At 68.5% G+C, this 56,633-nt stretch carries 51 protein-coding genes (1 of these 51 running past the window's edge); 18 read left to right on the top strand and 33 right to left on the bottom strand.

Translation table 11 applies throughout. The annotated features are described in order from the left end of the window. The 13 genes from recN to AB7U46_RS06205 all read right to left on the bottom strand — a co-directional run. Positions 1-1,263: the 5' portion of a DNA repair protein RecN gene (recN, locus tag AB7U46_RS06265; protein ID WP_428336089.1), read on the bottom strand. Its footprint begins 387 nt before the window's first position; only the first 1,263 of its 1,650 coding nucleotides appear in the window; the start codon lies at positions 1,261-1,263; its stop codon lies beyond the left edge, outside the window. A gap of 36 nt (positions 1,264-1,299) precedes the next feature. Next, positions 1,300-2,145 carry an outer membrane protein assembly factor BamD gene (locus AB7U46_RS06260; RefSeq protein WP_428336088.1) on the bottom strand — a complete coding sequence of 282 codons (846 nt, stop codon included), beginning with the start codon at positions 2,143-2,145 and terminating at the stop codon, positions 1,300-1,302. A gap of 246 nt (positions 2,146-2,391) precedes the next feature. Then, positions 2,392-3,312: a UDP-3-O-acyl-N-acetylglucosamine deacetylase gene (gene lpxC, locus AB7U46_RS06255; protein WP_428336087.1), complete on the bottom strand. Its 921-nt coding sequence runs from the start codon at positions 3,310-3,312 to the stop codon at positions 2,392-2,394. 223 nt (positions 3,313-3,535) lie between these two features. Beyond that, the gene (gene ftsZ / locus AB7U46_RS06250) at positions 3,536-5,176 is read right to left on the bottom strand and encodes a cell division protein FtsZ (protein ID WP_428336086.1); all 1,641 of its coding nucleotides are present in this window, start codon (positions 5,174-5,176) and stop codon (positions 3,536-3,538) included. A 223-nt stretch (positions 5,177-5,399) separates the two neighbouring features. Further along, complete coding sequence (ftsA, locus tag AB7U46_RS06245; RefSeq protein ID WP_428336085.1) at positions 5,400-6,728, bottom strand: cell division protein FtsA; 1,329 nt, start codon at positions 6,726-6,728, stop codon at positions 5,400-5,402. Further along, positions 6,725-7,726 carry a cell division protein FtsQ/DivIB gene (locus tag AB7U46_RS06240; RefSeq protein WP_428336084.1) on the bottom strand — a complete coding sequence of 334 codons (1,002 nt, stop codon included), beginning with the start codon at positions 7,724-7,726 and terminating at the stop codon, positions 6,725-6,727. Before AB7U46_RS06240 ends, ftsA begins: the two co-directional genes overlap by 4 nt. After that, complete coding sequence (locus tag AB7U46_RS06235) at positions 7,714-8,637, bottom strand: D-alanine--D-alanine ligase (protein ID WP_428336083.1); 924 nt, start codon at positions 8,635-8,637, stop codon at positions 7,714-7,716. Before AB7U46_RS06235 ends, AB7U46_RS06240 begins: the two co-directional genes overlap by 13 nt. Before the next feature lie 70 nt (positions 8,638-8,707). Further along, positions 8,708-9,628, bottom strand: a complete 921-nt coding sequence (murB, locus tag AB7U46_RS06230; RefSeq protein ID WP_428336082.1) for a UDP-N-acetylmuramate dehydrogenase — start codon at positions 9,626-9,628, stop codon at positions 8,708-8,710. A gap of 43 nt (positions 9,629-9,671) precedes the next feature. After that, the gene (locus AB7U46_RS06225) at positions 9,672-10,517 is read right to left on the bottom strand and encodes a transglutaminase family protein (RefSeq protein WP_428336081.1); all 846 of its coding nucleotides are present in this window, start codon (positions 10,515-10,517) and stop codon (positions 9,672-9,674) included. A gap of 102 nt (positions 10,518-10,619) precedes the next feature. After that, on the bottom strand, positions 10,620-10,871 hold the full coding sequence (locus AB7U46_RS06220; protein ID WP_428336080.1) for a DUF2484 family protein: 252 nt from the start codon (positions 10,869-10,871) through the stop codon (positions 10,620-10,622). Between the two features lie 11 nt (positions 10,872-10,882). Continuing rightward, on the bottom strand, positions 10,883-12,307 hold the full coding sequence (gene murC, locus AB7U46_RS06215; protein ID WP_428336079.1) for a UDP-N-acetylmuramate--L-alanine ligase: 1,425 nt from the start codon (positions 12,305-12,307) through the stop codon (positions 10,883-10,885). Continuing rightward, the gene (locus AB7U46_RS06210; protein ID WP_428336078.1) at positions 12,304-13,407 is read right to left on the bottom strand and encodes a UDP-N-acetylglucosamine--N-acetylmuramyl-(pentapeptide) pyrophosphoryl-undecaprenol N-acetylglucosamine transferase; all 1,104 of its coding nucleotides are present in this window, start codon (positions 13,405-13,407) and stop codon (positions 12,304-12,306) included. The genes murC and AB7U46_RS06210 overlap by 4 nt, the downstream gene beginning before the upstream one ends. Before the next feature lie 9 nt (positions 13,408-13,416). Then, the gene (locus tag AB7U46_RS06205; RefSeq protein ID WP_428336077.1) at positions 13,417-14,583 is read right to left on the bottom strand and encodes a peptidoglycan glycosyltransferase FtsW; all 1,167 of its coding nucleotides are present in this window, start codon (positions 14,581-14,583) and stop codon (positions 13,417-13,419) included. A gap of 185 nt (positions 14,584-14,768) precedes the next feature. On the opposite strand from AB7U46_RS06205, the gene AB7U46_RS06200 reads away from it, so the two are divergent. Beyond that, positions 14,769-15,698, top strand: a complete 930-nt coding sequence (locus AB7U46_RS06200) for an L-lactate dehydrogenase (protein ID WP_428336076.1) — start codon at positions 14,769-14,771, stop codon at positions 15,696-15,698. A 6-nt stretch (positions 15,699-15,704) separates the two neighbouring features. Here AB7U46_RS06200 and murD read toward each other — a convergent pair whose 3' ends face one another. The 11 genes from murD to AB7U46_RS06145 all read right to left on the bottom strand — a co-directional run bounded on the left by murD (position 15,705) and on the right by AB7U46_RS06145 (position 29,712). After that, a complete protein-coding gene (gene murD / locus AB7U46_RS06195; RefSeq protein ID WP_428336075.1) occupies positions 15,705-17,105 on the bottom strand; it encodes a UDP-N-acetylmuramoyl-L-alanine--D-glutamate ligase in 1,401 nt (466 codons plus the stop codon). 94 nt (positions 17,106-17,199) lie between these two features. Next, entirely contained in the window at positions 17,200-18,120 is a 921-nt protein-coding gene (locus tag AB7U46_RS06190; protein ID WP_428336074.1) for a DMT family transporter, read from the bottom strand. Between the two features lie 221 nt (positions 18,121-18,341). After that, positions 18,342-19,733, bottom strand: coding sequence for a uracil-xanthine permease family protein (locus AB7U46_RS06185; RefSeq protein WP_428336073.1), 1,392 nt, complete (start codon positions 19,731-19,733; stop codon positions 18,342-18,344). Positions 19,734-19,938: 205 nt separating this feature from the next. After that, a complete protein-coding gene (gene mraY, locus AB7U46_RS06180) occupies positions 19,939-21,021 on the bottom strand; it encodes a phospho-N-acetylmuramoyl-pentapeptide-transferase (RefSeq protein WP_428336072.1) in 1,083 nt (360 codons plus the stop codon). Further along, the gene (locus AB7U46_RS06175; RefSeq protein WP_428336071.1) at positions 21,021-22,472 is read right to left on the bottom strand and encodes a UDP-N-acetylmuramoyl-tripeptide--D-alanyl-D-alanine ligase; all 1,452 of its coding nucleotides are present in this window, start codon (positions 22,470-22,472) and stop codon (positions 21,021-21,023) included. Before AB7U46_RS06175 ends, mraY begins: the two co-directional genes overlap by 1 nt. A gap of 9 nt (positions 22,473-22,481) precedes the next feature. Beyond that, positions 22,482-23,966 (bottom strand): UDP-N-acetylmuramoyl-L-alanyl-D-glutamate--2,6-diaminopimelate ligase, encoded by a 1,485-nt coding sequence (locus AB7U46_RS06170; RefSeq protein ID WP_428336070.1) that lies wholly within the window; start codon positions 23,964-23,966, stop codon positions 22,482-22,484. Positions 23,967-24,192: 226 nt separating this feature from the next. Further along, a complete protein-coding gene (locus AB7U46_RS06165) occupies positions 24,193-25,989 on the bottom strand; it encodes a peptidoglycan D,D-transpeptidase FtsI family protein (RefSeq protein ID WP_428336069.1) in 1,797 nt (598 codons plus the stop codon). Further along, a complete protein-coding gene (gene ftsL, locus AB7U46_RS06160; protein WP_428336068.1) occupies positions 25,989-26,363 on the bottom strand; it encodes a cell division protein FtsL in 375 nt (124 codons plus the stop codon). The genes AB7U46_RS06165 and ftsL overlap by 1 nt, the downstream gene beginning before the upstream one ends. After that, complete coding sequence (gene rsmH / locus AB7U46_RS06155) at positions 26,360-27,367, bottom strand: 16S rRNA (cytosine(1402)-N(4))-methyltransferase RsmH (protein ID WP_428336067.1); 1,008 nt, start codon at positions 27,365-27,367, stop codon at positions 26,360-26,362. Before rsmH ends, ftsL begins: the two co-directional genes overlap by 4 nt. Before the next feature lies 1 nt (position 27,368). Next, entirely contained in the window at positions 27,369-27,854 is a 486-nt protein-coding gene (gene mraZ, locus AB7U46_RS06150) for a division/cell wall cluster transcriptional repressor MraZ (protein WP_428336112.1), read from the bottom strand. Between the two features lie 787 nt (positions 27,855-28,641). Continuing rightward, positions 28,642-29,712 carry a P-loop NTPase gene (locus AB7U46_RS06145; RefSeq protein ID WP_428336066.1) on the bottom strand — a complete coding sequence of 357 codons (1,071 nt, stop codon included), beginning with the start codon at positions 29,710-29,712 and terminating at the stop codon, positions 28,642-28,644. A 286-nt stretch (positions 29,713-29,998) separates the two neighbouring features. Between AB7U46_RS06145 and AB7U46_RS06140 the strand changes: the two genes are divergently transcribed. The 3 genes from AB7U46_RS06140 (at position 29,999) to AB7U46_RS06130 (ending at position 32,789) form a co-directional block, all read left to right on the top strand. Beyond that, positions 29,999-30,202 (top strand): DUF1127 domain-containing protein, encoded by a 204-nt coding sequence (locus AB7U46_RS06140; protein WP_428336065.1) that lies wholly within the window; start codon positions 29,999-30,001, stop codon positions 30,200-30,202. A 589-nt stretch (positions 30,203-30,791) separates the two neighbouring features. Then, positions 30,792-31,598: a 23S rRNA (adenine(2030)-N(6))-methyltransferase RlmJ gene (locus AB7U46_RS06135; protein WP_428336064.1), complete on the top strand. Its 807-nt coding sequence runs from the start codon at positions 30,792-30,794 to the stop codon at positions 31,596-31,598. A gap of 54 nt (positions 31,599-31,652) precedes the next feature. After that, entirely contained in the window at positions 31,653-32,789 is a 1,137-nt protein-coding gene (locus AB7U46_RS06130) for a Hint domain-containing protein (RefSeq protein ID WP_428336063.1), read from the top strand. Here the strand turns inward: AB7U46_RS06130 and AB7U46_RS06125 are convergent. Continuing rightward, complete coding sequence (locus AB7U46_RS06125) at positions 32,786-35,260, bottom strand: ATP-dependent helicase (RefSeq protein WP_428336062.1); 2,475 nt, start codon at positions 35,258-35,260, stop codon at positions 32,786-32,788. The genes AB7U46_RS06130 and AB7U46_RS06125 overlap by 4 nt on opposite strands. 141 nt (positions 35,261-35,401) lie before the next feature. Here AB7U46_RS06125 and AB7U46_RS06120 point away from each other — a divergent pair, with 141 nt between their 5' ends. Then, positions 35,402-35,959, top strand: coding sequence for a DJ-1/PfpI family protein (locus AB7U46_RS06120; protein ID WP_428336061.1), 558 nt, complete (start codon positions 35,402-35,404; stop codon positions 35,957-35,959). Between the two features lie 24 nt (positions 35,960-35,983). Further along, on the top strand, positions 35,984-36,358 hold the full coding sequence (locus tag AB7U46_RS06115; protein WP_428336060.1) for a ribbon-helix-helix domain-containing protein: 375 nt from the start codon (positions 35,984-35,986) through the stop codon (positions 36,356-36,358). Between the two features lie 148 nt (positions 36,359-36,506). Here AB7U46_RS06115 and folE2 read toward each other — a convergent pair whose 3' ends face one another. Further along, a complete protein-coding gene (gene folE2 / locus AB7U46_RS06110; RefSeq protein WP_428336059.1) occupies positions 36,507-37,616 on the bottom strand; it encodes a GTP cyclohydrolase FolE2 in 1,110 nt (369 codons plus the stop codon). Between the two features lie 109 nt (positions 37,617-37,725). After that, positions 37,726-38,901, bottom strand: a complete 1,176-nt coding sequence (locus AB7U46_RS06105; protein WP_428336058.1) for an aminotransferase class V-fold PLP-dependent enzyme — start codon at positions 38,899-38,901, stop codon at positions 37,726-37,728. Between the two features lie 154 nt (positions 38,902-39,055). On the opposite strand from AB7U46_RS06105, the gene AB7U46_RS06100 reads away from it, so the two are divergent. Then, positions 39,056-39,748, top strand: a complete 693-nt coding sequence (locus AB7U46_RS06100) for a glutathione S-transferase N-terminal domain-containing protein (RefSeq protein WP_428336057.1) — start codon at positions 39,056-39,058, stop codon at positions 39,746-39,748. A 30-nt stretch (positions 39,749-39,778) separates the two neighbouring features. Here AB7U46_RS06100 and AB7U46_RS06095 read toward each other — a convergent pair whose 3' ends face one another. Continuing rightward, complete coding sequence (locus tag AB7U46_RS06095) at positions 39,779-40,399, bottom strand: inner membrane-spanning protein YciB (RefSeq protein ID WP_428336056.1); 621 nt, start codon at positions 40,397-40,399, stop codon at positions 39,779-39,781. Further along, positions 40,399-41,304, bottom strand: a complete 906-nt coding sequence (locus AB7U46_RS06090; RefSeq protein WP_428336055.1) for an EamA family transporter — start codon at positions 41,302-41,304, stop codon at positions 40,399-40,401. The genes AB7U46_RS06095 and AB7U46_RS06090 overlap by 1 nt, the downstream gene beginning before the upstream one ends. Positions 41,305-41,327: 23 nt before the next feature. Between AB7U46_RS06090 and AB7U46_RS06085 the strand changes: the two genes are divergently transcribed. Continuing rightward, positions 41,328-41,912 (top strand): MgtC/SapB family protein, encoded by a 585-nt coding sequence (locus AB7U46_RS06085; RefSeq protein ID WP_428336054.1) that lies wholly within the window; start codon positions 41,328-41,330, stop codon positions 41,910-41,912. A gap of 3 nt (positions 41,913-41,915) precedes the next feature. Here the strand turns inward: AB7U46_RS06085 and ftsY are convergent, their stop codons facing one another. Both ftsY and AB7U46_RS06075 read right to left on the bottom strand, forming a co-directional pair. Beyond that, the gene (ftsY, locus tag AB7U46_RS06080; RefSeq protein ID WP_428336053.1) at positions 41,916-43,034 is read right to left on the bottom strand and encodes a signal recognition particle-docking protein FtsY; all 1,119 of its coding nucleotides are present in this window, start codon (positions 43,032-43,034) and stop codon (positions 41,916-41,918) included. 30 nt (positions 43,035-43,064) lie between these two features. Further along, a complete protein-coding gene (locus tag AB7U46_RS06075; RefSeq protein WP_428336052.1) occupies positions 43,065-43,724 on the bottom strand; it encodes a lysoplasmalogenase family protein in 660 nt (219 codons plus the stop codon). A gap of 100 nt (positions 43,725-43,824) precedes the next feature. Here AB7U46_RS06075 and AB7U46_RS06070 point away from each other — a divergent pair, with 100 nt between their 5' ends. Both AB7U46_RS06070 and AB7U46_RS06065 read left to right on the top strand, forming a co-directional pair. Further along, a complete protein-coding gene (locus AB7U46_RS06070; RefSeq protein ID WP_428336051.1) occupies positions 43,825-45,000 on the top strand; it encodes an alkane 1-monooxygenase in 1,176 nt (391 codons plus the stop codon). Positions 45,001-45,068: 68 nt separating this feature from the next. Then, complete coding sequence (locus tag AB7U46_RS06065) at positions 45,069-45,476, top strand: hypothetical protein (protein ID WP_428336050.1); 408 nt, start codon at positions 45,069-45,071, stop codon at positions 45,474-45,476. A 113-nt stretch (positions 45,477-45,589) separates the two neighbouring features. Here the strand turns inward: AB7U46_RS06065 and xseA are convergent, their stop codons facing one another. Beyond that, entirely contained in the window at positions 45,590-47,131 is a 1,542-nt protein-coding gene (gene xseA, locus AB7U46_RS06060) for an exodeoxyribonuclease VII large subunit (protein WP_428336049.1), read from the bottom strand. A 79-nt stretch (positions 47,132-47,210) separates the two neighbouring features. On the opposite strand from xseA, the gene purD reads away from it, so the two are divergent. Then, positions 47,211-48,473: a phosphoribosylamine--glycine ligase gene (gene purD, locus AB7U46_RS06055; protein ID WP_428336048.1), complete on the top strand. Its 1,263-nt coding sequence runs from the start codon at positions 47,211-47,213 to the stop codon at positions 48,471-48,473. A gap of 149 nt (positions 48,474-48,622) precedes the next feature. On the opposite strand, the gene AB7U46_RS06050 is transcribed toward purD, so the two are convergent. Then, entirely contained in the window at positions 48,623-50,002 is a 1,380-nt protein-coding gene (locus tag AB7U46_RS06050) for an L-serine ammonia-lyase (protein ID WP_428336047.1), read from the bottom strand. 166 nt (positions 50,003-50,168) lie between these two features. Between AB7U46_RS06050 and rpiA the strand changes: the two genes are divergently transcribed. From rpiA to AB7U46_RS06015, 7 genes are all read left to right on the top strand, one after another. Continuing rightward, positions 50,169-50,954 (top strand): ribose-5-phosphate isomerase RpiA, encoded by a 786-nt coding sequence (gene rpiA / locus AB7U46_RS06045; RefSeq protein WP_428336046.1) that lies wholly within the window; start codon positions 50,169-50,171, stop codon positions 50,952-50,954. A gap of 292 nt (positions 50,955-51,246) precedes the next feature. After that, the gene (locus AB7U46_RS06040) at positions 51,247-52,038 is read left to right on the top strand and encodes a prephenate dehydrogenase/arogenate dehydrogenase family protein (RefSeq protein ID WP_428336045.1); all 792 of its coding nucleotides are present in this window, start codon (positions 51,247-51,249) and stop codon (positions 52,036-52,038) included. A 121-nt stretch (positions 52,039-52,159) separates the two neighbouring features. Next, on the top strand, positions 52,160-53,512 hold the full coding sequence (gene gorA, locus AB7U46_RS06035; protein WP_428336044.1) for a glutathione-disulfide reductase: 1,353 nt from the start codon (positions 52,160-52,162) through the stop codon (positions 53,510-53,512). Positions 53,513-53,584: 72 nt separating this feature from the next. Then, positions 53,585-54,715 carry an FtsH protease activity modulator HflK gene (gene hflK / locus AB7U46_RS06030; protein WP_428336043.1) on the top strand — a complete coding sequence of 377 codons (1,131 nt, stop codon included), beginning with the start codon at positions 53,585-53,587 and terminating at the stop codon, positions 54,713-54,715. Continuing rightward, positions 54,712-55,602 (top strand): protease modulator HflC, encoded by an 891-nt coding sequence (hflC, locus tag AB7U46_RS06025; protein WP_428336111.1) that lies wholly within the window; start codon positions 54,712-54,714, stop codon positions 55,600-55,602. The genes hflK and hflC overlap by 4 nt, the downstream gene beginning before the upstream one ends. Then, on the top strand, positions 55,602-55,796 hold the full coding sequence (locus tag AB7U46_RS06020) for a DUF2065 family protein (protein ID WP_428336042.1): 195 nt from the start codon (positions 55,602-55,604) through the stop codon (positions 55,794-55,796). Before hflC ends, AB7U46_RS06020 begins: the two co-directional genes overlap by 1 nt. 152 nt (positions 55,797-55,948) lie before the next feature. Next, on the top strand, positions 55,949-56,633 hold a 685-nt coding region (locus AB7U46_RS06015; protein WP_428336041.1), incomplete at its 3' end, for a trypsin-like peptidase domain-containing protein.

Below are 56,633 nucleotides of genomic sequence, written 5' to 3'. Positions count from 1 at the left end.
GCCGGCCGGTGCGCCCGGGTTGGTCGCCACGGTGAAGGCCACCGCATCGGTGCCCTCCGGGCCGGGCTCGCCCGGGGCGATCTGCGTCTCGAAGACCGCGCGCTCGAGCTTCAGCGGCGCCAATTCCGCCGCCATCGCCGCATCGAGCCGGACCGAGGCCTCGGCCCGCGCCGCGCCGAGCGCCCGCGCCGCGCGGTCATATTCCGCCTGCGCCGCCGCCATCTCGCGGTCGAGCGCGGCGATCCCCTCCTCGCCCGCGTCGAGCGCGCCAAGCCGGGCGCGCAGCACCTCGGCATGAGCGGCCAGATCGTCGGGCAGCACCGCATGTTTGCGGGCCAGCGCGCGAATCGCGAAAAGCCGCTCCTCGCAGGCCTCGAGCGCGCGCGGATCGAAGCTCAGCGCCTCGAGCGCCGCCTCGACGCCGGAGGCCGCCTCGCCCAGTTCGATCAGCGCCCGGTCAAGCGATCCGAGCGCCGCATCGAGCCGCCCCTCTGCCTTCTCCGCCGCGCCCTGCAGCCAGCGGTCGGCATCGCGCATCGCGCCCTCCGCCCCCTCGGGGCCGAGGATCTGCAGCGCGCGGGCGACATCGGTGCGGATCCGCTCCGCGCCCTGCATCAGCCGGCGCTCGGCATCGAGCGTCGCCTCCTCGCCCGGCTGCGGATCGAGCGCGTCGAGCTCGGCCACCGCATGGCGCAGGAATTCCTCCTCGCCCTTCACCGCGGCGAGCGCCGCGAGCGCCGCCTCGCGCCGGCGCGCGGCGCCCGAACGCGCAGCCCAGGCCGCGCGCACCGCGCCGGTCAGGTCGTCATGGCCGGCAAAGGCGTCGAGCAACGCGCGATGGCCGCGCGGGTTGAGCAGGCCGCCGTCGTCCTGCTGGCCGTGCAGCTCGACGAGCGAGGCGGACAGCGCGCGCAGCACCTCGCCCGAGGCGCGGCGGTCGTTGATCCAGGCGGTCTTGCGGCCGTCGCGCGCATTCACCCGGCGCAGGATCAGCTCCTCTCCCGCGGGGATCCCGGCCTCGGCGAGAATCGCCTGCCCGGGGTGATCGGCCGGCAGATCGAAGACCGCGGTGACCTCGCCCTGATCGGCGCCCTTGCGCACCAGCTCGGCGCGGCCGCGCCAGCCCAGCACGAAGCCGAGACAGTCGAGCAGGATCGACTTGCCCGCGCCGGTCTCGCCGGTGAGCACGTTCAGACCCGGCCGGAACGCAAGCTCCAGCCGGTCGATCAGCAGCATGTCGCGGATGTCGAGCGTGCGCAGCATCTCAGCCCCCGAACGCGCCCTGTCCCGGCCCTCGGGTCAGAGCCATTCGCCCTTGATCACCTGACGATAGATCGAGGCGAGCCAGCCGTTGCCCTTCGCCTCGGGCTCGAGGCCCTCTTTCTTCAGCCGGCGATAGGCATCGTCGTAGAAAGGCGAGGAGCGGAAGTTGTGGCCGAGAATCGCGCCCGCGGTCTGCGCCTGATCGGTGATGCCGAGCGCGAGATAGGCCTCGACCAGCCGCTCGAGCGCCTCGGGCGTCTGCGTCGTGGTCTGATACTGCTCGACCACCACGCGGAAGCGGTTGATCGCGGCGGTGTAATGGCCCTGCTTGAGGTAGTAGCGGCCGATCTCCATTTCCTTCGAGGCCAGATGGTCGAAGGCGAGGTCGAATTTCAGCGCCGCCGAGCGGGCATAGTCGCTGTCGGGATATTCCTCGATCACGTCGCGCAGCGCCTGCAGCGCCTGGAAGGTCAGGCCCTGGTCGCGGCCGACCTCGTCGATCTGGTCGTAATAGCTCAGCGCGAGCAGATATTTCGCATAGGCCGCGTCCTCGTCGCCCGGATAGGTGTCGAGGAAGCGCTGCGCCGAAGACCGCGCGTCTTCGTATTTCTTGGCCTTGTGCTGGGCATAGGCCTCCATGATCAGCGCGCGCTTGGCCCATTCCGAATAGGGGTAAAGCCGCTCGACCTCGGAGAAATAGCGCAGCGCGTCGGTCGGACGACGCGGATTGCCCACCTCGAGCTCGTACTCGCCGCGCTTGTAGATCTCTTCCGCGGTGAAATTCTCGAGCGGCGGTTCCTTGTTCGACCCACCACAGGCCGCGAGCGTCGCGATCAGCATCAAACTGCCGACTCGAAGCGCCGCCGTTCTGCCCACTGCCATGCTCTGCCTCTTCCCGTCATCCCCCGGGGTTTATCGCCCGGGTCGCGCCGCCGATGCCACCCCCAAGGGCGGCTGCTTCGCTCGTCCTAGCACAGAAAAATCCGGGGCGCAAAACGCCTTTGCTCGGGAAGCGACAGCCGCGATGATCACGAATTCGTCCCCCCGTGCAAGCGCAAAACCCCCGGCGCGGGCCGGGGGCGGGATGATCTGCAAAGCCGGGGCGCTCCGCGCTCGGCGGGAAACCGCTCAGCAGGCGGCCAGCGGCACCGGGCGCATCACGCCGGCGCCGGGCAGGCTGTGGACCTGCGCGGGGGAGCAATCCTCCCAGGTCCAGGCCTGGGCATCGGCGAAAAGCGCGCGCAGCAGCCGGTTGGTCATCGCATGACCCGAGCGGTTGCCGACATAGCGCGCCATCAGCGGCGCCCCGGCGAGCGCGAGATCGCCCATCGCGTCGAGCATCTTGTGGCGCACCGCCTCGTCGGCGTGGCGCAGCCCGCCGGGCGAGAGCACCTTGTCGCCGTCATAGACCACGGCGTTCTCATAGGTGCCGCCAAGGGCGAGCCCGTGGGCCTGCATGTAATCGACATCGGCCTGCCGGCAGAAGGTGCGGCTGTCCATCAGCTCGCGCACGAAGGCGCCGTTCGACATCTTGAGCACCTTGGCCTGCCGCCCGATCGCGGCATCGGTGAAGTCGATCGCGAAGTCGATCTCCAGCGTGGCGGCCGGTTCGAGCCGGGCCCAGGCCTCGCCGTCGCGCACCTCGACCGGCTTCAGCACGCGGATCGCGCGCAGCGCGGAGGGCAGACGGCGCAGCCCGGCGCGGCGGATCGCGGTGACGAAGGGGGCGGAGGAACCATCGAGGATCGGCACTTCCGGCCCGTCGATCTCGATCAGCGCATTGGTGATTCCGAGGCCGGCGAGCGCGGCCATCACATGTTCGATCGTCGAGACCGAAACGTGATCGTCGTTCTCGATCAGGGTACAGAGTTTCGAGGGGGTGACGCGATCCCAGAGCGCGGCGATGCGCGGGTTCACGCCGCTCACATCGGTGCGGCGGAAGACGATGCCGTGATCGGAGGGCGCGGGGTGGATCACCATGCGCACCGGGGCGCCGGAATGAAGCCCGACGCCGTCGAAAGTCACCGATTGTGCGAGTGTCGTCTGCACTGCGATCTCCTGTTTTCCGCCTCCCGTCCCGGTCGAACAGGTCTCCGGGAGGACGCAGCATCAGTTAAGGAGAGCCGCGTCACATCACAATTCACTCTTTGCAACAAACTGAAACATTCGTGCTGCGGGGCGGCGAAACCCCGCTCAGAGGGGTGCAAAGCATTGAAACAAAAAGAAAAGAGCCGGCATTTCGCCGGCTCTTCGAATTTTGATTGTGAACGGATCAGTTCGCCTGGCGACGCAGGAAGGCCGGGATCTCGATGCGGTCCTGGTCAGCGTCGCCCTCGTCGTCATAGGCCTGATGCTGCGGCGCGGCAGCGGCCTGACGGCTCGGCGCGGGCTGATGCGCGGGCGCCTCGGCGGCATGGCCGGTCATCCGGTTGATCAGCGAGTTGATGCCGAAGCGCGGCTTTTCCGCGGCGGGCTGCGGCGCGACCGGCGCGGCGGCCGGGCGCTGCGCGGCCATCGGCTGCGGCGCGGCGGGGCGCTGGTAACCGGCCGGAGCCTTCTTCACCGCGGCCTCGAGCCGGGCGAGCGCCTCGGGCGAGGGGGTTCCGGGCGCACGCGGACGCGGCGCGACGAAAGCGGCGGCCTCGTCCTCGACATGCAGGCTCGGCTGCGGCGCGGCGGGGCGCTGCTGATAGGCGGGCGGCGGCAGCTCGTCGGCGGCCTGGGCCGCGGCCTGGGCGGCCGGCGCGTCGAAGAGGTTGCGGTCATAGGCCGGCTGCGGCGCGGGCTGCGGCGCCATCGCGGCGGGCGCGGGCTGCGGCGCGGGCGCGGCCACCGGCTGCGCCGAGGTCACGGTCAGCACCGGTTTCGCGGGCTCGACCGGCGCGGTCATCGGCTTCAGCGGTTCGGCCATCGAGCGGCGCGGCACCGGCACTTCGGCGGTGGCGGGGGCGGCGTCGATCCCGGTCGCCACGACCGAAACGCGCATCATCCCTTCCATGTCCGGATCAAGGGTCGAGCCGACGATGATGTTCGCGTCCGGGTCGACTTCCTCGCGGATGCGGTTCGCCGCTTCGTCGAGTTCGAACAGCGTCAGATCGTAGCCGCCGGTGATGTTGATCAGCACGCCCTTCGCGCCCTTGAGCGAGATCTCGTCGAGCAGCGGGTTGGCGATCGCCTTCTCGGCGGCCTGCAGCGCGCGGTCGTCGCCCGAGGCGTCGCCGGTGCCCATCATCGCCTTGCCCATCTCGTCCATCACCGAGCGGACGTCGGCGAAGTCGAGGTTGATCAGGCCCGGGCGGACCATCAGATCGGAGATCCCCTTGACGCCCTGATAGAGCACGTCGTCGGCCATCGCGAAGGCTTCGGTGAAGGTGGTGCGCTCATTCGCCAGACGGAACAGGTTCTGGTTCGGGATGATGATGAGCGTGTCGACGACCTTCTGCAGCGCCTCGATGCCGAGCTCGGCCTGACGCATGCGCTTCGGGCCCTCGAACTGGAAGGGTTTCGTCACCACGCCGACGGTGAGCACGCCCAGCTCGCGCGCGGCCTGGGCGATGATCGGGGCCGCACCGGTGCCGGTGCCGCCGCCCATCCCGGCGGTGATGAAGCACATATGCGCGCCGGCGAGGTGATCGACGATCTCCTCGATGGTTTCCTCGGCGGCGGCGGCGCCGACCGAGGGACGCGCCCCGGCGCCGAGCCCTTCGGTGACCTTGATGCCCATCTGCACCCGCGCCGAGGAGCGGGACTGCTGCAGCGCCTGCGCATCGGTATTGGCGACGACGAATTCCACGCCGTCGAGCTGCTTCTCGATCATGTTGTTGACGGCATTGCCGCCCGCGCCGCCGACCCCGAACACGGTGATCCGCGGCTTGAGGTCTTCATGCTCCGACATCATCAGATTCAAGGTCATTGGTTCCGCCTGTGTTTTTTACCGGTCAGTCCGACGCGAAATTCGCCGCGACAGCCCGAGAGTCCCCGAAATTAGACCGATTTTAGCCGTGATTCCGGAAAACGTCACCCAAAAAACACAGGGGATCCACAAAATCTGGCGGGCGAAATCCCGCAACAAGCGGCATTTCGCGCATGCGCCTTCATCTGGTGGAAACGAATCGGGCAGCCCCCTGCCCTAGCGCTTACCAGTTGTCGCGGAACCAGCGGATCGCCCGTTTGAGCGAGCGCCCGCCCAGCCGCTCGGCCGGGATCTCGAAATCCCACCACTCGTCCTGCGGGCAGGCGGCGAAGAGCGCGAGCCCGACGGTGGAGGAGAAGCCCGCCCCGGTCGCGGCCTGCGGCAGGCCCTGCACGCGCAGCGGACGGCCCAGACGCACGTTCTGGCCAAGGATGCGCGCAGCAAGCCCGTCGAGGCCGGGGATCTGGCTCGCGCCGCCGGTCAGCACGATCTGCTGGCTCGGCAGATGTTCGAAGCCCGCAGCGTCGAGCAGCGCGCGCACCTCCTCGAGGATCTCCTCGACGCGGGGGCGCATGATGCCGATCAGCTCGGCGCGGCTCACCCGGCGGCGGTCCTTTTCCCAGTCGCCGGAATTGCCCGAGAGCTCGATCATCTCGCGGTCGTCCATCCCGGTGGCGACGACGCCGCCGTGGAAGGTCTTGATCCGCTCGGCGGTGGCCATCGGCACCTGCAGCCCCGCCGCGATGTCGCGGGTGACGAGATCGCCGCCCATCCGCACCGCATCGGCAAAGATCATGTGCTTCTTCATGAAGATCGAGACGCCGGTCGCGCCGCCGCCCATGTCGATGCAGGCCGAGCCGAGTTCCTGTTCGTCCTCGACGAGCGAGCTGAGGCCGGAGACATAGGCCGAGGAGGCAAGCCCGGCGAGTTCGAGATCGCAGCGCCGGATGCAGTAGATCAGGTTCTGCACCGCGGTGGCCTCGACGGTGAGCAGGTGCATGTCGGTGCCGAGCCGCTGCCCCGCCTGGCCGCGCGGATCGCCGAGACCCGAGCGGTGATCGAGGGTGAAATTCACCGGATGGGCGTGCAGCACCTCGCGCCCCTGCCCGATCGGCGGCATGTCGCAGGCGGCCAGCACGCGGGCGACATCCTGTTCGCCGACCTGATGCCCCTCGACCTCGACCTCGCCGGCAAGCCCGTAGCTGCGCGGCTCGGCGCCGGCGAAACAGGCGATGACGTGGTCGACGCGGGTATTGGCCATCTTCTGCGCCGCCTGCACCGCGGTGCGGATCGCGCGCTCGGTCTCCGCCATCGCGTCGACCTCGCCGAAGCGCACGCCGCGCGAGCGCGTCGTCGCCGCGCCGATCACCCGGAAGGCCGACTGGCCGGCGAGCGAACCGCCCGCCTCGGCGAGCTGCTCGGGATTGTCGAAGCGCAGCACGAGGCAGGCGATCTTCGAGGTGCCGATGTCGAGCAGGGCGATCACGCCGCGCTGCATCGCCGCCTTGCGCATGTTCCGCATCGCCCGCTGGGACTGGTAGAAATCGCTCATGGTGCAGCCTTCGTCTGAATCGTCGTCGTACCCGCGGCGGCCTGCCGGTAGGCCTCGAGCGCATGGGCGCTGAGCCGGATCGTCGGGCGGGTTTCATTGCGCAGGTCAAGCCGCGTGAAATCGCGGCTCAAAAGGTCTTCGGCGGCATCGAGCGCAAGCATGCGCTCGACCGCGCGAACGGGGTTTTCGGCCGGAAGCATGATCCGCTGGTCGCGGTCGAGCACCAGATCCCAGCGCCGCTCGCCGACGCGGACAAGCCCGCGGGCGCGGCTCAGGATCGGCTGCGCCGCGGCGAGGATCTCGAGCGCCTCGGGCACCGCCTGATCCGCCCCCTCGCCCGCCAGAAGCGGCAGATCGGGGCGCGCGTCGCGGCGGGTGAGCGAGGCGGTGCGGTGGCCGGTCTCGTCGAGCATCTCGATCCCCATCGGCGTGCGCCACAGGATCACCGGCTCGCGCTCGGTCACATGGGCGGAAAGCGTGCCGCCCGGGCGCACCACGAGCGCCACCGATTTCACCGCGTCGAGCCGACCGATCGCGGCGCGATAGGCGTCGAGGTCGATCGCGAAACGCGAGGCAGGCAGGCCCACGGGCAGCATCGCGCGCACCGCCGCCTCGACCTCGGCGCTCGCGCCGTCGACCTCGAGGGTGGAGACGCGGAACTCGGGCCGGTTCTCGATGGTGAGCTTGACGTCCTCGTATTTCGCCAGCAGATCCGCGCGCCGCCCCTGATCGCCAAGCCAGAGGCCAAGGCCGAGCACGACGACGAAGGTCGGCACGCCGATCCGGGTGACTGCGCGCACGACCGGGGTGAGCCAGAGCCGCTGCAGCCGGAAGGCGAGGCGCGAGGGCGCCGGATCGCGGCGCGGACCGGCACTGCGCGGCGCCGCGCCGAAATGTTGCGAAGTGAAGGAGGGGCCGCCGAAATGCTGCGCGCCGCCCGGCGTGGCCGCCCGGCCGGTGTGCGGCATGAAGCGCGGCTCTGCCTTCAGCGGTCGCATGAGGCGTCCTCCACCATCCAGCGGCAGAGCGCGGGGAAGTCATGGCCGAAGACCGCGGCCTGCTCGGGGGCGAGCGAGGTCGGCGTCATCCCGGGCTGGGTGTTGGTCTCGAGCAGCACCAGCCCCTCGAGCCCGCGCGCCTCGTCCCAGCGGAAATCGGTGCGGCTCACGCCGCGGCAGCCAAGCGCGCGATGGGCGCGCAGCGCGTAGTCGCGGCAGGCCTCGGTGATCTCCGCGGGCAGATCCGCCGGACAGACGTGGCGCGACCCGCCGACGGTGTATTTCGCGGCATAGTCATACCAGCCCGAGGTGACGATCTCGGTCACGCAAAGCGCCCCCTCCCCCATCACCGAACAGGTCAGCTCGCGCCCCGGGGCGTAGGTTTCCACCATCACCGTCTCGGGCATCGCCTCGGACAGCTGCGGCGGCGCATTGGCGCCATCGGTGACGATATAGACGCCGACCGAGGAGCCCTCGTTGTTCGGTTTCACCACATAGGGGGCGGGAAGAACGTGGCGCGCCATGACATCGGCCTTGGCGGCAAGCAGGCTTTCGACCACCGGCAGGCCCGCGGCCTTGTAGGCAGTCTTCGCGCGGGTCTTGTCCATCGCAAGCGCCGAGGCGAGCACGCCGGAATGGGTATAGGGGATGCGCAGCCATTCGAGCAGGCCCTGCACGCAGCCATCCTCGCCCCAGCGGCCATGCAGCGCGTTGAAGACGACATCGGGCTTCAGCGCGGCCAGCCGCTCTGCGAGGTCCGCCCCCGCGTCGATCTCCGCCACTTCGTAACCCGCCAGCCGCAGCGCCTTGGCACATTCATGCCCCGAGGAGAGCGAGACTTCGCGCTCCGACGAAGGCCCGCCCATCAATACCGCCACAAGCTGGGATGTCCTGCTCGACATGCCCGCCACTTTCGCCTCTCCCGGGGTTCACCCCCCGTGGATTGTTCTCGTTGTCATTCGCTTCGCGGCGTCGGACGGATCAATATTCGCCGACGCGCATGATTTCCCACTCTAACGAAATTCCCTGCGTCTGCAAAACCTTTTTGCGGACTTCCTCGCCCAGAGCCTCAAGATCTTGTGCCGTGGCGCCGCCGGTATTGATCATGAAGTTGGAGTGCATCTCGCTCATCTGCGCACCGCCGACGCGCGCGCCGCGCATGCCGGCCTTGTCGATCACCGCCCAGGCCTTGAGGTCATGCACGTCGTCGGCGCGCCCGGTCGAGGAGAACCCCGCCGGATTGCGGAAGGTCGAGCCGGCCGAGCGCTCCTTCGTCGGCTGGCTCGCGTCGCGTTTCGCGATCTGATCGGCCATCCGCGCCTCGAGCGCAGCGGGATCGCCCGGCGCGGCGCGGAAACGCGCGGAAATCACCACCGCCCCCTCGGGCAGGGTCGAGCTGCGATAGGCGAGATGCAGATCCGCCGCCGGAATGGTGACGATGGCGCCGTCGCGCAGCACCGCGCGCACGGAAATCAGGTGGTCTGCGACATAGCTGCCATAGCAGCCCGCGTTCATCCGCACCGCCCCGCCGATCGAGCCGGGGATCGTGCGCAGGAAGGTCAGATCGCGCCCCGCCTCCGCCGCGCGCCGCGCGACATGGGCGTCGAGCGCGGCAGCACCCGCGGTGACCGTCTCCCCCTCGACCACAATCGCGTTGAAGCCGCGGCCAAGCCGGATCACCACCGCGCGCAGGCCGCCGTCGCGCACGATCAGGTTCGAGCCGACCCCCATCGGGAAGACCGGCACCTCGGCGGGCAGCGCCGCCAGAAAGGCGCTCAGATCGGCCTCGTCCGCGGGCTGAAAAAACCAGTCGGCCGGGCCGCCGACGCGCAGCCAGGTCAGATCGGCGAGCGCACGATGCGCGGTGAGCGGGCCGCGGGGGGTATAGGCGAGCTGTTCCATGCGCCGGAATTACCCGCCCCCGGCGCGCCGGGCAAGGCCCGGCTCAGCCCCGCGCCTCGATCCCGATGTGATAATCGAGCGTCGATTGCACCGCCCCGCCCCAGAAGGAGCCCTCGATCGGCATCGTCTCGGCCTGGGTCGGGGCGACGGCCACGGCGACATGGCCATCGGTGACCGGCGTGCCATGGGTCGGGTCATAGCCGCGCCAGCCAAGCCCCGGCAGCCAGACCTCGGGCCAGGCGTGCAGATGGCGCCGCCCGTCCGGGCTTTCGCCGCGCGCCTGATAACCCGAGGCAAAGCGCGCCGGGATCCCCTGCGCCCGCGCCGCGGCGAGGAAAAGCTCGGTCAGGTCGCGGCAGGCGCCGCGCCCGGTGGCGAGCGTCTCCGCCGCGGTCTTGGCATAGCCCTCGGCGCGGATATGGCGGTCGGTGCGGGTAAAAAGCGTCTCGTTCAGCGCGGTGAGAAAGGCGAGCGGGGTGTCGGTGCCGCTCGCCAGAGAGGCGGCGAAGCGGCGCACCTCCGGCCCGGGATCGGGCGCCTCGAGAAAGGGCGTGAGATCGGGCTCGATCCGCCCCGCCCCGCCCGTCCAGGGCAGCGGCGGCAGCGCGAGCGGGCGCGCCGCGGTCGGCATCACCGGCGCCTCGGTCAGCATGGTGAACTTGCTCTCGATGCGGAAGTGATCGGTCTCGCCGGAAAAATCGAGCGCGATGATGCGGTTGCCCCAGCGGTCGACCTCCTCGACGCGGGCGACCGGCACCGGCAGCACCTCGATCGAGAAGCGGATATCGCGCCCGGCCTCGCGGCGCGGAGCCACCCGCAGACGGTGCGGGCCCAGGCGGATCGGCGCGGAATAGTGGTAGCTCGTGACGTGGCTGACGGTGAATTGCATCGCGGCCCCTTTTGCTGCACTGCAGAAAAGCTAGGGCGAAGCGTGAGTCATTGCCAGAAAAATATCACGACGGACCGGCCGCGCCCGGGGCCGCGGGGGCGCTCAGTTGGCCCGGCGCCCCTCGCCGCGCAGCGCGTCGAGCAGGTATTTCACCGGCCAGCGCAGCACCGAGATGCCGCCCATCAGCAGCAGGAAGCCGAGGATCGGGCCATCCTCGAAGGTGACCCAGCCAAGGATCGGCACGCCGGTGGCGATCAGCGCCCAGGCGGCGGGCCAATGGTAGCGGCGCGGCCCCATCGCGATCAGCGAAGCGGCCAGCCCCCAGAGGCAGGCCGCGATCAATGCGTTCGACATTCCCTCCTCCGTCAGTTGCCGAGCCGGGCGGGCAGATTGTTCGCCCAGGTCGAGATCGTCCCCGCGCCGAGACAGACGACGATGTCGCCCGGGCGCGCCTGTTCCTTCACCAGCCGCGCGAGATCGTCTTCCGACAATATGGCGCGAGCATGGCGGTGGCCGTGGCGGATCAGGCCCGACACGAGATCGTCGCGCGTGGCGCCCGGGATCGGATCTTCGCCGGCGGCATAGACCTCGGCGATGGCGACCACGTCGGCCTCGTTGAAGCAGGTGCAGAAATCGTCGAAAAGCGCGTGCAGACGGGTATAGCGGTGCGGCTGATGCGCGGCGATCACGCGCGCGCCCGGGGTGCCGGCCACGGCCTGGCGCGCGGCGCGCAGCACCGCCGCGATTTCGACCGGGTGATGGCCGTAATCGTCGATGATGGTGACGCCGCCAAGCACTTCGCCCACCTTGGTGAAGCGCCGGTTGACGCCGCCGAAGGCCGCGAGCGCGTCGCGAATCTCTTCCTTTTTCATGCCAAGATGGCGCGCCACGGCCACCGCGGCGAGGCTGTTCGACACGTTATGGTCGCCCGGCATCGGCAGGGTGCAACCTTCAATAATCGAACCTTCGCCCTCGGATTGCAGGGCGATATCGAAATGCGCGATGCCCTTTTCGAACTTCAGGTTCAGCGCGCGCACATCGGCCTGCGCGTTGAAGCCGAAGGTCGTGACGCGGCGGTCTGTCACTTTTCCAACAAGGGCCTGCACCTCGGGGTGATCGGTGCAGCACACCGCGAGCCCGTAGAACGGGATGTTGGAAACGAAATCGAGGAACCCCTTGCGCAGGTTCTCGATCGTGCCCCAGTGCTCCATATGCTCGGGGTCGATATTGGTGACGATCGCGATCGTCGCCGGCAGCCGGTTGAAGGAGCCGTCGCTCTCGTCGGCCTCGACCACCATCCATTCACCGGCCCCCGCGCGCGCGTTCGAACCATAGGCGTGGATGATGCCACCGTTGATCACGGTCGGGTCGAAATTGCCCTTGTCGAGCAGCGTCGCGACCATCGTCGTCGTCGTGGTCTTGCCATGCGTGCCGGCGATCGCGATGTTCGACTTGAGCCGCATGAGTTCCGCCAGCATCTCGGCGCGGCGCACCACCGGCAGATGACGCCGGCGCGCCTCTTCCAGTTCCGGATTGCCCTTCTTGATCGCGGAGGAGATCACCACGACGGCGACATCCTCGGTGATGTTCTCGGCGCGCTGCCCCTCGTGGAAGGTGGCGCCCAGTTCCACCAGACGGTCGGTGATCTTCGAGGCCTTGGCGTCGGAGCCCTGCACCCGGAAGCCCTGGGTGATCAGCACTTCGGCGATGCCCGACATGCCGATGCCGCCGATGCCGATGAAATGGATCGGACCCAGTTCCCCGGGAAGTTTCGTGGCGGCTGCACTCATGACGGATTTCCTGCAAGTTTTTCAACGAGGGCGACGAGGCGCCCGGTGGCATCGGGGATGCCATAGCCCAGCGAGGCGCGTGCCATTTGCAACGCCCCGTCGGGATTGTCCAGCACAAGGGCGATCTGTTCGGCAAGCACCGCAGGCGTCGCCTTCGCCTCGGGGAGGAGGATCGCGCCGCCCGCATCGGTCAGGCCGCGGGCATTGGCGGTCTGGTGATCGCCGGTCGCGGCGGCGAAGGGAATCAGGATCGCCGGGCGCCCGATCACCGAGATATCGGCGACCGAGGAGGCGCCCGAGCGCGAGATCACCAGCTGGCATTCGCTCAGCCGGCGCGGGACATCGGCGAAGAAGGGCTCGACCTCGGCCTCGATGCCGGCCTGCGCATAGGCCTCGGTCACGCGGGGGCCGTCCTCGGGGCGGGCCTGATGGGCGACGCGCAAAAGCCGGCGCAGCGGTTCGGGCAGGGCCGCGAGCGCGGCGGGCACCACGTCGGAGAGCACGCGCGCGCCCTGGCTGCCGCCGATCACGAGCACCGACATCGGGTAGTCGCCGGGCGGGATATAGGGCGCGGCCGCACGCTCGATCACCGATGCGCGCACCGGGTTGCCGATATGGTTGCCGGCAACGCCGGGCGGCAGGTCGGTGGGCCAGGTGCCGCAGGCGAAAGCGTCGACATGGGTGGCAAAAAGCCGGTTCACCCGCCCCATCACGCCGTTCTGTTCATGGATCGCGCGCGGGATCCGCAGCGCCCAGGCGGCGCTGAGCGCGGGGATCGTCGGATAACCGCCAAAGCCCACCACCGCCCGCGGCCGGTCGCTCGCGTTGCGGCTGAGCGAGGCGATCACCCCGCCCGCGATGCGGAAAGGCACCGCGAGTTTCGCCAGAGCCCCGCCGCGCGCGAAGGTCGCGGAGGCGACCTCCTCGATCGTCACCGCCTTCGGGAAGCCGCCGGCATAGCGCGCGCCGCGTGCATCGGTCGAGAGCTTCACCCGCCAGCCGCGCGCTACCATCGCCTCGGCCAGCGCCTGCGCGGGGAACATATGCCCACCGGTGCCCCCGGCGGCGATCAGGAGGAGCGGAGCCTGTGCGGTGTTCATGATGCCCCCTCAGCGCGAACGGCGGGCGAGGATATCGGAAATCTCACCCTGCGGACGGGACCGGGTCAGCGCGAGCAGGAAGCCGAGCGCAATGCCCGAGGCGATCACCGAGGAGCCGCCATAGCTCACGAAGGGCAGCGTCATCCCCTTCGCGGGCAAAAGACGCACGGCGACGCCCATGTTGATCAGCGCCTGCACACCGAAGGCGCAGGCGAGCCCCGCCCCGGCGATCCGGGTGAAGGGATCGCGCTCGCGCATCAGCCGGATCAGCGAACGGGTCACCACCAGCGCATAAAGCCCGATGATGACGAGCACGAGGAGCAGGCCGTATTCCTCGGCCGCGACGGCGATGATGAAGTCGGTATGCGCGTCGGGCAGCTGCCATTTCACCGTGCCCTCGCCCACGCCGACGCCGAAGAAGCCGCCCTCCTGGATCGCGTTGGTGGCGTAGCCGATCTGCGTGCGCGGGTCGATCTCGGTCGAGAGGAAGCCGTTGATGCGGCGGGCGAAATGCTCGGAATTGTTATAGGCGAAGACGGCGCCCGCGGCGGTGAGCCCGCCGGTCGCGATCAGCGGCACCACCGAGGCGCCGGAGACGAAATACATCACCATCCAGGAAAAGAGCACGAGCGAGGCCTGGCCGAAATCGGGCTGCAGCGCGAGGCAGAGCACGATCACCACCGTCATCGCGAAGGAGAAGAGCCGACCGGGCGGGCCGGAAACCTCATGCGCGGCGGCCATCATCCAGCCCGCCATGATGACGAAGCCGGGTTTCAGGAACTCCGAGGGCTGCACCGAGGCGAAGCCGAAGGAGAACCAGCGCACCGCGCCCTTGCCGAAATCGGTGCCGAAGACCGGCAGCAGCAGAATCGCGAGCATGCCAATGCCGAAACCGACGACGCCGAGGCGGCGCACCTGCTGCGGCGTCAGCATCGAGATGCCAAGCATCGCCATCAGCGCGATGGTGCCGAAGAAGGCCTGTCGCTTGACGTAGTAGAAGGGTTCGAGCCCGTTCTTCTCGGCCAGCGGCACCGAGGCGGCAAGGCCCAGGAGCATGCCGACGCCGAAAAGCGCCAGAATCGCCGAAAGCGCCCATTTGTCGATCGTGCGCCACCACCGGGGAAGAACCGGATCACCTGCCCGCACGGGCACGGTGCCAAAGACCATTTCCGTCATGGATTTACTGCCGTCACTGCCTGAAAGCCCGTTCTCCGGGTCTGGCTGTCAGCTTAGCCCAAAGCGGCGGCGCTGCCTAGCGGAAGTTGGGCGCCGACCGGATGCAGTTGCGGCGAAACGGGGTTTCGCGCCGGTTTTCGCCGTGCCATGCTGGGGTTAGCGATAACAGGGCGCAGGAGGCGGCGATGAAGGTCGGGATCGTGGGCGCGGGCATGGTCGGATCGGCGGCGGGCTCGGCGCTGGTGCTGCGCGGGGGCGCCTCGGAGGTGGTCTTCGTCGACCGCAACGCGGCGCTGGCGGCGGCGCAGGCCGAGGACATCGCCCATTCGGTGCCCTTCGCCCATGCGGTGCGGCTGGGCGCGGGCGGCTACGAGGCGCTCGCCGGTGCGGGGGTGGTGATTCTCGCCGCGGGCGTCGCGCAGAAGCCGGGCGAAAGCCGGCTGAGCCTGCTTTCCCGCAATGCCGCGGTCTTTCACGAGGTGATCGGCGAGGTGCGCCGCAACGCGCCCGACGCGCTCCTCCTCGTCGCCTCGAACCCGGTCGACATCATGACCGAGATCGCGCTCAAGGCCTCCGGCCTGCCGCCCGAGCGGGTGATCGGCTCGGGCACGGTGCTCGATTCGGCGCGCTTCCGCTGGCTTCTGGCCGAACATCTCGGCATCGCGCCGCAATCGGTGCATGCGCAGGTGCTGGGCGAGCATGGCGACAGCGAGGTGCTCGCCTGGTCGGCCGCGCGGGCGGGCGGCGAGCCGATCGCGCGCTTTGCCGCGCAGCTTGGCGCCGCGATCACCGAGGACGTGCGCGCGCGGATCGACGAGGGCGTGCGCCGCGCCGCCTACAAGATCATCGCCGGCAAGGGCGCGACCTGGTACGGCATCGGCGCCGGTCTCGCGCGGATCTGCCAGGCGATCCGCGACGATCAGCGCGCGGTGCTCTCGGTCTCGATGGTGACGCCCGAGGTCGAGGGGGTCGAAAATATCGCGCTGAGCCTGCCGCGGATCGTCGGCGCGCAGGGCATCATCGCCACGCTGAAGCCCGAGCTTGCCCCCGAAGAGGCCGCCGCGCTGCGCCGCTCGGCCGAGCTGCTCAAGGAAACCTCGCTGCAGCTTGGCTGAACCGGATCACTCCGGCAGCGCCTGAACCAGCGCGGCGAAATGCTCGCCGCGTTTCTCGAAGCTCTTGTATTGGTCGAAACTCGCCGCGGCGGGCGCCAGCAGCACGGTGTCGCCCGCCTCCGCATCACGCGCGGCGGCCGCCACCGCCGCCTCCATCGTCTCGCAGATCTCGTGTTCGACCGGCGCCAGTTCCAGCGCGAAATCGCGCCCCGAATGGCCGATGAAATAGGCTTTCCTCACGGTGCCGAGCAGCGGGCGCAGCGAGGCGACGCCGCCCTCCTTGCCCAGACCGCCCGCGATCCAGCGGATATTGGTGAAGGCCTCGAGCGCCTTCGCCGCGCTGTCGACATTGGTCGCCTTGCTGTCGTTCACGTAACGCACGCCGCGCTTTTCCGCGACGGTCTGCGAGCGATGCGGCAGGCCCGCGAAACTGTGGAAGGCCTCCTCGATCACCCGCGGCGCAAGGCCGAGCGAGCGGCAGGCGGCATAGGCGGCGCAGGCGTTCTGATGGTTGTGCGCGCCGGGCAGGCCCTTGACCTCGCGCAGGTCGATCGAGGCGACCTGCCGCCCCTTGCGCCATTCCGCCAGAAACCCCTTGCGGGCAAAAACCGACCAGCCGAAATCGCCGAGCTTCTGCGCCGAGGAGATCCGGATCACCCGGTCATCCTCCCGCGAAGACGCCATCTGGTTCGCGAGATAGACGCCCTCGGGCTCGTCGACGCCGATCACCGCGCGATCGGGGCCGCCCTCGGCGAACAGACGCCGCTTCGCCGCGAAATAGCCGCCGTAACCCGCGTGGCGGTCGAGGTGGTCCGGCGAGAGATTGGTGAAGACCGCGATGTCGGGGGTGAGCGCGCGGGCGAGGTCGGTCTGGTAGCTCGAGAGTTCCAGCACCACCACCTCGCCATCGGAAAGCGGCTCGATGTCGAGCACGCCGCGGCCGATGTTGCCGGCCATCTGGGTCGGGCGGCCGGCGTGCTGCAGGATGTGGTGGATCAGCGCCGTGGTCGTCGACTTGCCGTTCGAGCCGGTGACGCAGACGACGCGGGGGGTGACGTCGAAACTGTCCCACTCCGCCGTCGCATAGGAGCGGAAGAAGAGGCCGATGTCATTGTCGACGGGCACCCCCGCCGCCATCGCCGCCGCGATCACCGGGTTCATCTTCGGATAGAGATGCGGGATCCCGGGCGAGGTGACGAGCAGCGCGACGCCGTCGAAGGCGCCCGGGCGCATGAGATCCGTGCAGGAGAAGCCCGCCGCCTCGGCCTTGGCGCGCGCCTCGGGGCTGTCGTCCCAGAGCACCGGCTCCGCGCCCCCCGCGACCAGCGCCGCCGCCGCGGCGAGGCCCGAGCGGCCAAGCCCGAGCACCGCGACCTTGTGACCTTCGTAACCCTGAACCGGAATCATCTGCTGTCCTCGCATCGGATGCCGGGGTCTTGCCCCCTGCCCCGTCTCTGGCTTTTCGGGCGGGATTTCAAGTCACCATCGCGCGGGCGGCGGCTCAGCGCGCCCCGCCACGGCGATGCGCGAGAAGCCCGAGCGCCCCGTTGCAGAGCGCCACACCGATGCAGATCGCCCCCACGCCCGCAAGCGTCGCGGGCACCGGCCGCTCGCCGAGGATCGGCCAGCCGAGCAGCGCGACGAGCACGGGCGCGAGCGCGCCATAGACGCTCGCCGCCATCGCGCCGATGCGCCGCACCGCCATGGTGAAGGTGATCCCCGCGACGATCCCCGAGCCGAGCCCCTGGATCAGGCTGAACTGCAGCGCGACCAGCGCCGGATACTGGCCAAAGCCGACCGGCACCGCGCCGATCGCCACCGCGATCAGCACGATCGCCGCGCTCGGCATATTGCCGAGGATCCCGGCGACGAGCGGATCGCCGCCGCTGCGCGCGACGCCGATCGTGTAGAAGGCCCAGGCAATGCTGCCGCCGAAGAGCAGAAGCGCGCCGAGCACCGCCTGCATGAGATCGGTGTGCAGGCCGAGCCCGAGCACGAGCATCCCGGTGCCCGCGACGATGATCGCGAGCCCCACCCGCTGCACGGTCGAAAGCGGCGCGCGCTCGCCCAGCGCAAGCCGCACGATCTGCATCGACAGCGGCAGGCAGCCGGCGAGGATCGCGCTCACATGCGCGGCCGAGGTCAGCCGCCCGCCGTAATAGACGAAGAGGTAATAGGGCAGGCCCGAGCCCGCCGCCATCATCAGCGCCGCGGCGGGCCGCACCGCGCGCAGCCGGCCCCAGGCACGCGGCAGGAAGGGCGCGAAGAAGAGCGAGGGGATCAGGTAACGCGCGAGCGCCATGTCGGCGGGCATCACCGCGGCGCTGCGCCCGCCAAAGCGCATCGAAAGCGCGAAGCTCGCCCAGATCAGCACGGTGAGCACGATCAGCGCGACACCCGTCGCGCGGCTTTCGGTCTTCACGCCGGCCTCCGGGGATCGGTCGGGACGGCGGAAAGCGGCAAGGCCCGGCACGGCGGCGCGCCGGCGCCTTCGCGCGGGGTCATTCGGGAAGGATCAGGATACACGCTCTGCGCTCCGGCGCTGCCGCGCGGCACAGGCCGCGGGTTTCGGGGCCCAGCTATATCCCTGAGCGCGCCAGACGCAAGCGAGGGCGCGCGCCGCGCCCCCGCCTTTTGGCCCGCTCACTCGGCGGGGACGATCTCCTCCGCCTCGTCCTCGATCTCGCTTTCGGATTTCGCGCCCTCCGGGATCGCGAGCGAAAGGAGGATCGCGGCGAGGCCCGCAAGGGTGATCGGCGTCGCCACCACCTGTTTCAGGAACACCGGCAGATGCTGCGTCGCCTCGGGCACCAGCGTCACGCCAAGGCCGAGGCCGAAGCTCACCGCCATGATGTAGACGCGGCGCATGTCGATCGGCTCGGAGGCGAGGATGCGGATCCCGGCGACCGCGATCGAGCCAAAGAGCACCAGCGTCGCGCCGCCCAGAACCGGCTTCGGGATCAGGAGGAACACCGAGCCGATCACCGGGAAGAAGCCGAGGATCACGAGGAAAAGCGCGATGTAACGCCCGACATGACGGCTCGCCACGCCGGTCATCTGCATCACCCCGTTGTTTTGCGAAAACGTGGTGTTCGGGAAGGTGTTGAACACCGCGGCAAGCCCCGAGTTCACGCCGTCACCCAGCACGCCCCCCTTGATCCGGCTGAGGTAGAGCGGCCCCTTCACCGGCTGACCCGAGATCACCGAATTCGCGGTCAGATCGCCCGAGGTCTCGATCGCGGTGACGAGATAGAGGAAGGCCATCGGGATGAAGAGCGCGATGTCGAAATCGAAGCCGAACTTGAACGGGATCGGCAGCGCGACCCATTGCGCCTTCGCGATCGGCGAAACGTCGACCATCCCCATCAGCGCCGCGACCACGGTGCCCGCGATCAGCCCCATCATGATCGCCGAGATCCGCACCATCGGCTTGCCCATGAAGGTCGCGACGAGGATCACGGCGACGACGATCGCGCCGAGCAGCAGGTTCACCGGCGCACCAAGCGAGCCATCCTTCGTGGCGCCGACGCCGCCCGCGAAATCGGTGAAACCGACCTTCACGAGGCTCAGCCCGATCACGGTGATGACGACGCCGGTCACCGTCGGGTTCACCACGCGGCCGAGCTTGTCGATGAATTGCGAGAGCACGATTTCCACCAGACAGCCGACGAGGCAAAGCCCGAAGATCATCGCGAGGATGTCCTCGGGCGTGCCGCCCCGCGCCTTCACCGCAAAGCCCGCGGCGAGGATCGCGCCGAGGAAGGCGAAGGAGGTGCCCTGCACCGACAAAAGCCCCGAGCCGACCGGCCCGATCCGGTTCGACTGGATGAAGGTCGCGACGCCCGAAACGAACAGCGACATCGCGATCAGATAGGGCACATGCGCGCCCAGGCCCAGCACCCCGCCGATCACCAGCGAGGGCGTGACGATGCCGATGATCGAGGCGAGGATATGCTGGATCGCCGCGAGCGAAGCCGCCGCGGGGGCGGGCTTGTCCTCGAGGCCGTAGATCAATGCGTGTTTGCCGTGGCTCATGGTCTTCCCCTGATCGTTACCTTTCGGTCAAGGGAAGCCGATGGCGCGGCGCGCGCCAACGCCCGGGCTCACGAAAGCGTGACGCATCCGTGGCGGCGGCCTCGCTGCGGTCAGTTTTCGCCGCACTGCCGCATAAAGGGGCAGGCCGGAAACGCGAACGCCCCCGGACGGGCCGGGGGCGGGAAGGCGACTCGGGCGGCGAAGATCAGCGGATCTTCAGCGTGGCAAGGCCGATCAGCGCGAGGATGAGCGAGATGATCCAGAACCGGATCACGATCTGCGCCTCGCCCCAGCCCTTCTTTTCGAAGTGGTGGTGGATCGGCGCCATCAGGAAGACGCGCTTTCCGGTGCGCTTGAAATAGGCGACCTGGATGATGACGCTGAGCGCCTCGACCACGAAGAGGCCGCCGACGACGGCGAGCACCAGCTCGTGCTTGGTGCAGATCGCGATCGCGCCAAGCGCGCCGCCGAGCGCGAGCGAGCCGGTATCGCCCATGAACACCGCCGCGGGCGGCGCGTTGTACCACAGGAAGCCGAGGCCGCCGCCGATCAGCGCCGCGGTGAAGACCAGAAGCTCACCGGTGCCCGGCACGAAATGCACGCCGAGATAGGTCGAGAAGTCGACGCGGCCGACGACATAGGCGATCGCGCCAAGCGTGCCCGCGGCGATCATCGCGGGCATGATCGCCAGCCCGTCGAGCCCGTCGGTCAGGTTCACCGCATTGGCGGCGCCGACGACGACGATCATCGCGAAGGGCACGAAGAACCAGCCGAGGTTGATCAGCGCATCCTTGAACACCGGCAGCGCGAGCTGGTTCGACAGATCCGAGGGCTGCAGCAGCGACACCGCCACCGCCGCCACCGCGGCGAGCAGCAGCCCCGCCAGCATCCGCGTGCGCGAACTCACGCCCTTCACGTTCTGCTTCGTCACCTTGGCGTAGTCATCAGCAAAGCCGATCAGCGCATAGCCATAGGTCACGCCAAGCGTCACCCAGATATACCCGTTGTCGAGCCGCGCCCAAAGGAGCGTGCCCACCAGCATCGCCGAGAGGATCAGAAGCCCCCCCATCGTCGGCGTGCCGGCCTTGGCGAAATGCGTCGCCGGCCCGTCGGTGCGGATCGGCTGCCCCTTGCCCTGCTTGCGGCGCAGGATGTCGATCAGCGGCCGGCCAAAGAGAAAGCCGAAGATCAGCGCGGTGAAGAAGGCAGCCCCGGCGCGGAAGGTGATATACTTGAAAAGGTTGAAGAAATCACCACCATCCGACAGATTTGCCAGCCAGTACAACATTACTCACGTCCCTTGAATGCTTCCGCCGCGCCGGGTTGGCCCAGTTTTCGCAGCGCGTCAACCACGAGGCTGACCTTCGATCCTTTCGAGCCCTTCACGAGCACGACATCCCCGGCATCGACGAGATGCGGCGCGCGCTCGGCCAGCTCCTTCGCCGTCTCGTGCCACTCGCCGCGCTTGGCCGGCGGCAGCGCGTCGCGCAGCGCGCGCATCCGCGGCCCGGCCAGATGCACCACGTCGATCTTCGCCATCGCGGGCGAGGCGGCGATCGCGGCATGCAGCGCGCTCTCGTCGGGGCCAAGTTCGAGCATGTCGCCCAGCACCGCGACGCGCCGCCCGCGCGCCACCCGCCCGACGCCGTCGCGCGGCACCGAGCCCGCGAGCACCTCGAGACCCGCCTCCATCGAGGCCGGGTTGGCGTTGAAGGCGTCGTCGAAAAGATCGAAGCTCTGCCCCTCGTCGGTGATGTCCATGTAGATCCGCTCGCGCGCGCCGCGCCCCGCCGGCGGCTCCCAAAGCGCGATGTCGAGCGCGACGACGGCCGGGTCGGCGCCCACCGCCTCGGCCAAAGCGATCACGCCGAGCGCATTGTTGGCGAAATGCTTTCCGGGCGTCATCACCTTGAAAAGGAACGGCTTTCCGTTGTGCTCGGCCTGCACGATGGTGGCATCGCCCGCAATCGTCGCGGCGATCAGCCGGTAATCGGAGCCCTCGGCCGGCCCGAAGCTGAGCACCTTCGCCGCCCGCGCCTGCGCCGCCGCTGCGAGGATCGGCGAGACCTCGAGCCCGGTCGGCACCACGGCCACGCCGCCCGGCTCCAGCCCCTCGAAGATCGTCGCCTTCTCGCGCGCGATGCCGGCGAGATCCTCGAAAGCCTCGAGATGCGCCGGGGCGATCGTGGTGATCATCGCCGCATGCGGGCGCGCGAGCCTTGCCAGCGGCGCGATCTCGCCCGGGTGGTTCATGCCGATCTCGATCACCGCGAAATCGGCGTCCTCGGGCAGCCGCGCGAGCGTGATCGGCACGCCCCAGTGGTTGTTGAAGCTCGCCTCGGCGGCATGCACCTTGCCCTGCGCGGAAAGCACCGCGCGCAGCATCTCCTTCGTCGAGGTCTTGCCGACCGAGCCGGTGACCGCGATCACCCGCGCGCGTGCCCGCGCCCGACCCGCGGCGCCGAGCCGTTCGAGCCCGCCGAGCACGTCATCGACGAGGAGCAGCGGATCGGCCTCGGAACAGCCCTCGGGGATCCGGCTCACCAGCGCGGCGGCGGCGCCCTTCTTCAGCGCGTCGGCGACGAAATCATGGCCGTCGCGCACATCCTTCAGCGCGACGAACAAATCACCCGCCCGGATCGAGCGGGTGTCGATCGAGATCCCGCTCGCGGCGAAGGGGCGCGTCGCGCGGCCCCCGGTCGCGGTTTCGGCATCGGCGGAGGTCCAGAGCACGGCCATCTTGCTTCCTCAGATCTTGCCGTCGAGCGCGGCGACCGCGATCGAGGCCTGTTCGGCATCGTCGAAGGGGAAGACGTCGGTGCCGATCACCTGCCCCCGCTCATGCCCCTTGCCCATGATCAGGAGCGCATCGCCCGGGCCGAGCGCATCGACCCCGCGCAGGATCGCCTCGGCACGATCGCCGACTTCCTGCGCCTCGGGTCCGGCGCCCTCCATCACCGCGGCGCGGATCGTGGCGGGCTCCTCGGTGCGGGGGTTGTCGTCGGTGACGATGACATGATCAGCGTAGTCGGTCGCCGCGCGCCCCATCAGCGGGCGCTTCGTGCGGTCGCGATCGCCGCCGGCGCCGACGATCGCCACGAGGCGACCCATCACATGGGGGCGCAGCGCCTTCAGCGCGGTCTCGACCGCGTCGGGGGTATGGGCGTAATCGACGAAGACGGTCGCGCCATTCGCCCGCGTCGCGGCCAGCTGCATCCGCCCGCGCACGGTGGTGAGGCCGGGCAGCGTGCCGAAGACCTCCTTCGGATCGGCGCCACAGCCGATCGCCAGCGCCGCCGCGGTGAGCACGTTCATCGCCTGGAAGCCGCCGATCAGCGAGAGCCGCACCAGATGCGCCTCCCCCTCCCAGAAGAAGCGCAGGTTCTGCCCCGAGGCATCGAACCGCTGCCCGCCGAGGCGCATCTCGACATCCTCGCCATGGCCGACGCGCAGGATGCGCTGGCCGCGCACGGCGGCGAATTTGACCAGCTCCTCGCCCTTCGGATCGTCGGTGTTGATGACGGCGACGCCATCCTCGGGCAGCACCCGGGTGAACAACCCCGCCTTCGCGGCGAAATACTCCTCGAAAGTGGCGTGGTAATCGAGGTGGTCCTGGGTGAAATTGGTGAAACCGGCGGCGGAAAGCTGCACCCCGTCGAGGCGGCGCTGCGCGAGCCCGTGAGACGACGCCTCCATCGCGGCATGCGTCACCCCTGCCGCGGCCATTTCGGAAAGCAGCTTGTGCAGCGTGATCGGCTCGGGCGTGGTGTGGCTCGAGGGGGCGGTGAAACTGCCCTCGACGCCGGTCGTGCCGATATTCGTCGCCTCATAGCCCAGCCCCTGCCAGATCTGGCGGGTGAAGGTGGCGACCGAGGTCTTGCCGTTGGTGCCGGTCACCGCGATCATCGTCGCGGGCTGCGCCCCGAACCAGAGCGCGGCGGCATAGGCGAGGCTCTGGCGCGGATCCTCGACCACGACGAGCGCGATCGAACGCCCGGCGATCAGTGGCCGCGCGATTTCCTCGCCGGCGCGATCGGTGAGCACGGCGACCGCGCCGCGCTCGATCGCGGCACTCAGGAAGGTCGCGCCATGCGCCTTCACCCCCGGCAGCGCGGCAAAAAGATGGCCGGGCTTCACCAGCCGGCTGTCGACCGCAAGCCCGGTGATCGCGACATCCTCGCCCTGCAACGCGGTCAGCCCCAGTTCGCTCAGCGGTTTCGTTGCGTCGCCCATCTCGGTGTCCTTCAGCAGCCCCGGTCATTTATCGGCGAAGCGCCGGGGGCGTCAACGCGCGCCGGCAGCGCTCGGCCACAAAGCGCGGAACGGGGGCGCCGCCCCCCTTCCCCTGCGGGGAATTCCCCCCGGAGTATTTCGGCCAAGAAGAAACCTGCGCAGTTCTTCTTGGCGCAAATACTCCGGGGGAGGCGCAGCCGGGGGCGGAGCCCCCTCCCCGGCCCGTTCAGTGGCTCTTCTTCGCCGCGACGAGGGTGATCCCGTCGAGCACATCGGGTTCCTCGTGATCGGGGCGCAGGCCAAGGAGCGGCGCGACACGGCGGATCACCTCGGCAGCGACGGGCACGGCGGTCCAGCCGGCGGTGCGGCGCGGGATCTTGCCGGAATTGTCCGAGGGCTCATCGAGCGTCAGGATCAGCACATATTTCGGATCCTCGACCGGGAAGACCGAGGCGAAGGTGGCGATCACCTTGTCCTTGTAATAGCCGCCGCCCGGTTTGACCTTGTCGGCGGTGCCGGTCTTGCCCGCGACCTGATAGCCCTTCACGTCGCCGAACGACGCGGTGCCGCGCGTCACCACCGCGCGCATCATCGCAAGCGTGCGCTTCGCCACATCTTCGGAAACGACGCGCTCACCCGGGTGGTGGTTCACGTCATGAATGAGCGTCGGCGTGATCTTCTGCCCGCCGTTCGCCATCGTCGCATAGGCCGCGGCGAGGTGCAGCGGCGAGGCGGCGATGCCGTGGCCATAGCCGATCGTCATCGCCGAGATGTCGGACCATTTTGCCGGCAGGATCGGGCGGCCGGTGTTCGCCTCGGCCAGTTCGACCTTGGTCGGGGCGAGGAAACCCATCTTGTCGAGGAAGGTCTTCTGCCGCTCGGGGCCGATCAGCTGCACGATATGCGCGGTGCCGACGTTCGAGGATTCGACGATCACATCGGTGACCGAAAGCTGATCGCCGTAATTGTGGAAGTCGTGGATGCGGAACTTGCCCCAGACCATCGGCGATTTCGAATTGATCATCGTCGTCGGATTGACGAGGCCAAGCTCCATCGCCTGGGCGACGGCGAAGATCTTGAAGGTCGAGCCAAGCTCGTAGACGCCCTGCACCGCGCGATTGAAAAGCGGGCTGTCGGAGGCATCGCCCTTGGTCAGGGGCGCGGGGCGGTCGTTCGGGTCGAAATCGGGCAGGCTCGCCATCGCGACGACCTCGCCGGTATGCACATCCATCAGCACCGCGGCGGCGCCCTTGGCATTCATCAGCTTCATGCCGCCGGCGAGGATCTCCTCGACCGCCGACTGGATCGTGAGGTCGAGCGACAGCTGCAGCGGCGCGCCGTTGTTGGCCGGATCGCGCAGCCAGCCGTCGAAGGCCTTTTCCACGCCCGCGGTGCCGACGATCTCGGCCGAGCTCACGCCCTCGGTGCCAAAGCGCGAGCCGCCCAGCACATGCGCCGCGATCTTGCCATTCGGGTAAAGCCGCATCTCGCGCGGGCCGAACAGAAGGCCCGGATCGCCGATGTCATGCACCGCCTGCATCTGCTCGGGCGAGATTTTCTTCTTGATCCAGAGGAACTTGCGGGTTCCGGTGAAATCCTTCACCAGCCGCTCGCGGTCGAGATCCGGGAAGATCTTGACGAGTTTCTCGGCGGTGCGTTCGGGGTCGACCAGCATCGGCGGCTGCGCGTAAAGCGCATGGGTGACGAGATTCGTCGCCAGCACCCGGCCCTCGCGGTCGGTGATGTCGGCGCGCTGCGCGAGGATCGCGGGCGCGGTGTCGGAGATCTCGGGCTCCTCCGGCGTCGAGGCGGCAAGCGTGCCCATCCGCAGCCCGACGGTGGTGAAGGCGGCGAGGAAGGCGAGCCCCATGAACAGAAGCCGCCCCTCGGCGCGCAGCCGCGCGCTGTCGCGCGTCGCCTCGCCGCGCAGGCGGATGTTCTCGCGCTCGATCGCGTCGGGGTTCTCGCCCTTCGCGCGGGCGTCGAGGATGCGGGCAAGCGGGCGGAGCGGCGTGCGGCTCATCAGTTTTCCTCCGCGGGCGGCGCGACCACGTCGATCGGCGCGAGATCGTCGAGCAGGCCCGGCTTGGTCTCGGTCTGATCGGCGTTCGGATCGGGATAGGCGACCTCGGCCACGGCGCCGAACTGGTCGGGCGACATCGGCAGCAGTTCAAGCGCGGCGAAGTTCAGGTTGACGAGGTCGCGCAGCCGGTCGGGGCGGTTGAGATAGGCCCATTCCGCGCGCAGCACGCTCAGCCCCTCCTGCAGCGAGGCGATGTCGCGGTTGACCGCGCGCAGCTCGCCCTGGCGGGCCTGGGTGGCGTAGTTGACGTGATAGGCCCAGAAGGCGAGGCCCATCACGATCATCGCGGTGGCGAGGTACAGCACGGCTCTCATCTATGCGCTCCGGAAGTCTGGTCGAGCACGGGGGCGGGCAGGCCGAGGCCGGCCCGGTCGGGGCGGCCGGCGGGGGCCTCGGTGCGGCGGGCGACGCGCAAGATCGCCGAGCGCGCCCGCGGGTTCTCCGCCAGCTCCTGTTCGTCGGGGCCGATGCCCTTGCGCGGGGTCAGCTCGAAAGCTGCCTGCGCGGCCTCTTGCGCCGGAGAATGACGGGACCCCGACGCGGCGCGCCCCGAACGCGCCTGAAGAAAACGTTTCACCACCCGGTCTTCGAGCGAGTGGAAGGTGACGACGGCAAGCTTGCCGCCGGGTTTCAGCGCGCGCTCCGCCGCCTCGAGCCCGGCGATCAGCTGGCCGAATTCGTCGTTCACCGCGATCCGCAGCGCCTGGAAGGAGCGCGTCGCGGGATGGCTCTGCCCCGGCTTCGGGCGCGGCAGGCAGCGTTCGATCGTGGCGACGAGCTGGCGCGTGGTCTCGAAGGGGGCGTTGCGCCGCGCCTCGCAGATCGCGCGGGCGATGCGGCGCGAGGCGCGCTCCTCGCCGTAGTGATAGAGGATGTCGGCGATCTCGCCCTCTTCGGCGGTGTTCACCAGATCGGCGGCCGAGGGGCCCGATTGCGACATCCGCATGTCGAGCGGGCCGTCCTTCATGAAGGAAAAGCCGCGTTCCGCCTGATCGAGCTGCATCGAGGAGACACCGAGGTCGAGAACCACACCATCCAGGCCCTCAGGAGCGATCTCGGCGGCATAGTCGTCAAGCTCGGAAAAGGTTCCCTCGACGAGAATCAGCCGCTCGCCGTAGTCCGCGCGCCAATCTGCCGCCATTTCGAACACCGCGGGGTCGCGGTCGACGCCGATCACCCGATCCGCGCCCGCCGCCAGCAGCCCGCGGCTGTAGCCGCCCGCGCCGAAGGTGCCGTCAAGCCAGGTGCCGGAGACAGGCGCGACCGCTTCGAGGAGCGGCCGCAGCAAAACCGGGATGTGGGGGGCGTCGGAGGCCATCTCAGTCGCCTCCGAGCAGGCTGAGCGGGTCGAAATCGTCGCCCATCTCGGCCATCAGCTTGGCCATCTTCGCCGCGTCGACCTCGGCGAAGGTCTCGGGCTTCCAGATCTCGAAGGTCTCGCCCATGCCGGCGAAATAGGCCTCCCCTTCCAGCGTGAGCCGGTTGCGCAGGGTCGCGGGCAGCACGAGGCGCCCGTCGGGGTCGATTTCGGTGGGATGGGCCTTGTTCAGCACGAGCCGCTGCAAGAGCGCGCGGCGCGGGTCGTTGTAGGGGCGCGCGTTGATCTCCGCCGCGAGCTTCTGGAAGCCCTCGTAGGAATAGACCTGCAACATCTTCTGGGTGTCGGCGCCGTAAACGATGACCATGCGGGGGCGGCCGGTGGCCTTGGATTCGGGATCGCCTTCCTCGAGCTCACGACGAAACAGCGCGGGGATCGACACGCGACCCTTGCTGTCCACCTTGAAGGTGTATTCGCCGATGAACATGCCCGCCAAGGCCTGTCTCCTGTCCCTCCCCCGTGGTGGCGGCCGGAACCGAGGCCCCGGTAAGGAAAACGGCGGATCGGACTGCTGCCACTGTCCGATCCGCCGCCCTCGTCCCATCTCTGGGCTGTCCGACTGCGCGTGCCACCTGGGGGGATGTCTGCTCGCCCACGCGCCGGATCTCTTCGTTTCGTGAAGCGGGAGCCTGTATGAAACCTGCTCTTTTCGCCGTGAGGTCTTTTCGCCTCTTGTTCCCGTCTTCCGATGACGAAGGGATGCCATGGGAGGGGGTGGGATCGCAAGGGAAAACTTGGAACCCCCTCGATTTTCCTGTGCATATCTTGTGGAAAACTCTCCTCAATCTCAAGGTCTTGTAGCAAAAACGTCAAAATTCACCGCAGAAGTTGCGATCTGATTAACCAAAGCCACCAGATATAGTTTCGGCAAAATTTCCCCCATGGAGTGGGGCAAATTCCCAGCCAAAAAATCGGCGTGACCAAAAATCCACAGTCAAACCCCGAATCCGCGCGATTCACGGCGACTCACAGCCGCGTGAATCGCCGTGATCGGGTGATTTCCCAGACTCACCCCATGAATTCCCGTGCCCCGGGCCATGAATTCCCGCGCCTGCCCGCCCCGCGGCCCGGATCTGCCCCGGAAATCGCCCGCGCACCCCTCCCGGCGCCGAATCGAAAAGGGCGACCCGAAGGCCGCCCCGTTCCAAAGTGTCGAAATATCCCGCGGGGGCCCGGGGGCGCGAAGCCCCCCGCCGCGCCACCTGCGACCGGTCTCAGGCGACGCCCGCGGCCACCAGACGGCGCGCGATCGCACCATAGGCCTCGGCGGCCGGCCCGTTGCCCGCCGCCACCGGCGTGCCCGCATCGCCCGCGAGCCGCACCTCGAGGTCGAGCGGCAGCGCGCCGAGGAAGGGCAGGCCCAGCTTCGCCGCCTCCGTCTCGACCCCGCCATGACCGAAGAGATGCGCCTCGTGGCCGCAATTCGGGCAGACATAGGTCGACATGTTCTCGATCAGGCCGAGCACCGGCGTGCCGAGCTTGCGGAACATGTCGAGCGCCTTCTTCGCGTCGAGCATCGCCACGTCCTGCGGCGTCGAAACCACGATCGCGCCATCCATCACCGTCTTCTGGCAAAGGCTGAGCTGGATGTCCCCTGTGCCCGGCGGCAGATCGACGATCAGCACGTCGAGCGGGCCGTACTGATCCCATTTCACCTGGTTCAGCATCTGCTGCAGCGCGCCCATCAGCATCGGGCCGCGCCAGATCACCGCCTCGTCCTCGCGCAGCATCAGCCCGATCGACATCAGCGTGACGCCATGCGCCTGCAGCGGAATGATCGTCTGCCCGTCGGGCGAGGCGGGCCGCCCCGAGGCGCCCATCATCCGCGGCTGGCTCGGCCCGTAGATATCGGCGTCGAGCAGCCCGACCCGGCGCCCCGTGCGCGAAAGCGCGACGGCGAGATTGGCGGAAACCGTCGATTTGCCGACGCCGCCCTTGCCGGACCCCACCGCGATCACATGCGCCACGCCCGGCACCGCGAGCGGCCCCGCCTGCGGCGTCGGATGGCCGCCGATCTTCGGCGCGGCATTCGCACCCATCCCCTTCGCCGGGCCCGAGGGGATCACCACCGAAAGCCGGGTGAGCCCCGGCAGCGCCTGCACCGCGCGCTCGAGCAGGGGCCGGATCGCGGCGAGCTCCGCCTCCGGCGCACCCTCGAGAACGAAGCGCACCACCCCCGACTCGACGGCGAGCGCATGAATCAGATTCCGGCCCACCGCATCGCCTCCGCCGGGCAAATTCACTTCCCGAAGCGCTTTGAGGACCGATTCCTTGCTGAGTGCCATGGCTGTCTCCTGTCGATTCCGGCGCGACTGTGGCGTTTTTGCCGCGGGCTTCAAGGGGCCAAAGCGGATTCGATCCCCAAAATGCGTATTTGACGCGCAGGTAATTTCAAAACAGCCCCGATTTAGGTCAGATTCCGTTATGCAATTGCTGCAAGGCAGAAATGCAGGTCAGATCTATTGTGCAGCTGCAGCATTGGCCTCATGTTAGCCCCAACGGCAGCGGAGAAACGCAGCCCCGACGACAGACGCAAGCAAGACGACGACAGACGGCAAGACGGGTTTAACGATGGCTCTGGTAACCGATATCCGCTCCGACGACACGGGCTTTGTCCATCTCGTCGCGACGCTGCGCGAAACCCTCGCGCGCCGGAAGGTCTACCGCCAGACGCTGCGTGAACTGAAGTCGCTGAGCGGTCGCGAACTCGAAGATCTCGGCATGCATCGCTCGATGATCACCCGGATCGCGACGGAAGCGGCTTACGGCAAGTAATTCTTTCCCTGAGGCCCCTCCTCCTCCCTGGGCCTCGGAGATCGGCGGCACCCTCCTCCTCCTCCCTGAGGGTGCCGCCACTCAGATACCGGCCTCAGCCCCGAGGGGCATGCCGGAAGCCGATACGAAGGCCCCCTCCTCCTCCCTGGGGCCTCGTAACGAAGGCGGCGGCCCCCTCCTCCTCCCTGGGGCCGCCGCGCTTCCTCTCGGCAAGGTTTCCGCGCGGGTCACTCCTCCTCCCGATCCGCACGGGCGCGACGCTCCCTCCTCCCATTGGAGCGTCGCCGGAATACCGCCGGCCCACCTCCTCCCGGGCCTGCGGATAAGTGGTGCCGCTCGCTCCTCCTCCCTGAGCGGTGCCAGACATACCAAGGCCCCCTCCTCCTCCCTGGGGCCGAGGTTCGAACGGCGGGCCCCTCCTCCTCCCTGGGCCCGCCGTTTTCATTTCCGGACATCGGATCGGTGAGAGGCGCGCGGGGCGCTGCCCCTCTTCGGCTGCGCCGAATTCACCCCGGGATATTTCGGCACTTTGGAAACGAGGCTTGCAGAGCGCGCATGGCCCCGCCATTGAGGAGAAAAGGGGGCGCTCATGCTGTCATATCAACATGCCTATCACGCCGGGAACCTGGCGGACGTGCACAAGCATGCGCTGCTGGCGGCGATGCTCGACTACATGACGCGCAAGGAAAAGCCGCTCTCCTATCTCGAGACCCATTCGGGCCGCGGCCTCTATGCGCTCGACGGCGCCGAGGCGCGCAAGACCGGCGAGGCGGCGGCGGGGATCGAGACGGTCGAGCGGCTGGGCTGGTTCGCGCCCGATCACCCCTATACGCGCGCGCTCAAAGCGGTTCGGGCGGCGCAGGGGCGCGCGGCCTATCCCGGCTCGCCGCTGATCGCGGCAAGCCTGTTGCGCCCGATCGACTCGATTCAATTGTGCGAGCTGCATCCGCAGGAATTCGCCGCGCTGAAGGCGGCGATGGCGCCGCATGGCGGGGTGTTCCACCAGAAGGACGGGCTCGCGATGGCGCTCGCGCTTTGCCCGCCCACGCCGCGGCGCGGGCTGCTGCTGATCGACCCGAGCTGGGAGGTGAAGTCGGATTACGACGCGATCCCGAAGCTGATCGGCCAGGTCGCGCGCAAGTGGAACGTGGGGGTGATCGCGCTCTGGTATCCGGTGCTGGCGCCTTCGGTGCCGGTGGCCGCGGCGCAGGCGGCGATGGTGAAGGGGCTGCGCGCCGCCCACCCCGAGGCGCTGCTGAGCGAGGTGCGCTTCCCGCCCGCGCGCGAGGGGCACGGGATGATCGGCTCGGGCATGTTCGTGCTGAACCCGCCCTGGGGCCTCGAGGGCGAGGCGCAGCGGCTTGCGAAACTTTTTGCTGGCCTGAAAACGAGTTAAACGGATCGTAACCTTAAGGCGTCAAGCTCGGGCAGCATCTTCCGGAGCCCGCGCGTGACCCTCACGATCTATGCCCTCGACAATGAATTCGCGGTTGCGACCGGATCCAATGTTAACAGCGGGCCCGGCACCTCGACCTTCGACTACCCGCCGAACTCGACGAAGGATCTGGTGATCACCTCGCAGCCCGGTGACGATTCTCCCTATATCTTCTCGCCCGGCGACACCTATACCGTCAGCTTCGGCGGCAACGGCGGCACCACGATCGAAAATGCGGTGGTGCTGCGCTCCGATCCGGTCTCGATCAATGGCGACACGGGCTATGCGGTGGTGTTCGAGGGGCTCGATCCCAATGGCGACGTCGTGCAGGTCGTCTGGTCGCCGGAATTCGATCTCGAGACCTGGTATTGGGACAATTATTCCGGGGGCGCGCCGCCCGGATTCTACACTTCCGACGCCTCGCCCAGCGATTACACCGTGCCCTGTTTCACGCCCGAGGCGCGGATCGCCACGCCGGAGGGGGCGCGCGCCGCGGGCGATCTGCGCGCCGGGGATCTGGTACTCACCCGCGATCACGGGGCACAGGGGCTGCGCTGGGTCGCGCGCGCCACCGTCTCCGGCCAGGGGCGCGGCGCACCGGTCTGGTTCGAGACCGGAACGATCGGCAACAGCGCACCGCTGCGGCTGAGCCAGCAGCACCGGCTTTTGGTAAGCCTGCCGCCCGATCTCGCGGCCGAGGAGGGGGCGGCAGAGTTGCTCCTGCCGGCGCGCGCCTTCGTCAACGGCGCCACGGTGCAGCTGCGCCCCGAACCGCGGATCACCTATTGCCACCTGCTCCTCGACCGCCACGAAGTGCTCGCCGCGGAGGGCGCCCCCTGCGAGAGCCTGTTCCTCGGCCCGGTGGCGAGTGCGGTGATGCGACGGATGGGCGCGCCGCTGCTCGCCCGCGCGCCGATCCGCCTGCCGATGCGCCCCGCCCGCCCGCTGCGCCGGATGGCGGAGGCGGTGCGGCTGCTCGAGCGATTGCGCGAAAGCACCGGCCTGCGCCCGGTGCTGCTCGGCCGGCGCGGCAAGCGCGGCTCGGGCACCTATGTCTTTGCACCCGACGCCAGCGGGCGGCATCCGGCAAGCCGGAGAATCGTGGTGACGGAGGAGACACACCCCGCGGGCGGGCGGCGCGAACCGGTCTAGAACGGCACGTCGTCGAGCCCCACGGCCGGTTTCAGGAACCCCGCCTTGACGTGTTTCGAGCCGGCCTTGTCGAACTCGACCGCCGCGGTGTCGCCGTCGAGGTCGATCACCTCGCCATAGCCGAATTTCTGGTGGAACACCCGGTCGCCGACGCCGAAGGCGACGCTGTCGACCGTGCGCACCGTGGTCGGGCGCGCGCGCGGCGGGGCGGAGGCGCGCTCCTGCAGCCGCTTCCAGCCCGGGGAATTGTAGACATCGGCCTTGGCCGCGCGGGTCTCGAGCCCGTCGTCGCGCCCGCCGAAGCCGCCACCAAAACCGCCGCCAAAGCCCCCCACGTTGCCCGCCGCGCCAAAGCCGCCGCCGTAAAGCCCGGGCGGCGTCAGCACCTCGACATGGCGCGCGGGCAGCTCGTCGATGAAGCGGGAGGGCAGCTGCGACTGCCACTGACCATAGACGCGGCGGTTGCCCGCGAAGGAGATCGTGCAGATCTCCTCGGCCCGGGTGATGCCGACATAGGCAAGGCGGCGCTCCTCCTCGAGGCCCTTCTTGCCGGTCTCGTCCATCGCGCGCTGGCTCGGGAAAAGCCCGTCCTCCCAGCCCGGCAGGAACACCGCCGGAAACTCGAGCCCCTTGGCCGCATGCAGCGTCATGATCGAGACCTTGGCCTCCCCCTCGCCGCTGTCATTGTCCATCACCAGCGCGACATGTTCGAGGAAACCCTGCAAATTCTCGAACTGTTCCAGGGCCTTGACCAGTTCCTTGAGGTTCTCGACCCGCCCCGGCGCCTCCGGCGTCTTGTCGTTCACCCACATCTCGACATAGCCGCTCTCCTCGAGGATCTCCTCGGCGAGGCGAATATGCGAATGGTCGTTCGCGGGCGGCACGGCGCCCTCGTCAAGCTCGATCAGCGCATCGTCGTCATCCGCGGGCGAGACCGCCGTCGCCGGCGAGGCCCCCTGCACCGCCGCATGCCAGCGCGCGATATTTTCCACGAAAAGCCGCAGCTGCGCGCCGGCCTTGCCGCCGATCTCGCCCGCCGCCACCATCCGCCGCGCGGCGTCGTAAAGGCTCAGCCCCAGCTCGCGCGCGAGCACCTGGATCCGCGCCTGCGCCTTGTCGCCAAGGCCCCGCTTGGGCGTGTTCACCACCCGCTCAAAGGCGAGATCGTCCTCGGGGCTCACGGCGAGGCGGAAATAGGCCATCGCGTCGCGGATCTCGAGCCGCTCGTAGAACCGCGGCCCGCCGATCACCCGGTAAGGCAGGCCGATGGTGAGAAACCGGTCCTCGAAGGCGCGCATCTGGTGGCTGGCGCGCACGAGGATCGCCTGATCGTCAAGCCCGATCGGGTCGAGGCCGCGGGTGCCGCGTTTGAGCGCCTCGATCTCCTCGCCGATCCAGCGCGCCTCCTCCTCGCCATCCCAATGGCCGATGAGACGCAGCTTCTCGCCGCCCTTCGTCGCGGTCCAGAGCGTCTTGCCCAACCGCCCCTCATTCGCCGAAATCAGCACCGAGGCGGCGGCGAGGATATGTTCGGTCGAGCGGTAATTCTGTTCGAGCCGGATCACCTTCGCGCCGGGAAAATCCTTTTCGAACCGCAGGATATTGCCCACCTCGGCACCACGCCAGCCGTAGATCGACTGATCGTCGTCGCCCACGCAGCAGATGTTGCGATGCGCCTGGGCGAGCAGCCGCAGCCAGAGATATTGCGCGGTGTTGGTGTCCTGATACTCGTCGACGAGGATATAGCGGAAGCGGCGCTGATACTCGGCCAGAAGGTCGGGATGCGCCTGGAAGATCACCACCATATGCAAGAGCAGATCGCCGAAATCGACGGCGTTGAGCGTCTTCAGCCGGTCCTGATAGGCGGCGTAAAGCTCGCTGCCGCGGTTGTTGAAATGCGCCGTCTCGCCGCCGCGCACCCGGTCGGGCGTCAGCGCGCGATTCTTCCAGCCGTCGATCAACCCGGCGAGCTGGCGCGCGGGCCAGCGCTTCTCGTCCATATTCGCGGCGAGGATCAGCTGTTTCAAAAGACGGATCTGGTCGTCGGTGTCGAGGATGGTGAAATTCGAGCGCAGCCCGACCAGTTCGGCGTGCCGCCGCAACAGCTTCACGCAGACCGAGTGGAAGGTGCCCAGCCAGGGCATCCCCTCGACCTCGCCCAGGACGCGCGCAATGCGCTCCTTCATCTCGCGCGCGGCCTTGTTGGTGAAGGTCACGGCGAGGATCTGGCCGGGATGGGCGCGCCCGGTGCGGATCAGATGCGCGATCCGCGTGGTGAGCGCCTTGGTCTTGCCGGTGCCCGCGCCCGCAAGCATCAGGACCGGCCCGTCGAGCGCCTCGACCGCCGCGCGCTGCGCCTCGTTCAGCCCCTCGAGATAGTCCGCATCGGGCGCAGACCCCCGCAGCCCCGCCATCGCGCGCTGCGAGAGACTCACCGCCCCTTCGTAAGGATCGTCATCGTAACCGTTCATCGCCCCAATCTAGCCGCGCCCGCGCGCAAGGCCAAGGGTTGTTCCGCGAATGTTCCGCCCCTTGCGGTAGTATTCCGATAACACCCGCGGCACCGGCGGCGCGCCTAGGCTGAGGGCGGAGGAGAGCCAAGGGAGGAAAACATGGCGAAGATCCTGATGATCACCGGCGATTTCACCGAGGATTACGAAACGATGGTGCCGTTCCAATGCCTGCTGGCCTGCGGGCACTCGGTGGATGCCGTCTGCCCGGGCAAGGCCGCGGGCGAGAGCGTGAAGACCGCGATCCACGATTTCGAGGGCGACCAGACCTATTCGGAAAAACCCGGCCACAATTTCGCGCTGAACGCCGATTTCGACGCGGTCGATCCGGCGGGCTATGACGCGCTGGTCGTGCCGGGCGGCCGCGCGCCGGAATATCTGCGCCTCGATCCGAAGGTGCGCGCGATGGTGCGGCACTTTTTCGACGCCGACAAACCCGTCGCCGCGATCTGCCACGGCGCGCAATTGCTCGCGGCGGCCGGCGTGCTGGAGGGGCGCACCTGCTCGGCCTATCCCGCCTGTTCCTACGAGGTGACGGCGGCGGGCGGCCGCTTCGCCGATATCCCGGTGACAGAGGCGGTCACCGATGGCAAGCTGGTGACCGCGCCCGCCTGGCCCGCGCATCCGAGCTGGCTGCGGCAGTTCATGGCGCTGCTTTGACATCAACGGGAGGGAGGCCCCGCGATGTGCGAACTCTTCATCAAGGCCGATGCCGGCCAATGGCAAAGCCGCACGCATAGCCTGCGCATCGACGGGGTCGCGACCTCGATCCGGATCGAGAACGCCTTCTGGGCGACGCTCGAGGAGATCGGCGCGCGCGACGGGATGAGCGTGGCGCAGCTGATCACCCGGCTCTGGCACGAGGCGATGGATGCCGATCACGACCTCGGCAATTTCACCTCGTTCCTGCGGGTCTGCTGCACGCGCTATCACGCGCTGATCGCGGCGGGGGAGATCTCGCCCGATCCGCGGGTGCCGATCGCCGCCCATTCCGCGCGCGAGATCCTCGCCCGCGAAGCGGCACGGCGGCTGGAGCGGGAGGCGCTGCACGTCAACTGAACCGGCGGAGGGGGGCGCTGCCCCCGTCTCCGTTCCGGAGACTCCCCCGAGGTATTTTTGGCAAGATGAATGAGATCTTCGCCTTTCATCTTGCCGAAAATACCTCGGGGGGAGGCGAAGCCGGGGGGCAGCGCCCCCCTCCCCGGTCTCAGCCGCCGTGCACGAGCGAGGCGAAGAGCCGCGGATCGAGGCTGGCCGAGGCAAACGTCGGCCCCTCGGTCAGCACCGCAACCGCGTCATGGCTGTGCAGGCTTTCCTGATGGCTCGCCACCACGCGGAAATCGCCGATGCGCGGATCGGCGAGCAGCCCCGCCGCAAAGGCGCGCACCGCATCCTCGACGAAGATCGGATGGGCGGCGTTGAGCTCGGCAAAGGCCTGCTCATCCTCGCGTTTCACCATCACCTGCGTCTCGGTCGGCACCGCGGCGCGGGCGATCTCGATCAGATCCTCGAACCAGAGCACCTCGCCCGGCTCCATCGCCACCGAGATCCGCGCAACCGAGCGCTGCGAATGCGGCGTGGCAAGCCGGCCGCGCACCGCGCGCGCATGCTCGCTCAGCTCGAGCGAACAGGGGCAGGTCGAGGCATAGACGTAATCGAGATGGATCGCCTTCAGCCGCTGGCCGCCCTGATCGGCGATCTCCATCGCGATGTCGTAATATTGCCAGCCCTTCAGCCCCGAGCGCAGGCTTTCGATCTGTGCGGGGTAGGAAAAGCGCATCATCAGCCGCGCGTCGAAACTGTCGAGATGGTCCTTGTAGCCATCGAGCGCCGCCGCCATCACCTCGCAGGAGAACTCCCGCTCCGCATGTCCGTAGAAGGTACGGATGATGCGGGACATGTTGATGCCCTTCTTGTCCGCCTCGAGGCTGACGGTGCCGGTGACCGAGGTCTCGAGCGTGATCTCGCCCGCCGGATTGTCGGAGCCCGGGCGCAGCCGGTAGCGGATCGGCAGGCGGAAATTCGAGATGCCGACATGTTCGATCCGCGCCTTCGCGCCGACGATGAGCGAGGCGGGGCCGTTCTGCAGATCGGGCATCGAGGCCTTGTAGGCCGCATCCGGGCGGAATTCGGCGTCATAGACGCGTGCGAGATCGGGATAGTTCCCGACCTCGTGCCCCGGCAGCAGCCGCGCCACCGCCGGATCGAGCTGCGCCACCTCGACCGGATCGGCCTTTGCGGCCCAGGCGCGCAGCAGCTCGAGCGCGGCTTTCGCCTCAGCGGCGTCGGGGGTCTCGATCCGTCCCGGAGCGTTCATCGTCTTTCCTTTCGGCCGGTTGCGGCAGGCCCCGCACGATATGGGATGCTTGGCGCGAAATTCCAGAAAAACCCGCCCGGGCGCGACATCTCACCGCCCGGGGGCGCCCTCAGGCCGCCGCGATCGCGCCCATCACATCGGCGATCAGATCGGAGGTATCCTCGATCCCCATCGAGATCCGCACGAGGCCCGGGGTGATCCCGATCGTCGCGCGGTCCTCGTCGGTGAGGTTCTTGTGCGTGGTCGTCGCCGGATGGGTCGCGATCGACTTCGCATCGCCGAGGTTATTGGAAATGCTCACGATCTGCAGCGCGTTGAGGAAGCGGAAGGCCGCCTCCTTGCCGCCCTTGAAATCGAGGCAGAGCATGGTGCCGCCGGAGCCCATCTGCTCCATCGCGAGCGCATGCTGCGGGTGGTCCATCAGCCCCGGATAGATCGCGCGGGCGAGTTTCTCGTGCCCCGCCGCCGAGGAGGCGACCGCCGCCGCCGAGGCCGCCTGCGCGCGCACTCGCAGATCGAGCGTCTGCAGACCCGAAAGCAGGATCCAGGCGTGGAACGGGCTCATCGCGCCGCCGGTGTGCTTGACATAGGTTTCAAGCGGGCCGCGGATGAATTCCTGCGTGCCGCAGACGACACCGCCGAGCACCCGCCCGCCGCCGTCGATGTGTTTCGTCGCGGAATAGACGACGACATCTGCGCCAAGATCCACCGCGCGCGAGAAGATCGGCGAGGCGAAGGCGTTGTCGACCACCACCGAGGCGCCGACCGCATGGGCGATCTTCGCCACGCCCGCGATGTCGATCACCTCGAGGCCGGGGTTCGAGACGCTCTCGAAGAAACAGATCTTCGTGTCGGGCCGCACCGCCGCCTGCCAGTTGGCAAGATCCGCGCCGTCGATCAGCGTCACCTCGACGCCGAAGCCCGAGAGCACCTTGAGCACATGCAGGCAGGAGCCGAACATCTGCCGCGCCGCGACGATGTGATCGCCCGATTTCACCTGACACATCAGCGCGCCGTTGATCGCCGCCATGCCCGAGGCGCAGGCGAAAGCGTCCTCGGTGCCCTCGATCGCGGCCATCCGGTCCTCGAACATCCGCGTCGTCGGGTTGCCGTAGCGCGCATAGATGAACTCGTCCGGGCCCGAGGCGATGAAGCGCTGCTCGGCCGCCTCGGCGGAGGGGTAGACGAAGCCCTGGGTCAGGAACAGCGCCTCGGCCATCTCGCCATACTGGCTGCGGCGGATGCCGTCATGCACGAGTTTCGTCCGGGTCTTCCAGTCGGTCATCTTCGCCTCCTGCGACAGGGTGTCGCGTTTTCGCCGCGATAGCGCTGCCATGCCCCGCGGTCAACCGCCGAGGCCCGTATCGGGCACAATCGCGCGCCCCCGCGCCCTTGCCGCGCGGTCGCGCCGCCCCAGATCAGGGAAAACGGAGAGGATGATGATCGAACTCTACTATTGGCCCACGCCGAATGGCTGGAAGATTTCCATCGCGCTCGAGGAGATGGGCCTGCCCTATCGCCTGCATCTGGTGAACATCGGCAAGGGCGAGCAATTCGCGCCCGAGTTCCTGAAAATCTCGCCCAACAACCGGATGCCGGCGATCGTCGACAGCGAGGGGCCGGATGGGGAGCCCGTCTCCGTCTTCGAATCCGGGGCGATCCTGCAATATCTCGCGCGCAAGACGGACCGCTTTTACGGCACCACCGAACGCGAGCGGATCGCGGTCGAGGAATGGCTGTTCTGGCAGGTGGGCGGGCTGGGCCCGATGGCGGGTCAGGCGCATCACTTCCTGAAATACGCCCCCGCGATGGATCCGCCGAACGACCTGCCCTATGCGAAGGACCGCTACCGGAACGAGGTCGCGCGGCTTTACGGCGTGATGGACCGGCGGCTGAGCCAGCACCGCTATCTTGCCGGCGATTTCTACTCGATCGCCGATATGGCCTGCTGGGGCTGGGCGAGCCTTTGGGAGGGGCAGCAGCAAAGCCTCGAGGACAAGCCGCATCTGGCGCGCTGGCTTGCGGAACTCTCGGACCGGCCTGCGGTGCAGCGCGGCCGCGCGCTTGGCGCCGAGAACCGTTCCGACCTCGCGAAGGATCGCGCGGCGCAATCGGTGCTTTTCAAGCGCTAGGCGCCCATGCCCCCCGATCAGCTTGCGCGATCAGGTTTCGGGGGGCTCTTCGCCCTCTTTCGGCAGCGCGTAGCGCTGGAACAGCGGCGCCTGCGCCATGAAGAAACCGAACATCAGGATCGTCAGGCCGAAGGTCTTGAAATTGACCCAGGTCTGATCGGAGAAGTTGCGCCAGATCACCTCATTCGCCACCGCAAGGCCGAGGAAGAGCACGGTCAGCCGCTTCGTCAGGATCATCCAGCCCTCGTGGCGCATCGGGATCGCGTCTTCCATCACCAGCTGCAGCCAGGGCTTTCCGCGCGCGAGGCCAAAGCCCAGCAACCCCGCAAAGATCAGATAGATCAGCGTCGGCTTCGTCTTGAAAAACCGCGGATCGTTGAACCAGATCGAGAGCCCGCCGAAGACGACGACGAGGATCAGCGTCGCGATCTGCATCGGCGCGAGATGGCCGGTCAGCGCCCAGAGCACCGCCATCGAGGCCACCAGCACCGGCACGAAGATCGCCGTCGCCACCACGAAGCCGGAATAATCGGTGCCGAGAATGGTGAACGTATGGCCCTTCAGCTTCACGAAGGCGAGGAAGAACACCAGCAGCGGCCCGAAATCGAGCGCCATCTTCAGCCCCGGCTTGATCTTGCGCTTCTCGGCCATCAGTTACCCCCTGCCAGTTCCACGATCACCGCCCCCGCCGCGATCAGCGCCATCAGCGCCGTGCGCCGCGGTCCGACCTTCTCGCCCAGCACGAGCCACCCGATCAGCGCCGCGAAGACCGTCGAGGTCTCGCGCAGCACCGCGGCCTCGCCCACCCGGTCGAGCCGCGTCGCCATCATGATCGCGCCGAAGGAGAAATAGGCGACGAAAGCGCCAAGAACACCCCTTTTGATCAGCGGCACGAATTCCGAGGCCGGAACGTTGCGCCAGCGCCGCACGGTGAAGAGCGGCATGAACCAGCCGTCGATGAAGAAGAACCAGGCGAGGAAGGTGAACGGATCGGCCGTCGCGCGGATGCCATAGGCGTCATAGGTGGTGTAAAGCGCGACGAAACCGCCGGTGAGCACGGCGAGCGCCAGCGCCGGCCCCATCGTCTCGCGATTCACGGTCACGTGGCGCAGATTGTAAAGCGCAAGCCCGTAGATCCCGCTCAGGAGCACCGCGACCCCGGCCCATTGGCCCGCGTTGAAATGCTCGCCGAAGATCATCCCGGCGCCGATCACGGCAAACAGCGGCCCGGTGCCGCGCACGACGGGGTAAACGACGGTATAGGCGCCGCGCTCGTAGCACATCGCTTGCGAGAGCTTGTAGCCGACATGGATCGCGAAGACGCCGGCGAAGATCGGCCACATATGCGGCTCGGGCCAGGGCACGACGAAAAGCGCGAAGGGCGCGGCGATGATCCCGTAGGAGGCGTCGATCGCCGCGCGGCTCACCCAGGGATCATGGCGCCCCTTTTGCAACGCGCCGAAGAGCGCATGCAGGAAGGCGGCGAGCAGCGCCAGCGCAAGCGCCGCCTGATGTCCCGCTGGCGTGCCCTCGATCGAGGCGATAAGTTCAGTCATCGCAGCCTCTTGCGGAGTGTTCCATGCAGATCCTCGACGCGCTCTGGACCGATCTTGCCGACAGTTTCACCGCGACGCCGCCCTCGGTCGCGACGCTGCGGCTGCTCGCCGCCCTCGCGCTTGGCGGCGCGATCGGGTTTGAGCGCGAATGGCACCACAAGCCCGCGGGCCTGCGCACCCACATGCTGATCTCGGTCGCGGCGGCGCTGTTCGCGCTGATCGCGCTGGAACTGGTGGAAATCTCGCGCACCGAGGGCGCGGCGAGCGGCGCGCGTTCCGACATCGTGCGGCTGATCGGCGCCGTCACCTCGGGCGTGGCCTTTCTCGCCGCGGGCACGATCATCACCGCCGGCGGGCGCGTGCGCGGCCTCACCACCGGGGCGAGCATGTGGCTTGCGGGCGCGGTGGGGCTGTCCTGCGGCACCGGGCGGATCGGCCTTGGCGCGCTCGCCACGCTGATCACCGTCACCGTGCTCTGGGTCTTCCGCCGGATCGAGGAGCGGCTCGAAAGCCCCGCGGCGCGGGCGATGAACGAGGATGCGGACATGCCGCTCACCCCCGACGGCGACGCGCATCGCCGGCATCCGCCCAGCGACCCCATGGCCTGAGCCTCAGCCATCCACCCCGACCAGCGCGCGCGCGAATTCCTCCGGATCGAAAGGCGACAGATCGTCGATCTGTTCGCCCACCCCGATTGCATGGATCGGCAGGCCGAACTTGTCGGCCAAGGCGACCAGCACGCCGCCCTTCGCGGTGCCGTCGAGCTTCGTCATGATGAGGCCCGAGACGTCGGAGATCTTGCGGAAGACCTCGACCTGGTTGAGCGCGTTCTGCCCGGTGGTGGCGTCAAGCACCAGAAGCGTGTTGTGCGGCGCGCTCTCGTCGCGCTTGCGGATCACGCGCACGATCTTGGCCAGTTCCTCCATCAGGTCGGCGCGGTTCTGCAGCCGGCCCGCGGTGTCGATCAGCAGCATGTCGGCGCCGTCGGCCTCCGCCTTCGCCATCGCGTCGAAGGCGAGGCTTGCCGGGTCGGAGCCCTCGGGCGCGGTGAGCACCGGCACCCCGGCGCGCTCGCCCCAGACCTTGAGCTGTTCGACCGCCGCCGCGCGGAAGGTATCGCCCGCGGCGATCACCACCGTCTTGCCGGCGGCGCGCAGCTGCGATGCCAGCTTGCCGATCGTCGTGGTCTTGCCCGAGCCGTTCACGCCGACGACCAGCACCACCTGCGGGCGTTTCGCATAGATCGGCAGCGGCTTTGCCACCGGCTCCATGATCCGCGCGATCTCGGCGGCGAGCAGATCCTTGATCTCGGGCACGGAAAGCCGGCGCCCCATCCGCCCCTCGGCGAGGTTCGCCGAGACGCGCATCGCGGTGTCGACCCCCATGTCGGAGGCGATCAGCAGCTCCTCGAGGCTTTCGAGCATCGCATCGTCGAGCACCCGGCGCGGCGCGTCGGGGGCCGCCGAGCGCCCCATCAGCCGGCCGAAGAAGCCGGGCTTCTTCGCCTCGGGTTCCGCCGCGGGCGCGGGCGCCGGAGCAGGCTCCGGCGCGGGGAGCGCGGGCTGCACCGAAGGCGCCTCGGCGGCGGCTTCGGGCGCGGGGGCGGGTGCTTCGGGCTCCGCGACGGGCGCCTCCTCCTCCGCGCCTTCGGCGACGATCGCCTCGAGCCCTTCCTCGAGCTTCGAGGAGGAGCGGGTCAGGCGCGTTTTGAGCTTGGCGAAGAACGACATCGGAGCCTCCGTTTTCCTTCACCTAATGGATCAACCGGCGGGAGGGAAGAGCGCCGCAGCCAGGATCAGCGCCTGCGCCGGCCAGTAGAGCGCCCAGACCAGATAAGCGGCAGGGCGCCGCAGAACCGGGCCAAGCACGAAAAGCTCGAGCGCGAGGGTGAGGTCGGAGGCGACGAAGACGAGCGCGCCCGCGGTGGCGAGCGGGTGGTCGGGCAGGCCCAGCGCGGCGAGCGCCATCGCGAGGATTACCCCGACATAGGCGGAGACCGGGCCGCGCAAGGCGCCCGCGCGCGGCGCGATCCAAAGGAGCACCGCGCCCCCGAAAAGCGCGACGACCAGCCCCGCCATCGGCGGCGGCGCCCCCGCACCAAGGCGCAGAAACCACAGGGAATAGGCCAGATGCCCCGCCGCAAAAGCCGCCATCCCGGCGAGAAAGGCGCGCTCCCCGGGCCGCGAGAGGAAATAATCGCCGGCCGCGCCGAGGGCGAGCCCGGCGACCACCAGCCCCGGCGCGCCGAGCCCCGCACCGAGAACGGCCAGCGCCGCCACCGATCCGGTCTTCACCGCAGATTTCAGCGCCGAGGGCGGTGCCGCGGCAAAGGCGAAAAGCTGCCAGAGCGCGAGCGCCGCCGCGATCAGGGCCTGCGCCGCGGGAATGATCTGCAAGGGCGCGAACGGGAACAGGGTCATCGCGCAACAGGGCCAGAAAATTCCGCCCCCGTCCAGCGCAGCGCCCTGATCTCGCCGGATTTCCTGCTAGAGTGGCGCGAAAAAGCAGTGACCGAGTGCCATGACCCGAGAGACCGATCCCACCCCCCTTCCCGAGGAGCCCCGGGCGGGCCTGCTCGCCCAGGCGCGCGAGGCTTTCGCCGCGCTTGGCCGGATCGGACGCGACATCCCCGAGGTCGACAGTTTCGCCCTCGTCACCTTCGCGCCGGTGCCGCTGATCGCGCTTGGCGCGGTTTTTGGCGGGATCTGGCCCTGGCTCGCGCTGCTCTGGATCGCGGGGCTGATCTTCGCGCTCGACCGGCTGATCGCACGCGCCGCCCCCGACGCGCCGGAGGGATCGGAGTTTCCCGCCGCCGACGGGCTGAGCGTGGCGCTCGGCCTCACCCATTTCCTGCTGCTCTTCGTCGTGGTCGGCGCGCTTTCGGGCGTCACCGGGATCTCCTGGCCCGCGCGCATCGCGCTTCTGATCGCGACCGGGATGTTCTTCGGCCAGGTCTCCAATTCGAACGCGCATGAGCTGATCCACCGCGCCGACAAGCGGCTCTTCACGCTCGGCAAATGGGTCTATATCTCGCTGCTTTACGGCCATCACACCTCGGCGCACCGGCTGGTGCATCACCGCTTCGTGGCGACGCCGGGCGATCCGAACACCGCGGTGCTCGGCGAAAGCTTCTGGTCCTTCGCGCCGCAAGCCTGGATCGGCGCCTTCCGCGCCGGCTGGGAGATGGAGCGCAACCTGCGCGAGGCGGTGCCCCGTGGCGAGGCGCGGCCGCTGCGCGCGCGGCTCGCGGCGCTCAACCCCTATGTGACCTATGTGCTCGGTGGGCTCTGGTTCGTGGTGCTGATCGGCACGATCTTCGGCCTTTCCGGGGTGATCGCCTATCTCTTTCTGTGCCTTTACGCGCAGATGCAGATCCTGCTCGCCGACTATGTGCAGCACTACGGCCTTCTGCGCCGCGCCCTCGACGAGGAGCGCTACGAGCCGGTGACCGAGGCGCATAGCTGGGACGCGCCCGATCCGGTCTCATCGCTCTTCATGCTGAACGCGCCGCGCCATTCCGACCACCACGCCCACCCGGCGCGCCCCTATCCGGCGCTGCGGCTTGGCGATCTGCGCGCGCCCGGCCGCCCGGTGCTTCCGCGCAGCTTGCCCGCAATGGCGACGCTCGCGCTGATCCCGCCGCTCTGGCACCGGGTGATGGACCACCGCGTGCTCGCGCTGCGCAAAGGCGCGTGATCGGCGCGCCGCGGGCCTTTCCCTTCGCGCGTGGCTCGGGCAGAGTCGCGCGAAGACTGGAGACCGCGATGCGCCTGACCCCGACCCTGCTCTGCCTGCTGCTCGCCACCCCCGCGATCGCGCAGGACGATCTCGGCCCGCCGATGACGGCGGAGCAGTTCGACGCGCGCACGCTTGGCAAGACGATCACCTATTCCGCCGGCGGAGAGCCCTACGGGATCGAGGAATACCGCCCCGGCCACAAGGTGGTCTGGGCCTTCGCCGAGGGCGACTGCCGCGAGGGCGACTGGTTCCAGCAGGGCGATCAGATCTGCTTCGACTATCACGACGAGACCCCGCTGCAATGCTGGATCTTCCGCGACAGCCCCGCGGGCCTCACCGCGCAGTTCCAGGGCGATGCGCAAAGCGAACCGCTGGTCTCGCTCACCGAAAGCGACAAGCCGCTGAACTGCCCCGGCCCCGAGGTCGGCGTCTGATCCGGGCCGCGGCGCCCGCCCCACCGGCAGAGGCGTATTTGGACCAAGAAGAAACGCAGGCGCTTCTTCCTGGTGAAAATACGCACTTTCCCGCTGCGATCCCACGCGCCGGCTCAGAACAGGCTCCCCTGCTCCGGGGGTTCCGCCTTTTTCGCGCGGCGCGGTTTCGGCGCCGGGGCGGCGGGTGACGGCGGCGCGGGCGGCGCGCCCTCGGGCCGGGCGCTGACGCGGCCATCGTGGAACTCGATCTCGAGCCTGGGCGCCTGCGCCGCCTGCGCTGCCTCGGTCACCAGCGCGGCACCCGCGCGCACCACCGCATAGCCGCGCTTCAGCGTCTCGCGATAGCCCAGCGTCGCGCGCATCCGGTCGAGCCGGTCGAGCCGTTCCGTCAGCTGCGCGAGCCGCAGCCGCGGCGCCCGCGCGAGCCGCTCGGTGAGGCTTTCGAGCGCGGCGCGGTCGCGTGCGTTGCGCCGCTCCGCCTCCGCCCGGTTGCGGGCAAGCGCGGGGGCGAGGCGACGGGCGAGCAGATCGAGCCGCCGCCCCTCCTCCGCCAGATAGCGGCGCAGGATCATCGGCGCGATCCGCGCCTCGAGCGGCGCGAAGGCCGCGCGTTTGCGCGCGCTCACCATCCGCAGCGCCGGGCCGAGCCGGTCGGCCATCAGATCGAACCGCTGCCGCGCCGGCGCGGTCAGCGCCTCGGGCCGACCAAGCCCGCGCGACAGATCGCGCAGCCGCTGGCCCTGATAGTCGATCCGCCCGCGCGCGGCCCGCGCCATCCGCGCCTCCGCCTCGGTGATCCGGGCCATCAGCTCGGCCCGCACCGGCACCGCGATTTCCGCGGCCGCGGTGGGGGTGGGCGCGCGCCGGTCGGCGGCGAAGTCGATCAGCGTGGTGTCGGTCTCGTGCCCCACCGCCGAGATCAGCGGAATGCGGCTTTCGGCGGCGGCGCGCACCACCGCCTCCTCGTTGAACCCCCAGAGATCCTCGAGCGAGCCGCCGCCGCGCGCGACGATGATGAGATCGGGGCGCGGCAGCGGCCCGCCCTCGGGCAGCGCGTTGAAGCCGCGGATCGCGGCGGAGACCTCGGGCGCGCAGGCCTGGCCCTGCACCGCCACCGGCCAGATCAGCACCCGGCGCGGAAAACGCTCGCGCAGCCGGTGCAGGATGTCGCGAATGACCGCGCCCGAGGGCGAGGTGACGACGCCGATCACCCCCGGCAGGTAGGGCAGCGCCCGCTTGCGCCCCTCGTCGAAAAGCCCCTCGGCGGCGAGCGCGCGCCGCCGCGCCTCGAGCATCGCCATCAGCGCGCCGGCGCCGGCTGGTTCGACGTCGTCGACGATCAGCTGGTATTTCGACTGGCCCGGGAAGGTGGTGAGCTTGCCGGTCGCGATCACCTCCATCCCCTCCTCGGGGCGGATCTGCATGCGCGCGACCTGCCCCTTCCAGGACACCGCCGCGATCACCGCGCGCTCATCCTTGAGGTCGAAATAAAGATGCCCCGAGGAGGGGCGGCTCACGCGCCCCACCTCGCCGCGCACGCGCACGCGGCCGAACTCGCCCTCGATCACCCGCTTCACCGCGCCGGAGATCTCCGAGACGGTGTAGTCATGGGCATTGCCGCCTTGCGGGGCGGGCTCGTCTTCGAAGATGTCCATCTGCGCCTTGCCTGAATTCCGCTCTGACCTTAGAAGGCGCGCAAGCGAAGGCCAAGGGCCAAGCACCAAGGGGGCGGCGATGAACATTCTCATTCTGGGCGGCGGCGGGCGTGAACATGCGCTTGCCTGGGCGGTGAAGCAGAACCCGAAATGCGACCGGCTGATCGTCGCGCCGGGCAATGCCGGGATCGCGATGCTGGCCGAGGTGGCGGCGATCGACCCCTGCGACAGCGCCGCGGTGCTGGGTTGCGTCGAGGAGAACGCGATCGACTTCGTCATCGTCGGGCCCGAGGCGCCCTTGGCCGCGGGCGTGGCCGATGCGCTGCGCGACGCCGGCATCCTGACCTTCGGCCCCTCGGCGGCGGCGGCGAGGCTCGAGGCCTCGAAGGCCTTCACCAAGGAGGTCTGCGACGCCTGCGGCGCGCCGACGGCAGCCTGGGCGCGGTTCTCGGATGCCACGGCGGCGAAGGATTACGTGCGGGCGCAGGGCGCGCCGATCGTGGTCAAGGCCGACGGCCTTGCCGCGGGCAAGGGCGTGATCGTGGCGATGACGCTTGCCGAGGCGGAGGCCGGCATCGACGAGATCTTCGGCGGCGCTTTCGGCGCGGCCGGCGCCGAGGTGGTGATCGAGGAATTCATGGCGGGCGAGGAGGCGAGCTTCTTCATCCTCTCCGACGGCACCGATGTGCTGCCGGTCGGCACCGCGCAGGATCACAAGCGCGTGGGCGACGGCGACACCGGGCCGAACACCGGCGGCATGGGTGCCTATTCGCCCGCGCCGGTGCTGAGCGCGGCGATCCAGGAGCAGGTGCTGAGCGAGATCGTGCGCCCGACGGTGGCCGAGATGGCGCGCCGCGGCACGCCGTTCCAGGGGGTGCTTTACGCCGGGCTGATGATCGAGAACGGCCGCGCGCGGCTTGTCGAATACAACGTCCGCTTCGGCGATCCGGAATGCCAGGTGCTGATGCAGCGGCTTGGCGCGCAGGCGCTCGACCTGATGCTCGCCTGCGCCGAGGGCCGGCTTGCGCAGGTCCGCGCGCAATGGGCCGATGACCATGCGCTCACCGTGGTGATGGCGGCGCAGGGCTACCCGGGCGCTTACGTCAAGGGCACCGAGATCAGGGGCCTCGACGCGCTCCCCGAGGACAGTTTCCGCATGGTGTTCCACGCCGGCACCGCGGCGCAGGAGGGCAGAATCCTGGCCACCGGGGGCCGGGTGCTGAACGTCACCGCGCGCGGCGCGACGCTCGCCGAGGCGCAAAAGCGCGCTTACGACATGGTCGACGCGATCGACTGGCCGGAAGGGTTCTGCCGGCGCGATATCGGCTGGCGCGCGCTCTGAGCCGACCTGTGGATGGGGGCGCTGCCCCCTCTGCCTGCGGCATTCACCCCCGAGGTATTTTCGGCAAGATGAAAGGGCGGATGTCTTTCATCTTGCCCGAAATACCTCGGGGGGAAGCGAAGCCGGGGGGCAGCGCCCCCCTCCCCGCCTCAGCAGTTCGGCACGTTGACGGCAAGCCCGCCGAGGCTCGTTTCCTTGTAATGTTCGTGCATGTCGCGCCCGGTCTGGCGCATCGTCTCGATCGCCGCGTCGAGCGGCACGAGATGCGTGCCGTCGCCGCGCAGCGCGAGGCTCGCCGCCGAGATCGCCTTGATCGCGCCGAGCCCGTTGCGCTCGATGCAGGGCACCTGCACCAGCCCCTTCACCGGGTCGCAGGTCATGCCGAGGTGATGCTCGAGCGCGATCTCCGCCGCATTCTCGATCTGCTCGGGGGACCCGCCAAGCACCGCCGCCAGTCCCGCCGCCGCCATCGCCGCGGCCGAGCCGACCTCGGCCTGACAGCCGCATTCCGCGCCGGAAATCGAGGCGTTCGTCTTGATGATGCCGCCCACCGCGGCGGCGGTGAGCAAGAACTCGCCCACCCGCGTGGACGACGCCCCCGGCACATGGTCGAGCCAGTAGCGGATCACCGCCGGCACGACGCCCGCCGCACCATTCGTCGGCGCCGTGACCACCTGTCCGCCCGCCGCGTTCTCCTCGTTCACCGCCATCGCGTAGCAGGAAATCCAGTCGTTCACCGTATGCGGCGGGGTGAGGTTCATCCCCCGCTCGGCGAGCAGCGCCTCGTGGATCGCCTTCGCCCGGCGCTTCACCTTGAGGCCGCCGGGCAGGATGCCCTCGCTTTCCAGCCCGCGCGAGAGGCAGCCGTTCATCACCGCCCAGATCCGCGCGAGGCCCGCGTCGATCTCCGCCTCGGAGCGGAACCGCCGCTCGTTGCGCCGCTTCATCTGCGCGATCGTGAGGCCCGATCCATGCGCCATCGTCAGCATCTCGGCCGCCGAGCGGAACGGAAACGGCACCGGCGAGGGCGCCTTCAGCGCGGCGTCATCCACCGCCGCGATCTCCGCTGCGCTCAGCACGAAGCCGCCGCCGATCGAATAATAGGTCTCCTGCGCGATCACGTCGCCCTCGGCGTCGAGCGCCTCGATCTGCATCCCGTTCGCATGGCCGGGCAGCGCCGGGCCGAAGTCGAAGATCAGATCGCGCTCGGGGTCGAAAGCGAGCGGCCCAAGCCCCGGCGGGGTGAGCCGATGCGTCTCCCGGTTCGCCGCCAGCGCCGCCTCGGCCGCCTCGGCCTCATAGGTGTCGGGGGCGAAACCGGCGAGGCCGAGGATCGTCGCGCGATCGGTCGCATGCCCCTTGCCGGTGAAGGCGAGCGAGCCGTAGAGCCGCGCGCGCAGCCCATGCGCCTCGAAGGGCGAGGCGCGCAGCCGCTCGAGAAAGCGCGCGCCCGCCACCATCGGCCCCATCGTATGCGAGGAGGACGGGCCGACCCCCACCTTGAAAATGTCGAAGACGCTCAGAAACATCGTATTCTCCCTGCTGCGCCCAAGATGGCACGCGCCGCGCGGCACGAAAGTGCGAAAGCGACTCTTCGATCCCCAAACGCGCGCCGCGGGATGATTCGCGCTCGCCTGAGCCGCGCGCGCCGTCTATAAGCGGGCCAATCGCCAAGCACCGCCGAAGGAGCCCCTCATGCCCGCCGAACTCTCCCCGATCGACAAGGCGAAATTCGCCGCCGCCCGCCGCGCCGTGGACTTCGTCGAGGACGGGATGAAGGTCGGCCTCGGCACCGGCTCGACCGCGGCCTGGATGGTGCGCTGCCTGGGCGAGCGGGTGCGCGAGGAAGGGCTGCGGCTGACCGGCGTGCCGACCTCGTCGCGCACGGCGGACCTCGCGCGGCAGGTGGGGATCGAGGTCGTCGGCCTCGACGAGGCGAAATGGCTCGACCTCACGATCGACGGCGCCGACGAATTCGACGCGCAGCTCAACCTGATCAAGGGCGGCGGCGGGGCGCTGCTTCAGGAAAAGATCGTCGCCACCGCCTCGGACCAGATGATCGTGATCGCCGACGCGGCGAAGGAAGTGGTGCAGCTTGGCGCCTTCCCGCTGCCCGTCGAGGTGGTGCCCTTCGGCTGGCAGACGACGCGCGCGCTGATCGAGGAGATGCTGGTCTCGATGGACGTGCTGGGCCGGCAGACGACGCTGCGGCTGAATGGCACGCAGCCCTTCGTCACCGACGAGGGCAATTACATCGTCGACCTGCACCTGAACCGGATCGCCAACACCCGCCAGCTCAGCCTGGTGCTGAACCAGATCCCGGGCGTGGTGGAGAACGGGCTTTTCGTCGACATCTGCGACATGGTGATCATCGGCGGTGCCGACGGCAAGGTCGAGATCCGCGACATCAACGAGGGCACGGTGGCGCATGAGCGCATCGACTTCGCCGACGAACCGAACATCTTCTCCGACCTCGACTGAGGTCGGGGCCGCGGCGCGGGGCGTAGGAGTCGCGTGCCGCGGGAAGGTCGGCTTGGAGCCCATGCCTCCAAGATGCGACGCCACGGCCAATGGCCGTTAAGCAGCAATAGCATTGACGCTGCTCCCGTGGGGCCCTACCACTGCTGCCATGGTGAAATCGTTCGTCGCATCGCAGGACTATTATCCTCAGCATCCATAGCTGCGGACCATTCATCATTGGTTTTCCGCTGCCCCTGACAGCGGTCAACATACAATCGACCTTGTGCCGGGCGGCAAACTCAGAGGTCGAAAAATGGACAACAAAAGCAGAAGTCAAAGCACCTCGCTCGGCATAGTGGGGTTTGGTGCTTTCGGACAACTTGCAGCCCTTCATCTTGGCCCGCATTTCGAAATAACCGCCTACGATCCGTCCCGGGACGTTGCAAAGGTCGCGAAGCAACTTGGAGTTCGTCTGGCATCGTTGCACTCAGTCTCGCAGGCTGACGTGATCCTCATTGCGGCACCAGTGGCCTCGTTCGAGCGGGTTGTCAGTGAGATTGCGGTTGCTTGCAAACCTGGCGCGCTGATTGTCGATGTTGGTTCGGTTAAGGTCGTTCCCTCGGAAATCATGCGGCGATTATTACCGAACCATGTGGACATCGTGGCGTCTCACCCGCTGTTCGGCCCTCAGAGTGCCAAGAAAGGAATCGAGGGGCTGAAAATTGCGCTCTGCCCCATTCAGGGAAGACGAGGTTCAAGGCTGGCCGCGTTTTTACGCAAGTCCCTCGGGCTGACGATCATCATGACGACACCGGAAGAACACGACCAGGAAGTAGCGGTTGCCCAAGGGCTCACGCACCTCATCGCCAAAGTGCTCCTGAGAATGGGACCGCTGCCAACGCGCATGACAACGAAGAGCTTTGACTTGTTGTCTGAGGCCATTTCCATGGTTCAACACGATGCGCCAGAGGTATTTGAAGCGATCGAGAAGGCCAACCCCTATGCCGAGGCCGTGCGACGACAGTTTTTTGACTTAGCCGCAAGTTTGAGTGTCGAGCTGGAAACAGCATTGACGGCATCGCCACACAACGGGAACGGACATTGAGGGAGCAACATCCAAGGTACGCTTCGCCCCGCTCAGCGCCCCCGCCGCCTTGCCCCCGGGGGGTGGCGAGGCTAAGTCCTGTCTGCGGTGCCATGCGGGCGCCCTGACGAAAGGACGAGAGATGAGCTTCGACTACGACCTCTTCGTGATCGGCGGCGGTTCGGGCGGGGTGCGCGCGGCGCGGATCGCGGCGGGCTACGGCGCCAGGGTCGCACTGGCCGAGGAATACCGCATGGGCGGCACCTGCGTGATCCGCGGCTGCGTGCCGAAGAAGCTGATGGTCTTCGCCTCCTCCTTCCCCGCCGCGATGACCGAGGCGCGCGCCTATGGCTGGGACGCGCAGATCGGCGCCTTCGACTGGACCGCCTTCCGCGCCAAGCTCGACGCCGAGCTCGACCGGCTCGAAAAAATCTACCGCGCGGGCCAGAACGGCGCCGGCGTCACCGTCTTCGACCAGCGCGCCACCGTGGCCGGCCCGCATGAGATCCGCCTTGCCGACGGCACCGAGGTCTCGGCCAAGCACATCCTCGTCGCCACCGGCGGGCGCCCCTTCGTGCCCGAGTTCGAGGGCGCCGAGCATGTGATGACCTCGAACGAGATCTTCAAGATGGAGGCGCTGCCGAAGCGCATCCTGATCGTCGGCGGCGGCTATATCGCCTGCGAATTCGCCTGTGTCTTCGAGGGGTTGGGCGTCGATGTGACGCTGTGGAACCGCTCGCCGCTCCTGCGCAGCTTCGATCTCGAATGCCGCGATCTGATCGTCGACAAGATGGCCGCGCGCGGCATCGACATCCACACCAACTGCATCGTGCATCGCATCGAGAAGACCGCCGCGGGCCTCGTCGTCGAGGCGGGCGACGGCCGGCGCGAGACCTTCGACGCCGTCGTCTATGCCACCGGGCGGGTGCCCAATACCGAGGGGCTCGGCCTCGAGACCGCGGGCGTCGCGACGGCGCGCAATGGCGCGGTCGAGGTCGACGCCTGGTCGCAGACCAATGTGCCCTCGATCTACGCCGTGGGCGACGTCACCGATCGGGTGAACCTGACCCCGGTCGCGATCCGCGAGGGGCACGCCTTCGCCGATACCGTCTTCGGCGCGACGCCGCGGCAGATGGAGCATGACCTGATCGCCTCGGCCGTCTTCACGCGCCCCGAGTTCGGCACCTGCGGCATGACCGAAGAGGAGGCCTGCAAGCGCGGCGGCGTCGAGATCTACGTCTCGACCTTCCGCCCGATGCGGTCGGCCTTTGCCGGCGCCGACGATCGCGTGCTGATGAAACTGATCGTCTGCACCGAGACGCGCCGCGTTCTGGGCTGTCATATCGTCGCACCCGAGGCGGGCGAAATGATCCAGCTCGCCGCGATCGCGATGAAGATGGGCGCGACGAAGGAACAGTTCGACGCCACCTGCGCGGTGCATCCGACCATGGCCGAGGAGCTGGTGACGATGCGAAATCCGACGCGGCACGGCTAAATCTGACGGAAACGGTTGAATTTACGCATTCAATCCCCACTTCGGCGGGGGTAACGGACGAGAGAGGACAAGATGACGAACGGAGGCCCTTGGGGAGGCGGCGGCGGTGACGACCGCGAACCGCCGCGCAAACCCGGTCAGCGCCGGCCTGGCGAGGGGGCACCGATCCCCGAGATCGAGGAATTCATGAAGAAGGGCACCGAGCAATTGAAGGTGCTGATGGGCGGTCGCGGCAATGGCGGGCGCACCGGCGGCTCGGGCGGCGCACCGAAAGGGCCGGCGATGACGCGCGGCACCATCGGGCTGATCGCGCTGGCGGTCGTCGCGGGCTGGGCCTGGGCGTCCTTTTACACAGTGCAGCAGAACGAGCGCTCGATCGAGCTTCTGTTCGGCAAATATTACGCGACCGGCAATCCCGGCCTGAACTTCGCCCCCTTCCCCGTCGTCAGCGCCGAGGTGATCCCGGTCACCGACGAGCGCACCGTCGACATCGGCACCGGCAAGGGCGGCTCGATGGATAGCGGGCTGATGCTCACCCGCGACCAGAACATCGTCGACATCGAGTTCCAGGTCGTCTGGAACGTCGCCGATCCGGAGAAATTCCTGTTCAACATCAAGGATCCGGAAGACACGATCCGGGCGGTCTCGGAATCGGCGATGCGCGACATCATCGCGCGCTCCGAACTCGCGCCGATCCTCAACCGCGACCGCGGCGTGATCGCCGCCGATCTGCGCGCCGCGGTGCAGGCGACGCTCGACAGCTATGCCGCCGGGATCAATGTCGTGCGCGTCAACTTCAACCGCGCCGACCCGCCGCGCGAGGTGATCGACAGCTTCCGCGACGTGCAGGCCGCCCAGCAGGAGCGCGACAAGCTCGAGAAGGAAGCCGACGCCTATGCCAACAAGGTCACCGCCGGTGCCCGTGGCCAGGCCGCCCAGCTCGAGCAGCAGGCCCAGGCCTATCGCGCCCAGGTGGTGAACGACGCCCAGGGCGAGGCCGCGCGCTTCACCTCGGTCTATGAGGAATACGTCAAGGCGCCCGACGTGACGAAGCGCCGGATGTTCTTCGAGACCATGGGCCAGACGATGGCGAATGTGAACAAGGTGGTGATCGACGAGAAGGCGGGCGCCGTGCCCTATCTGCCGCTCGATCAGCTCCGCCCGAACCCGGCCGGCACCACGACCCAGGGAGGGACCAACTGATGCGCGCGCAATTCCTGATCCCGGCCGCGGTGATCGTCGCCGGCCTCGCGCTCTCGTCGATCTACACCGTGGACGAGCGCGAAAAGGCGCTGGTGCTGCAGTTCGGCGAAGTGAAGACGGTGCGCACCAACCCGGGCATCGGCTTCAAGATCCCGCTGATCCAGCAGGTGGTGAAATACGACGACCGGATCCTGAGCCTGACGACGCAGCCGCTCGAGGTCACCCCGCTCGACGATCGCCGCCTTGTCGTGGACGCCTTCGCGCGCTGGCGCATCACCGATGCGGTGAAGTTCCGCGAGGCGGTCTCGACCGGGGGCGAGACCTTCGCCAAAAGCCGGCTCGACGGCATCCTGAACAACGCGATCCGCGAGGTGATGGGCTCGGTTCCCTCGACCGCGGTGCTGTCGGACGACCGCACCCAGCTGATGAACCGGATCCGCGACATCGCGAAACGCGAGGCGAATGCGCTGGGCGTCGACGTGATCGACGTGCGGCTGACCCGCACCGACCTGCCCGACCAGAACCTCGCCGCCACCTATGAGCGGATGCGGGCCGAGCGCCAGCGCGAGGCGACGGACGAGCGGGCGCGCGGCAACGAGGCGGCGCAGCGCGTGCGCGCCGAGGCCGATCGCAAGGTGGTGGAGCTCGTCTCGGAGGCGCGCAAGCAATCCGAGATCATCCGCGGCGAGGCCGATGCGGAGCGCAACAAGATCTACGCCGAGGCCTATGGCAAGGATGCGTCCTTCTTCACCTTCACCCGGGCGCTGCAATTCTACGCCGAAAGCCTGAAGCCGGGGTCTTCCTCGCTGGTGACGAACCCGGACAGCCTCTATTTCGACTATGACCGGTTCATCAAGTCGCTCGGCCCGGAGGCGGCGGGGAACTGATGTTCACCGCGCTCCTTCTGGGGCTCGGGCTCGTGCTCGTGATCGAGGGGCTGGCGCTTGCGCTGGCCCCTTCGCGCATCGAGGAGGCGCTCGCCTTTCTCGCAAGCCTCGGGCCGGAGCGGCGCCGCGCGCTTGGCCTCGGCGCGGTAGCGGCGGGGGTTTTGCTGCTCTGGCTGCGCCGGAAGTTCGGCTGAGGCCCGGCCGGGGCGGCGGAAAAAGCCCCTTCACCCCGGTCTCACATCGTTTTGAGCCTTTGCGATGGGCTTTCATTTGAACCATCGTGCCCATAGGATTTTAAACGGAGGCAGGCCGGCCCGCCCGGCACGCGGATTTTCGGGAGCGAAGCATGACCAACCACGACCTGACCCTGACCCGGCCCAAGGCCTTCACCCGCGGCAAGCGCCTCGTCGCCACCGTGCTCGGTGCTGCGATGATCTCGACCGCGCTCGCCGTGGCGCCGATGGCGCCCGCCTATGCCCGCGCCGCGCCCGACAGCTTCGCCGATCTCGCGCAGCAGGTCAGCCCCTCGGTGGTGATGATCACCACCTCGACGATGGTCGCCGACAACACCCAGCAGATGCCGATGTTCCCCGATGGCTCGCCCTTCTCGGATCTGTTCAAGGATTTCAACTTCCCCGGCGGCCCGAACGGTCCGCAGGGCCAGCAGGGCCCGGCGCAGAAGCACCGTTCCCAGGCGCTCGGCTCCGGCTTCGTGATCTCGGAGGACGGCTATATCGTCACCAACAACCACGTCATCGAGAATGCCGACGAGATCCAGATCGAGTTCTTCGACGGCTCCACGATGGACGCGAAGCTGATCGGCACCGACCCGAAGACCGACATCGCCCTGCTCAAGGTCGACAGCGACAAGCCGCTGCCCTTCGTGCCCTTCGGCGACAGCGACGCGATGCGCGTCGGCGACTGGGTGATGGCGATGGGCAACCCGCTCGGCCAGGGCTTCTCGGTCTCGGCGGGCATCGTCTCGGCGCGCAACCGCGAGCTTTCGGGCACCTATGACGACTTCCTGCAGA

It is taken from the genome of Paenirhodobacter sp. (genome assembly GCF_050177655.1).
Taxonomy (GTDB): domain Bacteria; phylum Pseudomonadota; class Alphaproteobacteria; order Rhodobacterales; family Rhodobacteraceae; genus Rhodobacter.
This window is presented reverse-complemented; position numbering and strand designations above follow the sequence as displayed.

Coding starts and splice junctions, on each gene's coding strand:
- AB7U46_RS06260 (WP_428336088.1), bottom strand. CDS start 2,145: ATGGCAGTGGGCAGAACGGCGGCGCTTCGAGTCGGCAGTTTGATGCTG.
- ftsZ (WP_428336086.1), bottom strand. CDS start 5,176: ATGACCTTGAATCTGATGATGTCGGAGCATGAAGACCTCAAGCCGCGG.
- ftsA (WP_428336085.1), bottom strand. CDS start 6,728: ATGAGCGATTTCTACCAGTCCCAGCGGGCGATGCGGAACATGCGCAAG.
- AB7U46_RS06240 (WP_428336084.1), bottom strand. CDS start 7,726: ATGCGACCGCTGAAGGCAGAGCCGCGCTTCATGCCGCACACCGGCCGG.
- murB (WP_428336082.1), bottom strand. CDS start 9,628: ATGGAACAGCTCGCCTATACCCCCCGCGGCCCGCTCACCGCGCATCGT.
- AB7U46_RS06225 (WP_428336081.1), bottom strand. CDS start 10,517: ATGCAATTCACCGTCAGCCACGTCACGAGCTACCACTATTCCGCGCCG.
- AB7U46_RS06220 (WP_428336080.1), bottom strand. CDS start 10,871: ATGTCGAACGCATTGATCGCGGCCTGCCTCTGGGGGCTGGCCGCTTCG.
- murC (WP_428336079.1), bottom strand. CDS start 12,307: ATGAGTGCAGCCGCCACGAAACTTCCCGGGGAACTGGGTCCGATCCAT.
- AB7U46_RS06210 (WP_428336078.1), bottom strand. CDS start 13,407: ATGAACACCGCACAGGCTCCGCTCCTCCTGATCGCCGCCGGGGGCACC.
- AB7U46_RS06205 (WP_428336077.1), bottom strand. CDS start 14,583: ATGACGGAAATGGTCTTTGGCACCGTGCCCGTGCGGGCAGGTGATCCG.
- AB7U46_RS06200 (WP_428336076.1), top strand. CDS start 14,769: ATGAAGGTCGGGATCGTGGGCGCGGGCATGGTCGGATCGGCGGCGGGC.
- murD (WP_428336075.1), bottom strand. CDS start 17,105: ATGATTCCGGTTCAGGGTTACGAAGGTCACAAGGTCGCGGTGCTCGGG.
- AB7U46_RS06185 (WP_428336073.1), bottom strand. CDS start 19,733: ATGAGCCACGGCAAACACGCATTGATCTACGGCCTCGAGGACAAGCCC.
- mraY (WP_428336072.1), bottom strand. CDS start 21,021: ATGTTGTACTGGCTGGCAAATCTGTCGGATGGTGGTGATTTCTTCAAC.
- AB7U46_RS06175 (WP_428336071.1), bottom strand. CDS start 22,472: ATGGCCGTGCTCTGGACCTCCGCCGATGCCGAAACCGCGACCGGGGGC.
- AB7U46_RS06170 (WP_428336070.1), bottom strand. CDS start 23,966: ATGGGCGACGCAACGAAACCGCTGAGCGAACTGGGGCTGACCGCGTTG.
- AB7U46_RS06165 (WP_428336069.1), bottom strand. CDS start 25,989: ATGAGCCGCACGCCGCTCCGCCCGCTTGCCCGCATCCTCGACGCCCGC.
- ftsL (WP_428336068.1), bottom strand. CDS start 26,363: ATGAGAGCCGTGCTGTACCTCGCCACCGCGATGATCGTGATGGGCCTC.
- rsmH (WP_428336067.1), bottom strand. CDS start 27,367: ATGGCCTCCGACGCCCCCCACATCCCGGTTTTGCTGCGGCCGCTCCTC.
- mraZ (WP_428336112.1), bottom strand. CDS start 27,854: ATGTTCATCGGCGAATACACCTTCAAGGTGGACAGCAAGGGTCGCGTG.
- AB7U46_RS06145 (WP_428336066.1), bottom strand. CDS start 29,712: ATGGCACTCAGCAAGGAATCGGTCCTCAAAGCGCTTCGGGAAGTGAAT.
- AB7U46_RS06140 (WP_428336065.1), top strand. CDS start 29,999: ATGGCTCTGGTAACCGATATCCGCTCCGACGACACGGGCTTTGTCCAT.
- AB7U46_RS06135 (WP_428336064.1), top strand. CDS start 30,792: ATGCTGTCATATCAACATGCCTATCACGCCGGGAACCTGGCGGACGTG.
- AB7U46_RS06125 (WP_428336062.1), bottom strand. CDS start 35,260: ATGAACGGTTACGATGACGATCCTTACGAAGGGGCGGTGAGTCTCTCG.
- AB7U46_RS06120 (WP_428336061.1), top strand. CDS start 35,402: ATGGCGAAGATCCTGATGATCACCGGCGATTTCACCGAGGATTACGAA.
- AB7U46_RS06115 (WP_428336060.1), top strand. CDS start 35,984: ATGTGCGAACTCTTCATCAAGGCCGATGCCGGCCAATGGCAAAGCCGC.
- folE2 (WP_428336059.1), bottom strand. CDS start 37,616: ATGAACGCTCCGGGACGGATCGAGACCCCCGACGCCGCTGAGGCGAAA.
- AB7U46_RS06105 (WP_428336058.1), bottom strand. CDS start 38,901: ATGACCGACTGGAAGACCCGGACGAAACTCGTGCATGACGGCATCCGC.
- AB7U46_RS06100 (WP_428336057.1), top strand. CDS start 39,056: ATGATCGAACTCTACTATTGGCCCACGCCGAATGGCTGGAAGATTTCC.
- AB7U46_RS06095 (WP_428336056.1), bottom strand. CDS start 40,399: ATGGCCGAGAAGCGCAAGATCAAGCCGGGGCTGAAGATGGCGCTCGAT.
- AB7U46_RS06090 (WP_428336055.1), bottom strand. CDS start 41,304: ATGACTGAACTTATCGCCTCGATCGAGGGCACGCCAGCGGGACATCAG.
- AB7U46_RS06085 (WP_428336054.1), top strand. CDS start 41,328: ATGCAGATCCTCGACGCGCTCTGGACCGATCTTGCCGACAGTTTCACC.
- ftsY (WP_428336053.1), bottom strand. CDS start 43,034: ATGTCGTTCTTCGCCAAGCTCAAAACGCGCCTGACCCGCTCCTCCTCG.
- AB7U46_RS06075 (WP_428336052.1), bottom strand. CDS start 43,724: ATGACCCTGTTCCCGTTCGCGCCCTTGCAGATCATTCCCGCGGCGCAG.
- AB7U46_RS06070 (WP_428336051.1), top strand. CDS start 43,825: ATGACCCGAGAGACCGATCCCACCCCCCTTCCCGAGGAGCCCCGGGCG.
- AB7U46_RS06065 (WP_428336050.1), top strand. CDS start 45,069: ATGCGCCTGACCCCGACCCTGCTCTGCCTGCTGCTCGCCACCCCCGCG.
- xseA (WP_428336049.1), bottom strand. CDS start 47,131: ATGGACATCTTCGAAGACGAGCCCGCCCCGCAAGGCGGCAATGCCCAT.
- purD (WP_428336048.1), top strand. CDS start 47,211: ATGAACATTCTCATTCTGGGCGGCGGCGGGCGTGAACATGCGCTTGCC.
- AB7U46_RS06050 (WP_428336047.1), bottom strand. CDS start 50,002: ATGTTTCTGAGCGTCTTCGACATTTTCAAGGTGGGGGTCGGCCCGTCC.
- rpiA (WP_428336046.1), top strand. CDS start 50,169: ATGCCCGCCGAACTCTCCCCGATCGACAAGGCGAAATTCGCCGCCGCC.
- AB7U46_RS06040 (WP_428336045.1), top strand. CDS start 51,247: ATGGACAACAAAAGCAGAAGTCAAAGCACCTCGCTCGGCATAGTGGGG.
- gorA (WP_428336044.1), top strand. CDS start 52,160: ATGAGCTTCGACTACGACCTCTTCGTGATCGGCGGCGGTTCGGGCGGG.
- hflK (WP_428336043.1), top strand. CDS start 53,585: ATGACGAACGGAGGCCCTTGGGGAGGCGGCGGCGGTGACGACCGCGAA.
- AB7U46_RS06020 (WP_428336042.1), top strand. CDS start 55,602: ATGTTCACCGCGCTCCTTCTGGGGCTCGGGCTCGTGCTCGTGATCGAG.